Consider the following 57,671-nt stretch of genomic DNA (forward strand, 5'->3'; position numbering starts at 1 on the left):
TCGTCCTCCCGCGCCACCTGTGCGAGGCCGTGCGCGATCGAGGTGAGCTCGCCGCCCGATGCGATGCGCTCGGGACCGAAGCGCGCCTCGAACAGCGCCCGCACGGCGGGGACCAGCGACGTACCGCCGGTCAGGAAGACGCGATCGATCGCCTGATCGGGCAAGGCGGCGCGCGCCAGCGCTCTGTCCAGCGTGGCGGCGATGCGGGCCACGTCGTCGGCGATCCAGCGCTCGAAGTCGGCACGACGCACCTCGGTATCGATCGCGATCCCCTCCCCTTCGAAGCGGAAACGCGCCTGCTCGGCCCCGCTCAGCGCGCGCTTGAGCTGCCCGACCGCGTCGTACAGCGCATAGCCCTGCTCATGCTCGATGAGCGCGATCATCCGCGCGATCGCCTCGGGATCGAGCGCGCTGCGTCGCAGTTTCTCGAGCTCGGCGAGCGTGCGCCGATTGCGCATGAGCGCCAGTCGCGACCAGTCGGCGACGTCGGCGAACCAGCCCGCGGGGATATCCAGCACTTTGTCGAAGGAGCGGTAGCGCCCGCCCTTGCCGAGTTGGGGCAGGACGAGCTGATCGACGATGCGCGCATCGAAACGATCGCCCGCGATGCCGACGCCGGCGTGCGCGAGCGGCGTACAGCGCCGCACTGCGCCCGGCGCGGCGACCTGGACGACCGAGAAGTCGCTCGTACCGCCCCCGAAATCCGCGACCAGCAGAGTCGCCGGGCGATCGAGCGCGCTGGCATCGGCGAAGGCGGCGGCGAGCGGTTCATAGACGTAATGGATCTCGTGCGCGATACCGGCGAACATGGCATCATAGCGGCGGCGCGCGAGCGCCGCGTCGGGGCGCGTCCCCGCATAGGTGACGGGTCGACCGACGACGAGGCGGTCGACACGGTCGAACGCGCCGCCCGCCGCCTCAGCGAGCCGGGCTAGGAACAGACGCCCGAGCTGCTCGAAGCCGTAACGCTTCTCGAACACCGGCGCGGTGTCGAACGAGGTGCTGGCCGCCACCGACTTGAACGACTGGAGGAACCGACTGTCGGCGGGGAAGTCGAGATATTCGCGTATCGCAGCAGGGCCAGCGGCTACCGCGAGACCGTCGCGAGCGCCCGCCTCGTGCCAGAAGCACAGCGCGGTGCGATAGATCGACTCATTGTCGTCGAGCGCGACGAGCATCGGCGCCATATCGCCAGCGTCCATGCGCGCGAGGACGGTATTGGTCGTGCCGAAGTCGAGGCCGAGCGCGGTCATGCGGCTCTCCAGTAAGGGGGAGCGTGCCCTAGCGCCGCGCGAAGTGCGCGGCCAGCTCTACGCGACGACCCGGTGAGCTGGCGTACTTGCGCGACAAACGCGATGATCCCCCGCCAGCGGTGAGCTGCGGGGGAGTGTCGGTAAGGGGAAGGTTGGTTGCGGGGACACGCAGCGGACTGAAGCATACATTCGCGGTAGCTCAGGCGTGATGACCTACCCGAGGTAGGCGGAGCATGCCTACCTGACCACCGGGCACGTGCAGTCCGCCCGACTGCAGGCTATGGCCCGCCCATGGTCGCGCCCCCAGACCTGGAGACGTCGTTCCGCCGCAAGGCGCGCGGGCTGGTGACCCCGGCCGCCCGCAGATCCGACCCGGCCTTATGGGAGCAGACCTTCGCGGCCTGTCGGTCGACCATCGACGCCGTGCTGACCCTTTGTCACCCGGTGGGGAACGGCCGAGGGTGGCATCAACGCCTTCAACAGGCCGTCCGCGGAAGCGCTGGCACTGGTCGGGCGTGGACGCATCCAGGTCGCCTGCGCTGTGGATCGCGCCAGCGACGCCGAGGTAGTGGAGGCGGCGGCACACGGCGTGACGCTGATCCCGGTCGACGGCGCGGCGCTTCTGCACTACGCTACTGCTGGTCGTCGCGCCGTCTCCGCGCTGCAGGCGGGGGGTCTCGACGGGGCGATCGACCTCTGGGTCGGGCACGACGTCAAGACCGGCTTCGCCGCCAGCGCGGCGGCGGCGGAACTCGGCGGGAAGGCGGCGCTGGTTCACCACATGGACTACGAGAGCTACCGCAACCTATGGGGCTGCCGCGGCCAGGACACCGCGGCGCGATCCGAAAGCAGGTATGAGCGCCCATGCGGTGCCGGAGGACCGCCGCGCTCGCAGTTGGGCGCGCGGATGACAGGTGCTTGCCCATTTGCAGACCTGAAACGTGCACCTATGAGTTACCGTGCCATCGGTTGAACCGAGTGTGCGGCGGGGGAAGCATGACACGTCTGACGACCAACTCTCAGGAAAGCACGTTGGGGGACGTGCTTGCCATCGGGCCGGGCATATACCTCATCCCGTTCTTCCAGCGTGAATACCGCTGGGCACCCGACAAGGCCAACAACCTGTTGGACGACATCCTCAGTGTCGTTGATGGCCTCGTGGACAAGCATTTCCTCGGGGCCGTCATAGTGCATGGACGGCGCGCCAACCCGACTGATCCGAAGGTGTTCGAGGTCATAGACGGGCAGCAGCGGCTGACGACCGCGTTCCTGTTCATGGCCGCCGTGGTCAAGGTGCTCGCCAACTGTAAGGAATACGACGAGGCGGCTAAGCTAGCCCAGAACTACCTTCAGATTGGACGGGATTACCGGAAGTCTAATCTGCGCATCCACTCTAGCCGGCTGGATCGCTCGATGATGGCCGCCGTGATAGAGGATCTGCGGTCCGACGTGAAGTTCTGCGAAGCGCTGAAACCGCATTTCCTCAACGCCCTACCATCGTATGGTCCGAACCGCGGTCCGATCAGGAACAACTACAATCGTTTCAAGCGCTTCTTTGTGGACGAGTTCGAGCAAGGCGGCTTGGAGCGCGTGAGACAGATCTATGAGGTATTCCTGAATAGCTTCACGGTAGTCCAGATCGACGTTATCGATCCGACGGATGGCCCGAAGATATTCGACAGTCTGAACTCTAAACAGGAGCCGATGAAGATTGGCGACCTCGTCCGCAACGAAATTTTCCGGAAGGTTTCTGACGAAGCTCCGGAGAAGGTCGAAAGGATAGACGAGGAAGTCTGGCAGCCGTTCTACAGCTCGTTCGAGATCAGTGGCGTCAGCCACTTCGAGAAATTCTTATTCCCTTTCGGGTTGATAACAGATCCCAACCTTCGAAAATCAGATGTCTTCATCAATCTGAGAAACCAGTGGAACACGATCGCTGATCCGGTAGAGATCATCGCATCGCTAGATCGGTATAAGACTCCCTACCTGGACACACTGTTTGGGTCCAACCGGAGCGGCTTCCCCAAAGACGTGAGCCTGCGCTACGCTAGGCTGGCGCAGCTCGGGGCGCCAAGTTCCATCCTGCCGTTCACGATGCATTTGGGGCGCGCCGTTATTGACGGGGAGGTCGGCGAGGAGGCGGCTACCTCCGTGCTTAACGTCGTCGAGAGCTTTCTGGTCCGACGCGCGATTGTCGGGCATGAGCCCACCGGCTTGCATGCGGTCTTCAAGCGTCTCTGGAGTGATCTCGGCGGCGACGTCTGCGCGGCTTCGGTGGAGCGGGCGATCGCGTCCCACAAGACAGTTGCGTGGCCGGACGACGGCGAGGTCGCGGCGGCCATCGCGACGAGGCCTCTCTACAACTCGGCTATAACACCGTTCCTGCTGCTGGAATATGACACCTATCATGGAGGTGATGCCCTCGGGTCAATCGAGACGATCGAGCACGTCCTGCCGCAGAGTGCCGATGCTGACTGGAAGAAGTCTTACGGTGAGGACTTCGTGGCCAGCGATATCGATGCCTTGCCGAACTTGGTTCCATGCACGGGGAAGATGAATTCGTCGCTGGGCAACCAGACCTACGCGATGAAGCGGACGCGTTTCACCAAGGACTCGAAGTTCAAGAGCACGCGAGAATTCGGCGGCGCGAACCAGTCCTGGGACCGGGACGCCTTCCTAAAAAGGGCGGAGCAGCTGGCGATCTGGGCCAACGGACGATTTCCGCATGGACGGCCTACCCAGAGAGCCGGGCCCGACCCCCTGCTCGACTAAGGTTTTCCGGCTCGGCTACCATCCCGCCTCAGCCCAATAACGGCACTGGGATGGAGATTACGACCTCGGGGCGCAGACGCTGTCACCCCGGATGGGATCAGGTGTGATCAAGGAGGTGGCGGAGGACCATGCGCCCGCGATCTCGTCCGTGCGGTGCTGGGATCGAAGGAACCCTGCCGCGCGCGTTGCGAGGTCCTCCAGCTTCATCCTCGCGCGTCCTCGCAGCGCGCACTCCCATACGACAAGTTGACGCCATCCAAGCTCCTCAAGAGCCGCCCCCGCGCTCTGATCCCGGGCGACGTTTGCACGTATCTTCTCAATCCAGAATTCGCTTCGCGTCGCCGGGACCCTGAACAAGGGGCAGTCGTGGCCGTGCCAGAAGCAGCCGTTCACGAAGATCACTGCCCTCTTTCCCGGAAAGACCAGATCTGGGCGGCCTGGCAGATCGCGCACGTGCAGCCGGTATCGCAGGCCGCGGGCATGAAGGGCCCGACGCAGAAGCAATTCCGGCTTCGTGTCACGCGAGCGGATCCGGCTCATGTTGTGGCTGCGTCGCTCGGGCGTGTGAACGTCCACTCAGCTCTCCAGACCCGACGCGATGGCGTCCAGCGAGGCTGCGACCTCGATCGCCTGCATCCCTGGGCGCAGGGTGAGCGCCCCGAACCGGAACGCCCGGTGGTAGTCCGGGGCGAACAGCCTGTCCGGCATGGGCAGAGTCTCGAACTGCCCGCCCGCCGCCGGCTGGTGCGGGGTGAGCAGGTAGGCCTCGGCGACGGCGCTGTTGACCACACCCCCCTTGGTGTCGACGATTGCGTCACGATAGGTATGGGTGGACGTCAGGGCATCCGCGAGTCCCTGGTCTACGCGATACTTAGCATCCAGGACGACGAGCGGGGTCGGCACGCCGTCTACCTGCCGCCACAGGGCTATGTCCGGGGTCATTGGGCGACTGTATGAGCCGCGGCCGTCGCCCCTAGTCCAGAACTCCGCGTAGCGTGGCTGAAAGGCGAGGCGCCATCCTCCACCGGCCGAGAGCACCAACGACGAGGACGCTATGGTGAGGCCAGCTCCATCGACCCCGAACAGGGACGAGACCCCGTCGCCTTCAACACCCCACCTGTCGGCGACCGCGCGTGCGAGCCGCAGGTAGCACCACAGCTCGTAGAGTTCGAACGTGCGGGAGAGCGGCATGGCCAGGAAGTCACCGAAGACGGACGCGATCCCCAGGTTCATGTCCCGCCACAGACGATGGAAGTCGCGATATGTCGGGTCGTTGCGGAACAGCGAGGTGATTGTGAGCGTGGCGGGAGCGTCCGGCAGCGCGGCGAACGGCTCCTCCTGCCGCATCCGCTCCACCCTGAGCGCGAGCGCCTGCAAGCGGGCTGCCCAGGCCGCACCGTCGCTGCCGGGGAGCGAGGCGGCGGACAGGCGCCCCGACACCGCGCGCAGCCAGTCGCGCCAAGATCGCAGGCAGGCCGCCATCTCCCGGTGCTCGGGAAGATCGAACGTGTCGGTTCGCCTGCGGACCCGGATGAGCTCGGGGAGATGGCCCCGCAGCTGTACCGGTAGACGGGGCGGCTGGTGGTTTTCCCGGAGCACCCGCCCACTTCTGAATGACCGAACTATCTCCGTGCCGGTCGCATGCCGTGCCTTGTGCCAGGGCAGGACGGCCTCTTCGGCCCGCAGGCGCCGCCTGGGGGCGCGGCGTATCCGCGCAACCACCTGCTCCAGCTCGCCTATGCGGGTTCGCAGGAACTCGAGACGCGCAATTGGTGGGACCGGGCCGCCAGCTCCACGCGAGACCGCGCGCCGGAACGGCGACAGCGAGAACAGCGCGAAGGTGTCCTCGAGTATGTCGCGGACCATCGCGTCGAAGTCGTCGCGGGTGAGCTTCCGCGTGTCGGCATCTGTGACGATGCGGGCCCGTCGCGTCCGCCCGTCGGGCAGGCGCAGCTCGAATTCCGTCTCGCCGGCCTGGAAGCCGGGAGACCAGCGCCACCGAGCGCACGTGCGGGTGCCCCGCAACGCCTCCAAGCGGCTGCCATCGACCAGGAGCTGGGCCTCGCCCACGTCTTGCCCGGAGAGTTCGAACACGTAGGCGCCCGTTTCCCGAACCGAACCCGGCGGGATGTCGTCCGGAACGGGCCATACCCTCCAGGCGGCGCCCGATGCAGGGTCGCTGAGGCGGAGCGTCAGCTCCAAGCGCTAGCGGCCGACTTGGAAGGAGCCAAGATCGTCAAGATCGGCTAGCGCCTGAGCGACCATTTTTCCGGAGCGGGGCAGCCCCGCGGTCTCCTTCGCGAGGCCGGCCAGCATTGATCGCTGCCGCTCGCCGCCCCGCAGCTTCACCAGCACCTTCTGCGCCAGGATGTCGTCGAGCGCCCCTTCCGGACTCGCCCCGGCGCTTGCCGTGGCGAACGCATAGTAGCGCACCGCCTCCTCCGCCACCCTGTATCCGAAGCCGAGGCCCTCGGGGGCGAGAATAGCCTCCAAGGCCTCCAGCTTGGCACGCATGGTGCCGATCGCTGGCGCCAGCGCCTCGTCGCGGCCGGCGAGAGCGTCGAGGAAGCCTTTCAGGTCGACGGCGCTCATGTCGATCACCACCGCCCTGTCGAGGACCTTGGCGCTGAGCGGATTGGTCGTCTCGTCGATGTTGATCGTTCCGATCAGGAACAGGTTCGGCGGGAGCGGCAGGTCACGACGGACGGGGGTGCCAGTCGTCCCTTCGAGGGGAACGCCGCTCTGGTGCAGCTGCATTGGCTCGCCGGTCTCCATCGCGGAGAGGATGTCCGACAGGTAGTATTCAACTCTCGCGAGGTTCAGCTCGTCGAGGACGACGAACACGGGCGAGTCCCGGTGAGCGGTGGCTACCAGCACAGCTTCGAGAAAACGTGGAACCTCGTAGCGGCCCGAGAGCACGTCGAAGTAGCCCAGCAGGCTGCCGGGATCGGTCCATTCGGGACGGACCGCGCAGACGAACAGGAAGGGATCGGGCGATCCTGACGCAGTCCCGTGGACGGCGCGGGCATACTGAAGCGCGAGCTGCGTTTTGCCTGTGCCGGACAGGCCCGCGAGGATGACGAAGTGCTTGCGCTCGAGAAAGCTCAGGCCGGCGTGGAAGCGGCCGACCTCGCTCGCCGGATAGTGGCCGCCCTGCTCGGCGATCGCCGTCTCGATCTCCACCAGCGGGACGGTGCTAGGCAGACGCCGCATGGAGGCGGCGACCTGCTCCTCGTCGGTCCACGCGGCGAGCTCGTGCACCTTCCCCGCGCCGACCAGGGAGGCCAGGTAGCCGACGAATTCGCGCGCGAGGAGGCTGCGTCGCGCCGAGGCGGCCGGTGGCCAGAGGGCAACCGCTATGCTGTCTATCTCGATGCCGGGTCCGACCCGAGCGAGGTCGAACCGGAGTGTGTCCCAGAACTGCCGGTTGCGCAGGTATAGCCTGCCGTCATGCGCAAGGTAGATCGCCACGAGGTTGTTGCGCGCGCCGTAGGTTATGTCACCAGGGCTGGCCTGCGGGCTCGGTCCGGCGCCTTCGGACGCCTGCGTGTCTGCCGCCGTTCCATTGGGGACGTTTGCCGCGTCGGCGGGGTCGGCTTCGCCCGCAGCCTGCGCCTTGCCGGCGAGCCCCAGTGCCTTCATCGCTTCCAGACGCTCGACGAGCGGCAGCAAGTCACCCTTCACCTGAATGGCGAACCAGACCTCGTCCTCCGGGGGGAACCGGAGGATGCTCGCCAGCACGAGCTGTCCGTTCCCTTGCGAGAAGTTCTCGAGGTTAAGCACCCCGAGTTGGATTCCGCCTTCGATGATCTTGGCACTGTTCGAGACGCCGAAGCTCGCCCGGACCGCCTTGTTGAGGACGCCGAACTGCTTCGCGACAGCTGTGGAGAAGGTATCAGCCCGCTCGCGAAACGACATCGGCGCCCCCTGGGACTGCTGCCCTGAGCGTCGTCAGCATGCGGGTCGCGACGACCTTGGCGAGAAGCGGCGGAACCGCGTTGCCGATTTGACGGAAGGCTGGGTTCATGGTGCCCCTGAAGACGAATCCGTCCGGAAAGGACTGCAGGCGGGCCGCCTCGCGGACTGAGATCGTGCGGCGCTGGTCGCTGTCGTAATGGATGTGGCTGTAACTGTCCTTCCCCAGATGCGCCATCAGCGTCCGCGCCGGCAGGTCGGGTTCCATCTTGCGCCACTTGTTCGGGAACTTGCTGACGTCGTAGGGCGGCACGATCGAGGCGCGGAGGTCCGCCCACGCCCTGGAGTTCCGGCGGGGCGCCTTTCCCGCGGCGGCGAGCCGGAGGATCTCCTCCTCGAACATCGAGACCGCATGTGCGTGCGCCTCTGGATACTGATCGCCCGGGTTCATGCGCGCGAACAGCTTCCAGTCCCGCGGCAGATAGCGGATGACGTGGTCGCTCAGGCCTTCGGCGTTCTCGAACCCGGGCCAGCTCCTCATCAGGGTGGCGTATTCGCCCAGCGACCTGCGCTTCGGGTATGGAACGCGTGTGTCGAAGCGCCGCGCGCCGCGTGTCATGGTTCCGTCCAGGTGCGCGGTGATTGGCGGCAGGTCCGAGAGCGCCTCCCGCGCGGTGACGGCGGGCGCAAGATGCTCGCGGGTCTCGCGCGGCGCAGTGTAGCAGTGCGCCGCGTTCAGGAGACCGCCGCGCAGCAGCTTTAGCGCGACCTGCCGGCTACTTGCGTATCCGGACGGCAGATCCATGTGATGCGTCGGCTCTGGAAAGGCGACGTCGTCCGCGATCTCGTGACGGTAGGCGACCAGGATCATGCGCTCGCGCATCTGCGGAACGCCGAAGTGCGAAGAGTTCAGCAGCGTGTAGCGCGCCACGTAGCCCTTCTCCCGGAGCACCTCGCAGGTCTCCTCCGCCACGTTCTGTCCGCCGTGGTTCAGGATGTCGGGCACGTTCTCCATGAGGAGGGCGAGCGGACGGAACGCCTCCACGTAGTGGAGGTATTCCAGGTAGAGCCTCGCCCTGGCGTCGTGCTTGAACGCTTCCGGATGCGCGTCGATCTCGCGCAGCTTGGAGCGGCCCACGCGGGCGAAAGCCTGGCAAGGCGGCCCGCCGACTATCACGTCGATCGCGCTCCCAACCGGCCCGAGACCGAGCTCCGCGGCAAGCTCCTCCGGCGGGAGCTTCGTTATGTCGCGGGCCTGTGCGTGCCGCTGGTCGCCGGGATGAAAGTTCGCTCCGTGGGACGCTGCGGCGTCCTTGTCGAACTCCACGGCACCCGCGATGGCGAACCCTGCCGCGTGGAAGCCGAGCGACAGGCCGCCGCAGCCGGCGAACAGATCGAGCACGCGAGGCGTGCCCCCGTGGCGGAGGCGGGCGATCTTGCCGAGGACGGCCTGCTCTGCGGTTATGGTCACTTTTTCCTCCCTGTGATCCGGACCGTCTCCTCCCGGTCCAGATGATCGCGGATCAGCCGCGCGATCAGGGTCGACTTTTTGTGACCTCGCTGGGCGCAGTAGCGCTCGAACCGCTCCGCCTCGGCGGGACGCATCAGCACCTGGACCCGGACAGCCTCGCTCACCAACGCCTCCCTTGAGCGGGATGAATCATGAACGCCGCGCCTCCCGGGGTCAACACAAGTGTGCACTTTTGCGGTGGATAACGTCAGGCTCTCCGCTGCTGCAGGTTTCGGCCGAACTTCTCCGCCTGCCGATCGTAGGCCCTGCGCTCGGACGCCGGCATCAGGACGTGGAGGAGCGTGCGCGCCCGCGAGAGGCCGGCGTAGTGGAGCATCGCCATGCGCTCGTGCCCGACGTCTTCGAGGTCGGTCGCGATGACTACTTGGCGTTCCAGACCCTTGAAGGCGTGCATAGTCGTGAAGAGGATCGCCCCGGAGCGAAGTGCCGCCTCGTCCGAGGGTTCGGCGAGCCTGCGCCCGGCGATCTCCCTGCGTCCAGCCATGATCGAGTTCTCGTGCCGTCTTGTGGAGAGGATGGCGATGTCGCGGGACGGGACGTCCTGCGCGGTCAGATCGCGGATGATCTCCTCGAGCTGCGCGATCCCCTCCTCCCTGCCCGAGTGGTAGGTGACCGGACACTGCGGTCCGTCGGGCGCACCCGCAACCGCCAGATCTATGCCCGAGACGATCGACGCCTGGACGGCCACCTGACGGGTGTTGCGGCAGTTCTCGAAGAGATCGTCGAACGCCGGAGCGCAGTCCGCCAGCCGCCGGTCGACGGCGTCCTGCGTCTCGACGCCGTAGATGTTCTGATTGGGGTCGAGAAAGAAGTGCCAGCGCCCCCGGCGCAGCCCTCCTTCGACGAGCAGGTCGATCACGTCGAGGTGCTCGGGCGTCAGCAGGTCCTGCGCCTCGTCGAGGACGATGACGTCCCATCTCCCCGTCGCCTGCTCGCAGAGGGCCTCCGCGGCGAGCTCCGGGAACCGCTTGGGGAAGAAGTCGGGGTGGCTGGAATCCTCTGAACCGAGGCGGTCCAGCAGGCCCGCGGACTTGATCAGTTCGTGGTAGAGGGCGTGAACGTGCCGGACCTCCGGCCTTGGGCCCGCTGGCCCGGCCGCGAGTCCCTGCCTGACGTGGCTGGCGAGCAGCTGGTTGAAGCAGAGCATGAGCACCCGCTTGCCGTCGGCTGCGAGCTGTCGCGCCCTCTCGAGCGCGATGACGGACTTGCCCGTCCCCGCCGCCCCGCGGGCCACCGTGCGCGGATTAGCGGCCAGCCTGCGCGAGACGCGGATCTGCTCGTTGGAAAGATAGAGGAGCCTCTCCTCGATCCCGGTCAGGTAGCCGCCGAGGCTAAGCGCTGTATCGAGGTCCGGCCTGAGGATCTGCCGGGCGAGCCTGATCTCCTCGGGCCTGAGCCCGCGGTAACTCCGGCGGTGCCTGTCGGCGCAGACGTCGTGCCAGTGCCTCTGGAGCGCGGAGATGTAGTGGCTGATCGTGTCGCGGAAGTGGCGCTTGTCGAGCAGCACCTCGGGGATGATCTCCGCTCCCGTCTGCCTGAAGTCGGTGTAGGGCATGACGACGCCGAAGCCGAAGAGCACGTCCTTGAAGGATCCGTTCGCCTCCTGAAGACGGGACTTGACCGCGTTCATCGCGCCTGATGCCTGAGTCCAGGGGCTCTCGCGCTTGGTGTAGCTCTTGAAGTCGCCGGAGAAGGTCCAGACGCCGTCCGAACAGGACACCTTGCCGCCCTTTACCTCGAGCGCAAATACCCCGAGCGTGGAGAGGACGACCATGTCAGCCTCGCCCCAGATCTTCTTCTCGTGCCCGGGCAGCCCGAGCGAGTGGAGGACGACGCAGTCGTCGGGCAGCTCGCGGCCCAGGCGCTCGTAGACATGCCGCTCGCTGTTGGGGCAGCGCTCCGGGACGTCGGGAATCAGGACTGCCATTGCGCCTCCGGAGCCATGGTTCCGAAGAACCCTGAGAAGCGGCCTTCCGCGTCGCCAATCAGCACGGCGCGGTCGAGTTCGCGGTTGAAGCGCTCGCAGGCGGTCTCGGGCAGGAGCAGGCAGCAGTGGCAGGCGGCTGCGCTCACCCGCTCGCCCGACTGTCTCGGATCGCTCTCCAGGCACACCGGATCGCTGCCGCACCAGCCGGCGTTCGCGAGCGTGCGCATGACGATCGGCTCGAGAAGCCCGGGCTCGGCGAGGCGCACCAGTCCGCCGAGGCTACCCTCAGAGTCAGGGGAGCCGGTATAGACGAGGACTCCGTTCAAGACGCGGTCGCTGTCGGACACGTAGAGCCGCTCCCTCAACGCGGAGGCCGAATAGCCGCACTCGACGGAGATCTGGCGGATGAAGGCGTGCGCGAAGGCATGCACGAGGAGGAGCCGGGGCGTGATCGTGTAGTCGCGCTCGTAGCCCCGCTGCTCGGCGATCTGGCGGCTGCGCGCGTCCAGAATGCCCGCACGCTCGCTCACGACGGGATTGGCCGCGACCCACCCGTCGACGGCCTCGGTCCGGAACCGCAGGAAGATGCCCTCGCCCCTGATCTCAGCGCCTGGGAGCCAGGAGCGCGGGGTCTTGGACAGCGGCGACACCTTTCCCTCCAGGATCGCCTCCGCCACCCGGTCGGCGCTGACGGGATGCGGCTCGATCCGCGAAAACCCGGCAAGCGCCCGCACCTCGCGAAGGCGCGAAGCCGCGCCGATCAGGTCGAACCAAGTTGCCATCGTCGGTGGCGGTGAGTGGACCGCGTTCTGGAACTGCGGCACGATCCCGCCGATGATCGGGTCGTCGCGGTCCTGAGAGAGCGCGTCGTATTCCTGTCCGCGCGCAGCCCGCTCGGTCAGTGGCGGCCCGCCATCCTCGATCGACCTTAGCCGGCGGTAGGCAGCGAGCAGCTGGTCGACCGGCACGCCGTAGGTCGCCGACACCCCGATCAGCACCGAAGGCAGCGCCGCGTCGGGGACGCCGTCCAGGAACATGCGCGACTGCTCGATGATCTGGTTGATTGCTTCGGAGGCGGGCGGGATCGACAGAGCGGAGCCGATGACGCCGAAGTGGATGTTCGAAGCACCTCGCTGGAGCGCGCGGACCGGCTCGCGACAGTCCGGCTGCAGGTCGTGGAGCCACGGTCTGAACCCGTCGCATTTCCAGCCGCCGAACGCGTCGGCGCCGAAGGCGGAGCCGAGCGATTCACGCATCGGCCTGTCAGCCGTCCCGCAGCCCTCGCAGGTTACGAACAGGTCGGCGAGCGAGGCGGACTGCCCGTGCGAGCCGAGGCGCAGAACCGGACGTGGGCAGATCCCCTCCTGACGGCCGCGATGAGCCCACCATTCCCAGGGGAAGTCGCTGAGATGCCCCTTGCGGCAGGCCACCACGAAGCGGACCGGGTTCGTGAAGGTGCTCCTGTTGCCGTGAGCTGTGCAGCGTAGTCGCGCGCCGTCGTCGGCCAGCTCGAAGGGCGCCCCCTCCCTGCCGATGCGGTGGCATTTGGGGCACTCGTGCCATTCCGGGAAGCGGACCGCCGGCGCTGCGCTACGCGCGCGAACCTGCATCGTCCCGGCCAGCTGCTCCTTGACCGGCCCGACGCGGAAATGGCTGACGCCTAGCATCGACTGGAGACGCTCCTCGCCGATCCGTAGCGCCGGGAGCGAGTTCACCCGCTCCCAGTCTTCCAGCCCCATGGGCATGAAGGAGCCCTTTTCCAGGTCGACGATGGCGCCGATGCCGAAGGTGGAGACGAGCTGGGAGCGGCGCACGCTGCCGAGCGGCTCGATCGCGTCCGCCGGTGCGGCTGTCGGCGCGAGACGGGGTCTTCTGGCCATATCAGGCCCTCCGGGTCATGGTCTTGAGTGCGAAGGCGGTGGATGGCTCGACCTCTCGCATGGAGTTCGGCGTGTTCCAGGCGAGCGCGCCGGGCTGCCCGCCCTCCTCGGCTGAGGTCATCAGGTGATCCTTGGTCCGGCCGTATGGAGCGGGGCGCTTCCAGTAGAGGAGGTCGGTGCCGGACGCCCTGGCGTTCTGGCTGCGCGCCGCCCAGTCGGAGACTATCGCGTCGATGTCTTCGGCCGAGGCCTCCCCTTCGATCTCAAGCGAGGCGGAGCGGGCGCGCTCGCGGATCGCGGCGATCAGTGGTTCGACGTCGGCCGCCTGCGGGTCGAAGTCCGCCGCCGCGTCGTCGTCGTCCATCCCCACGGCCAAGTGCCGGACTGCGGCCGCCACGACGGCGTGCAGCGCCTTGTCCCGGGCGCGAGGCGCCCATGGCGTGACGCTGGTGGCCTCCACGCTCCGGTAGAGCGCGCCGTGATAGGCGAGAAAGTGCTCGAAGTGCGACACGTCGCGCGGGCGGCCGAAGTTGTAGAGCGTCAGCACGAGCCCGTCGATGCCGCGGCCAACGCGGCTGCTCGCCTGAATGTATTCCGCGGTCGACTTCGGCTGGCCGTTGACCAGCATGAGCCCCAGCCGCGACACGTCCACGCCCACCGAGATCATGTTGGACGCCAGGACCGCGTCGCGCGGCGCCGGATCGAACGGGTCGCCGCCGTCGGTCAGCGGGTTGCCGAGTTCCGCGAGGTAGGTCGGCAGGTCTCGCGAGGACACGCGGCTGCTGAGTTCTATCGCATCCGTCTCGAGGTAGCGCTGGGTAGAACCGAGCCTGCTCGCCAGGAAAGCGATCTGTCGCGGGATGTCGTCCTGCAGGAGGACGTGCGCGCCGCCGAGTTCGCGCAGGCTATTGAAGTAGAGCACGCTTGTCCAAAACGGATCGGCGAGCCGAGGCGTCGTGCCGTTCTGCACGAGGTGCTCCATGCCCTGCAGCAGCGCGGCGGCGGCAGCCTGCAATGCGAACTTGGGGCTTCGCCCGGCCGAGCAGAGCCCAAGGTAGAGTCGGTCGGGACCGTCCTCGTCGCGCACCGCGAAGAAGGAGTCGCTTGCCTGGAAGCCGGACGGCGGGAACTGCAGCACGGGCCGGTCGAACAGCGCTCGCACCTGTCGGGCGGCCTGACCGATCGTGGCGGTCGATCCGATCACCTTCGGACGCACGCCGCCCGCGGTGCAAAGCATGTCGACCACCGTCTCGTAGAGACCGGCCATCGAACCCAGCGGGCCCGAGATGAGGTGGAGTTCGTCCTGGATGATGAGGCCGGGCCTGAGACCGCCGTTAAGCCCGAAAAGGGCCCGCAGGTCCTTCCGTCGAGGCAGCTGCGCGAACTTGTCGATGGTTCCGATCAGCAGGCTCGGCGGGGCGTCGTAGATGAAGTCGTCAACCGTCATCACCGGCAGCGGCTCGCCGCCGCTCGGGCACCCGATCTTTGGGCAGCGGATCTCGATGCCGGCGTCGCCGGGCGCGCGGTAGTAGCAGGTGGCGTTCAGCTCGGTTCCGCACACCGGGCAGTCAAGCAGCTGGCGCGGGGTGGACTTCGGCTTCTGGTCGTCATGCTCGAGGTCGAGCGCGGTCATGGCTTCGGCGACCCGGTTGGGGGTGGCATCCCCCCCGACGTAGAGTCCGAGGCTGATCGGAGCGTCGCCGAGGTCGTCGCGCTCGGCCCGAAGCGCGTCACACGCGCAGATGAGCGCGGCCGCACGCTGGAACTGCTGCACGGTTAGGAGCCTGAGCGTGTAGCGCATCAGGACGTCGACGCCGCCCTCCTCGCGCCGCCCCTCGTCAATTAGTCGGCGGTGCAGAATCTGGAAGGCGGTCAGACCGAGGTAGGCCTCCGTCTTGCCGCCGCCGGTCGGGAACCACAGTAGGTCGACACGGTCCCGGTCGGCCTCACCGCCGTCGACCACACCGGGCAGGACGATCAGGATGTAGGCGAGCTGGAAGGGGCGCCAGTTGAGCGGGCCCGCGCGCTCGCCTTTCGATGCGAACCGAGACTGCCGGTCCATCGCCTCGTTCGCCAGCGTGAACGCGAGCCATGCGGCGTCATCGGTGGCGAGCGTGTTAACGCCGGCCCGCATCCGGCGGAGCGTGTCGCGGCAGCACTCCAGGTTGCGTTCGGCGGCGACGCGGAGATCGCCGCCGAAACCCGACACCCGCGGGTCCAGGGTGGTCTCGATCCATTTGCCATAGGTGCCAGCGAACTCGCGCAATGAGGCCAGGATCTCCTCCCGGCCCTCCGGCCTTGCCAGCCAGGCAGCCGACAGAGCGCTGGGATGCGCCTGGAGGAAAGTCCCGAGGAGCCCGCTCCCTGAGGCGCTCATCCCCTTCACCGCCGCCGCGGGCAGCCATGTGGTTCCGAGGTGCACCACCCGGCGCTCGTCCGAGGGCTCCCACTGGACGGCGACCCCGTGACCGGCGGCGTATTCGAGCACGTCGCGGTAGAGGAGTGCGGCCGACTGAGCGTCCTCGTCGGCACCGGCAGGGATAGGGGACGGCCTGGGACGGACCGCGCCGCCCCCGTCTGCGGCGATTGCCTTCACCTCCAGTCCCGCCTGCAGCAGGCAGAACTCGTCCCGCATGCGGTCCTCGGTCGCCTGGGCCTTGTTGATGAGTGTGAGCGTCAGAACCTGCTGCCCACCGACGAGCCTTCGTCTGACGTGCAGGCAGACAGACGGGTCCTGGACCGTGCCTCCGTCCGGCGCGGTGAACTCGTGTACCCGCCACGTGCCGGCCGCACCGGGCGTGATCTCGTGCCGGTAGTCGAGCTGCTTCCGCGTCCACATCCGCCGCCTCCTGCGGCTGCCGGGTTCGGGGTCGCGCTCCACCATCGTGTAGCGGGCGCTCTGCGCCGTCGAGACGTGGATCGTCGCGTCCTCGTCCGCGGCGAAGGTGAGGCCGAGCGAGCAGGGCCGGACCGCGCGGTAGCCGGGCACGCCCGCGTCGGTCTCGCTGTCCACGTCCGAGGGCGCGCCTTCGTCCTGGTCGTCTTCGAGGGCGTCCAGGGTCTCCCCCTCCGGCCAAAGGATGCCGGTGAGATAGGTGTCGACCGGTGCAGACGGTATTTCCTCGTCCATGGTCAGTGGGCCGAGCAGGACAGCCATCGCGGTCCGCACGAGTTCGTTGCGGACCGGTCTGTGGTCAGGGCGCGTCAATCTGCATCCTTCCAGGTCTTGAAATCGCCAGTCCCGAACAGCCCGATTCCGAGCCACAGGCCGCTGGTCCTCTCCGGCTCGCCAAGGCGGCCCGTGCCATCCGCAGTGACCGTCCCGACCGACGAGATCCGCAGGTTCATGATCGTGCGCGGCAGCTTGTAGCCTTGCTTGTGCAGCACGCTCAGGAGATCGGTGGACAGCTGGTTGGCGGTGCGCCCCAGAAGGCGGCCCGGCCCGGTCTCCTCCTGCAGGTGGATATGCCACACCGCGCGATCCTCAAGGCGGTGCTTGCACAGCATCACCTTGTGTCCGGCGAGGCTGCCGGCACCGGCGAGGAGGAACGCCTGCAGGTCCTCGACGCCTTCCGCGCCGCCGAGCAGGTCGGGATCGGCGAAGCCGAGCGGGTCGATGTCGCCGCGCAGCCCCATCTCCACGTTCAACCACTGCCTCTGCCGGCAGCAAAGCCGCCGGCGCTCTTCCCTGAATTTCCAGTGGACCGGCACGCGGTGGATCTGGCCCGCTGGGGCGCGGGCGAGCGTCCGCGCCGCACGACTGATCCCCACGTAGGCAACGCTCGCTCGCTCGCCCGGGTCCCCCTCCCCGCCCTCGTCGTCCGACGCTCGCTCCTCCGGCTCGAGAAGGGTGACCTCGTCAAACTCCATGCCTTTGGACTGGTGGACGGTGGTGACGATGATGCCATCGTCGGCGACTGGCTGGTCGTCGGGAAAGGCGTCGGGCCAAGCCAGACGCTCCCGTAGCAGCGCAAGGTCGATCGACGTCGCGTCCTCGGCTGCCCCGCTCGCTCGCGCGAGGCGAATCCAGGCGACTTCCTCCGCGGGAAGCCCGACGCGCTCGCAGCCGTCGTCGCCCCAGATTTTGCCGAGGTGCGCATATATGCGACCGAACTGCGAGCGGGGCAAAGACGTCGAGCGAACCTTCCTCAGAAGCGCGGCGATCCAGGCTGGCGCCAGCGCGGCGTGGTGGCCGGCGCGGAGCCTGACCGGAACGGTCGCGGCGTCGACGTCTTTGCCGTAGAGGGCCTGGAGGACCCGCACGGCCTCCCCGTTCGTCTGCGTCAGGATGGCGCGGCTTCCGCCCGTCGCCGCCTCTAGGAGCCCTCGTCCGAGCGGCTGGTCCGGCTCCGGAAGTCTTGCGATGGCCGTGAGCATGACCCTGAGCTTCTCCCGATCCGGGCGGTCCCCCAGGAGCACGGAGCGCAGGCCGGCGGACAGCCGGGCGAGTGGTGGATCGGCTCGATGATTGCGTACGAGCGTCTCCTGGACGAGGTCGCCGGCATAGGTCCGGCAGACCTCTTCCCAGTATTCCCGCGGGGTCGGGAACAGGGTCCCGTCCTCCCGCTCGCCGCTGGCGAAGCCGAAGATGGCCTGCGCGGGATCGCCGAGGATGGTGAAGCCGCAGCCGTGCTCGCCCGGCGACGCCATAAGCGAGAGGAGAGCGAGGACGAGGTCACCACGGACGCCGGGCAGGTCTTGGAACTCGTCGACAATGATGTGACGCCTGCCGCCGACGAAACGTCGCACATCGTCGCGGCGACCTCCCGTCGCCATCGCGGTCAGCGCCGCGATGTTCGCGTCGTGCGTCCGGGAGAGGAGCGCCCCTGGGGCCTCCCCGAGAAGGCGGAGCATTCGGAAGGCCCAGGAGTCGAATGTCCGGATCGAGAGGTGCCGGAGTTCCTCGATCACCTGCGGCTCGGCGTCGTCGATCCGGCCGATGCGTCGGCTCAGGGTCCGCACGGCGCTGCGGGAGAAGCTCAGCACGAGGATCTCTCCAGGGTCGAGCTCGTGTCCGACCAGCCGTGCGAGTCGCCTCGCGGCCAGTTCGGTCTTCCCTGTGCCTGGTCCCGCCTCGACTAGCTGCCGGGCGGTCGCGGGCGCCGCGATGATGCGCTCGCGGACGGCGGAGTCGTCGGGCGGCGGCCCCGGATCCGGCTGAGGCACCACAGGGTTCGGGGATGCAGGATGAGTCTCATCGAGCGACGGGCCGTCGACGTCGATGTTGCCGTCAGCCACGCGCCAGAGGTGGCGCTTATACTTCACGGCTGGCCCATGAGGGGTCTCGTGCAGCGGCCGCTCGATGGTGTCGACGATCCTGCCTCCCCGGCGCACGCCGACCTGAACCGTGCTCATCTCGCCCGGTACCGTGCAGAAACGGGCGACTGGCCGGGCCGCGGAGTGTGCGGTGCCCTCACGGAAGCACCACGCAGACTGGCGCACGTCCCGACGCGGACGCTTCACCGGTCCTGATCATGTCCCCCGACGCGCCCCTAATTGAATATCGAAGGCTATCCAACGCTTTGGATGCGGTCAACTGGCGTGGCCTCGCGCGCGGGGTGGTCACGCGGCAGCCCGCTCCGATTCGACCTCGAAGAACTGCCGGCAGTAATGGTAGGCGAGCCGGTCCCGATAGGTGAGGATGTTGTCCTCCACCGTCGCGACCTCGCAGTACTCCGTGCCGCCGTTGGCGGGTCCGCGGAGCCCGCGACCGACCATCTGCATGTAACGAACGGCGCTGAATACCGGACGCGAGATGAGGATCATGTCGGATCTTGGCGCGTCGAACCCGGTGGTGAGCACCGAGTGGTTGCACAGCACCCGGAGTTCTCCGTCGTGGAAGCGCCGGATGAAGTGCTGGCGCGCCAGCCGGTCGGTCTCGCCGCTGACCGCGGCGGCCGGGCAGCCGGCAAGGTGAAGCCGCGCGGCCATATACTGCGCGTGGGCGACCGAGTTGGCGAACAGCAGGATGGAGTGCGCGCTGCTGGCGAGGACGTGCCTTAGGATGAGGTTGTTGCGCTCGGGGTCTGCTCCGATCCGCTCAATCAGGTGTTCCGGCAGTTCACCATACTGGTCGAAGTGCCGCCTCTCGGCCTCGTTCAGCTCCACTGGACGGTCGTAGTGGATGGGGCTGTAGCGCATCTCGGCCAGCACGCCCCGCTGCCGCAGCGTGTCGTGAAGTCCCGCTTGGTCCGCCGGGATCCAGCGCTTGTCGAAGCGCGCCGCGAGTCTCGCCGACTCCTCCTCATCGCGGCCGCGCCAGGGGGTGGCGCTGAGCCCGAGCACGGGGGGCTCCCGGTCGCGCGCCGTCTCGGAGCCGATCTGGACGTCGAGCCAGCGCAGGAGCGAGCTGTAGCTCGGCGAGATCGCGTGATGGCACTCGTCGATGACGACGATCCCGGGCCGGCTTAGCCATTCGAGCCCCCGGACATCGAAGCGTAGGTTGAGCGTCTGGATGCTCGCGACGACAACGACCGGTTCGTCCGTAGTCGGCGGGCGCGGGTCCGGCTGGCCGGCCCACAGCCGCGCTATCCTGAGATCCTCCCCGTAATTGCCGAGATTCGACCAAAGCTGCCGAAAACATTGCACCGCCTGTTCGCAGAGCTCGTCCGTCTGGGCCACCCAGAGGGCGCTGCGATCGCCGCCGCCGTTTAGGATGAGGCGGACCACAGCCTCGGCGGCCACGCGCGTTTTACCGCCGCCGGTCGGCAGGCTGATCACCGCGCGCCGCCGCCCCTCGCCCCCACTCACCAGCTCGCGGAGGGAGGACAGGATGTCCTTCTGATAGTCATGCAAATCCGGAAGCGGGGAGGGACGGGCCACCAGCAGCTCGGGCTCCCTCCTGATGCTCGCGCTGCTGCCGTATCCAGGCGGGAAGCCGAGCTCCGTCGCGAACTCGCGCGACTTCTCGCTGCCCCATCGCTCCGGTGGCTGGAGGCCGGCTGCGGCGAGCGCCTGCTGGAGGCGCGACAGGATCGTCGGTCCGTGGATGGCGAGGGCGAGCTCGGCGACGGTGACGCGGTCAGCGCACCCTCCGAGCGCGCGCGCCGCGGGCTTCGGCAGCGTGGCGGCGATCACCGCGACGTCGTCCCCGACGGCCCGAAGAATGCGGAGCGCTGGTGTCGGCTCGGCGCGGACCCGCTTGCGGGCCTCGGTGGCGCGCGCGCTTTGGAGCGCCGCATGGGCGAGCGCCGGGTCTGTCCCGAGCAGGCCAAAGGCATGCAGCGCGTCCAGGAGGGCGCGCATCCCCGCGGCCCAGGAAAATGTCTTCATGCGTTCGCGGTCGAGGAGGACAACTCCGGTCGCATCCTGCGCGACCGGTGGATGCCGGTCCTGGTGCCCGCTGCGCTCGGAGAGGCCGAACACCCACAGAGCGTCGGGCGCGCTGGACGACGCGAAGAGCGGAGCGAGCTCAGGGAAGAGCCCGGTGAGCGGGCCGGGGGTGCCGAGCGCGTCGTCGTAGAACGTCTCCGTGTGCTCGGACAGGAGGCGGGCGCCCGCGGCGATCCAGACATCGGCGGCCTGCTTCGGCAGGACCACGATCCGTCCGTCCTCGCTGGCGCCCAGTTCGCCACCGGGGTCGACGCTTACGAAGATCTGATCGAGCGGCACCGGCCCGTCGCGGCTCGGGATTACGGCAGGGGCAGCCCCGTCCAGCGCGGCGCGTACCCACATGGGCCCGAGCCGCTCGAACCGGTCCTGAACGCACGACACAAGCATGAACGCGGCCTTCCAGATTGCCGCTGTCTGCACAGGGTCGCCTGGCTTGGTCCGCCCGAGCGGGTCGAGGTCAGTCGGGGCCTCAAAAGCTCGGCGGAAGGCGACGATGGAGGCCCCTTCACCCCGTCCGGCCGCATCGATCGCGTGCACGACTTCCATCGGTGCGCTGGCGAGCGGCACCACCACGTCGCCGATCCGGACCTGTCCGTGCTCCGCCAGGATCGCGAGGAAGGGGTGCGGGGCCGTGAAGTCGTCGTAGGCCTCCCGACGCGTCAGGTGGCCGAAGGTGACCGGTTCGAAGACGCTATCTTCGCCCAGCCCGACCGACGCCGCTTGCCTCCGCATCGCCTCGATGCACTGGGCGGTGAGATCTGCCGCAAGACCGGCCGGCACGAAGGGTAGGAGCTTCCAGCCGTGGGGCATGGTTATGATCTGCGCTCGGACGACGCCCGTCTTTCCCCACTGCGGACTGCCCTTCATTCTGGGCCAGCCGAGGGAGCGCAGCCGGCTGAAGTAGGCCTCGATCACCTTGCCCGCTGGGCCGGCGAGCTCGACGCCGAAGCTCACGCCCGCCGGGGGGAGCCGCGATAGCAGCCACTCGGGCAGGAGCGTGGCATGCGCTGCATGCAACTCGCTGTCCAGCGCGAGGTGCGGGGGCACCTCCCCGACCTCGTCGTCCGCAGGGACGACGAGCTCCTCGCGCGGACGGAATGCTCCGGTCCGGTCGCGAAAGCGAAGGTCGCCGGCGACTATCGTCGAAAGGAAGGCCCTGGCGGCCTCCGCAGGCGCCTCGGCAAGGTTGGACCAGAAGGCCGGCCACCGGTCACCACCGGATGTCTTCGCAGCCGACAGGGCGCCGGCAAGGACATCGCCCCACAGGTCCTCCGCCATCTCGCGCACGCCCAGCACGCGCGTGAGGACGTCCCGGCTTGCCGCATCCGACGCGATGGCGGGGGCGACCGCCTCAAGACCCGATGGGGCACTTCCCGCGGACGTTATGATGGCGCTGGAGGCGGCGGCGAGCCGCCCCGATACGGTCGGGATTATCGCGGCGGCCCTGAGGTCCTGTAGCTGTAGCAGCCTTCTCTCAACCGCCTCCTTCACCAGGGCGAGCAGCGGGATGGCGACTTCCGGTCTCGCGCTTGCGGCCCTCTCGAGCCAGCGCCCGGCTGGCGTCATGATCAGAGCCCCGGCCCTGCCCGGGACCGGCGTCCTGCTGGCCTCCTGGGCGAGGGTCGCAAGTCGGGCGCCCCGGCTTCGGCCAGTTTGGCAAGTCGGGTGCACGTAGGCCTCGGCCCGCAGCTCTCCGGCGATCTCATGCCAGCGGCGGAGGAGGTCCGCGTCCTGGGTCGGATGGCGGAGCAGATCGGTTGCCCGACGCAGCTTCCCCGCCCCGTCCGCGACGATCGGCAGAGCCGCGAGCAGATCCCAGAGTGGCCTGACCAGAGAGGCGGCGATCTCGTCCTGCCGCTCCAGCTGTCTCGGGAGGGCAGCCACCGGCACACCGGGATCCTCCAAGGTCGCGAGGTCGCCGATGTGATCGGCGATCAGCTTAGCGGCCTCGCGCATCAGAGCCTCGTTCCAGGCCCCGCGTATGACGCCCGTCCGGTCACTGTTGAGCTTCCAAGGCGCATTCAGAATACCTTCCGCGAGCGTCTGGCTCTGTGTCGGGAAGAAGGCCCAGAACTGGCCCGCGGCCTCGCGGCCGCCCACCGGCACAGCCCAGGCGAGCGGGACCTCGTCGCGCGCCTGGAGGTGGAGCGCGTCGGCGATCGCTGCCCGATCGGCAATGCTCACCCGCCGCTGGAAGATGCGCCAACGAGTCTCGTTCTGCTCGTCGCCGACCATCAGCAGATCGCCCTCGTGCCGCCGCGTGATGATGCGCAGCGGCCCGTCCCTTACGTCGAGAACAAGTTCCACGTCAGCGTCGAGGAACAGGAGGAACTCCGCAGGGAAGTCGGCCATCTCCTTGACCAGGCGCTCGCGAACTTGGCCCTCCGTGATCAGGGCCGTGACCACGGTGGTCGCCCAGTTGTAGTCGCCGTCTTGCCGGAGCGGGCCTCCTGTGGTGGCGGGGTCGACGGGCCTGGCGAGCCGCATCCCCGGCGCACGCTCATCCGGACCCAGCCCCAGACGGCTCCTGATCGTGCGTCGACACCACTCTGGATCGAAGCAAAGGCCGACGGAGCGACTGACGAGCTCCACCGAGCCGCCGAGCTTCAGGAGCGATTTAAAGCCGATGCCGAAGCGGCCGATCTGGCCTGCGCGCTTGGACGAGCTTCGGGCATTTAGGAGGGCGACGATCCCGCCGCGGTCGAGCGGGGCGCCCGTGTTCGCTGCGATGATCCGGTCGGCCTCCAGGGTAATTTGGATGCGTCCGGCGTCGTGTCCCGCCTCGCCGATCGCGTCGGCTGCGTTCTGCACGAGCTCGAACAGCTGCCGCCAGGCGTAGCCGCCGGACAGGACCTCGACCTCTGTCTCAAAGTGCTCGTTCGCGTCCCGGGGCTGCGCCTCGTAAGCGCGCAGCCGGCGCTCGCACTCGTCGGCCACAAATGCGGCAAGCTCTTCGAAGCCGTCGCTTCCCACGGCCGGCTGACCAGACCCCATTCCCCACCTCGAATTTTCGTCGAGTGTGGCCGATGTCTCGGCCGATGTTAAGCCCCGGCGAGAGGCGCCCGCTATGTCTGAATCATCTTTCCTGGGGCTGAAGGCTTAACCGTCGTCTATCGCGAATACTGGGATTCTGCGCGAGTACCTGACGAGCCACTGCGCCCGCTCGATTCGCCGGAAGATTGCACCTCGATGTCGGCGGCCATTCTCGATAACGTGCCCGGTAATCCGCAGTGCGTTCGTCAGCGCCGCACCTTTGCGCGCGCAAAGTACTCAGCAGTGGGGCTCGTGCCAGCGGCTTGGCCTACCGCTGCAACGTTCCGAGCCTTCTAATGGCGGCCGTCAGGACCGCATCGTCAAACTTTAGGGATGGCGCAGCGCCACCGCCTCGAAGGTGTAGTCGACCATGTCCCGGTTGATGAGGATCGTGAACCCGTCCGAGGCGCTCCCCACGACGAGATCGGCGACCGTCTTCAGCTCGCCGTTCCGTGCGATCTTCTGCCTCGTCCTGCCCAGGAGAGTCGTCCTGCCCAGGAGAGTCGTCCTGCCCCGTCCCAGCGTCAGAGCGTCTTCCAAAGCGTATATGCTGCGCCACACGTCGTGCTCGAGCGTGCCTGGTTCGGCGGACGGCATGGCCGAGTAGAGCTTGAACGAGGCCGCGCGCAACGCCGAAGCTTCACCACTCGGTGAGACGTGACCCCACAATCGCCGCAAAGCTAGTTTCATCAGCTTCGTAGACCTCGCCGCCGCCATGATCTGGCTACCCTAGACGTCGATACGGCATACAGGACACTTACTGATACCGGCTGATCCAATCGACGTTCTCGATTTGAGGATTGATGCCGGAGGACAGCCCCCTCAGCCACACAGCCTCGTTGGCGATCCGCTCGGGTTCACCCTCGATCCACCAAGCACGGCGCTCCGCCGACCATCGGTATCCCGCCGCCTTCAGTACATCCTTGCATTGGAAGGGTGCGCGGGTGGCGTAAAGCCGATGCGTGACGCCCCGGCTGCGCTCGATGAGCGCGGCGGCAATCGTTGACCCGTCGTTTGTCGCCGAGGCCAGCAGGCAGATGGTCGCCCAGACATCGGCGGCTGCGCGGTGGGCATCGGGGAGGTAGAAGCCGGCCTGGGTGAGAAGATGCGCGATGCCGCGCCCGCCGCTGAAGCCGAGCTCGGGCCAGTCCACCTCGCGCATCGAGCAGAGCCACGGCAGCGCCGCCAGCGTCGGGAACCGCCGGGTGACGAACGCCCGGTCGAAGGGTGCGTTATGCGCCACGATGGCATCGCAGCCGGTCAGCACCTGCGCGATCTCATCTTCCCTGAACCACTGGCCGATCAGCATGTCGGAGGTAATTTGGGTTAGCCGCTCGATCTCGATCGACAGGTCCTCGGCCGGATCCTCGAGCCAGGACCGCGGTGCCTCGACATCGACGACGTCGCCGCCATCGAGATCGATCGTCAGCGTGCCTACGGCGAACTCGATCATGCGATGGCGCTCCGGATCGAGGCCGGTCGTTTCGCAGTCCAGAATTGCCAATTTGAAGACATTGCCCGGCACCGGCATCGAGCGGCACCAGATGTCGGCAGGATCGGGCAAACGGCGCAGCACGCGGTAGCTGCCGATCGCCTCGAGTTTGCGGGCGAGGCGCTCGCCTGGGGTGTTCGGATTGCAGTGGTAGAAGCTCATGCGGATGGTCCTTGAAACGGCAACGCCCGCCGCCTCGGGTGAGGCGACGGGCGTCGGCGCGATGGTGGTCGGTGGGATCAGGCGGCGGTGGCGCGCGTCCCGATGAACTGGAGCCAGGCATCCTCGACGGCGCGGGTCTGGGCGGCGTTGGCGAACCACTGCCAGTGCCGCGCACCATGGCGTCCGCCCTGTCGCCAGAAGCGGGCGGTCGCCAGCAGGTGGACATGCGGCGTGCCGATCCACCCGCCCTCCGCGTCGCGCCGGACGTGAACCGCCCAATCGACGATCATCCCCTTGTCGACGAGATGCCGGAACGCGAAGGTCTCGATGAGCCAGGTCCAGCGCGCAGGATCGTCGACGGGCGGCAGGTCGGCGACGATGTGCGTCGCCGCGATCCCGCGCGGTCCTTCGAGCGCGGCGGCCGTGTCGGCCTCGCGCCACAGCGTATCGCCGGATCGCAGGTGCGGCGGGATCTTGAGCGGATGGCAGCGGCCCGCGGCCAGCAGGTCGCCGCGCTCGACATAGCCGTCCGGCACCTTGCCGAAGCGGTCGCTGCCGCTGATCCGGTTAATGTACAGCCAGGACGCCGTGGCGGTATAATGCGTGGCGAACGGCCCTTCGGTGGAACGGCTCTCACGCCCAGCGGCGCAGACCGGCCGTGCGTTGAACGGCAGCCGCGGGCGCAAGGCCTGTACCGCCGTCTCGCGGCGGCGGAGCATAGTGATCGTATCGGTCATTGGACTTCCCTTCGACGTGGTTGCACGCAGGTGGCGTCGCGCCGGCGTGGAGCCGTCAGGGACGAGTCAAATGCTCTCTTTCTGCATTTTCCCCATCACCTTCCGGCTCACTTCCTCTCCTTCACGTCTCTGCTCTTGCGGCCCGACCGGCCATTCAGCCGGCGGCATGAGGCTACCGGTCTCGCCCCTGCGCGGGGGGGACGCGCCGGCGCTTCGGCCTGGGCGCGCGTGGTCTGGCCGAAGTCGCGAGCTGTCGGATCGCCCGCCGGTACTGCTCGGGCCAGACCGGTTGGCCGGCGGCGCGGCTGGCGGTGACGGTCTCGACCACCAGCGCTTCGACCCGGGGGTCGTCGCGCCAGATCTGGATCAGCGGTCCGATCGTCCTGGATGCGCCGGGCAGCGTGGTCAGCTTGCCGTCATCCGCGAAGGCAAGCGTATGGGGCCGGGTGCCACAGCGGTGCAGCAGTCGCAGCAGCACCTGGCTCGGAGCGCCGGTCGCGACATCGAACGGCACGATGCGCGGTGCGACGGTGAGGTGGACGAACGGGGGTGGCGGGGTGTCGCTCCAGCCGCCGAAGCCGTCGGCATAGGGCGGCCCGGCCATGCTGGAGCCGGTCACGACGGTCTCGCGTCCCGTGAACGATGGACTGCTCCGTCGTGCGGCCGCGTCGCGCTCCTGATGCATCCGGTAGATGCGGCGCTCGACGTCGAACACGTCCTGCTGGAAGCCGGGGTCGCTCGCCCAGCGGTCGAGCCGGCGCAACTGGTCGGCGTCGAGGTCGCGCGGCCAGAAGCGCGTGCCGGCTTTGGCATAGGCGAGCGGACGCGCATCGGCGTCGGCGACCATCGCCGCAACCACCGCCTGCTGCTTCAAGCGAACGACCGCGAGCCCGCGCTGAACCCAGGGCCGGGCCAGCCAAGCGTCGTCGGCCCCGATCGCCTTCAAGGCCGCCGTCCCGATGTCGAGCTGATCGCCGCCATAGTCGGCGACATAGGCATCGATGCGCATCAGCAGCCGCAGGCGCTCATGGTCCTCCGCCAGTGTGGCGGTCGGGATGGTGGCAGCCGGCGTCACCGGGAACGCTTCGAGCAGGTCGAGCCGCGGCCGGTCGGCGAGCGTTGGCCTGTCCGAGAGCAGCATCTGCCGGTCGCGCCGACGCTTCGCGACACGTTCGCGCTCGCGGCGGGTGCGAGCCCGGGTGAGGCGGTGGAGGAGGTCGTCCTCGATGGTGCGCGATGTCGGTAACGGTGTCGCGGCGATGAGCGGCGTAGCCGTGGGCACGGGCGTGGAGGCCCGGTGTGTCCGATGCTCGCGCCGCGTTCGGGAGGCGAGCAATTCCGCTGCCGGGCTGACGTCCGCGGTATGAGCGGTGCGGTGTTGCGCCTGGGTTGCCGAGATCGAGCCGGTCCGCCGCGGCTCAGCCACTGGCGCATTGGAGACAGCAAGCCCCGTGACGGAGCATGGGAGCGGCGCGGCGATGCGCTGGCCGGCGATGCGCGGCGATGCACTCGGCGGCAGCGCCGCCCGCCTTTCCTCGAAAGCATCCGCCGGCGTGCTCGTTCGCGCCGGCACGGCCGCGTGAGCGGCCACCCTGATCTGCGCAGGCTTGATGCGCGGCTGCGCACAGGTGCTAGCCGGTCGCGCCGCTTTAGATGGCGGACGCACTGTTGCCTGACTGACTGGAGGCGCTGCGCGGATGATCGTGCCAATGACCGGCGACGCCTGTGCCCGCGCGATCCGCGCCAGCGCGGCGTCGCGGATGGTCGTCAGCGCGGCGATCTTGCGGTCGGCGTCGCGCACGGCGCGGCGGAGTGCATTGCGCTGGCGCTTCAAGCGATTGCGCTCATGCGCCAAGACCTGTCCGCCGCGCGCCACGATCGCCGACCGCGCTTCGCCGAGGTGCTCGCCGGCGTCGAGATCGAGCCCCCGCGCGCCGTAGCCGAGGCCGGTATAGCGCCGGTTGCTCCCCACACGCTCCGCCGCCTCCGACATCGAATGCGACCAGAGATGGCGCAGCATCTGCACGCCGTCGCGCCCGTCGAGCTCGCCGCAGACCTCGTCGGCGATGTCCCAGCAATAGGGCTCGACCCGCCGCATCGGACGCAAGCTGAGCGCGATGTGCGGATGGAAGTTGCGGCTGTCCCCGCCCGGGGGCGGCCGATGGATCGCCGCCGAATACGGCAGGTCGAGCGGATCGAGCACGGTCTTGCAGAAATGCGTCAGCGCATCGACCATCTCGGCCTCGCTCATGTCGCTGTCGAACGGCGCGATGCAGCGGATCTGGACCTTGCCGTTGGCGCGGGTCGTCGCGTCCTCCATCGCCTGCCAAGCGGCGCCGATCTCGACCCAGTCTTCGCCCATGTTCGAAACGATGACGGGCTCGCCATCGGCTCCCAGCAGCACCGCCTCGTCGCGGACGATATAGTCCCAATGGGCTCGCGCCGCACCGCGGCGGAACCCCGGCGACTTACGACCAACGTAGCTCTGCTGCCAGATGATGCCCTTCATGCCGAGCCCGTCGACGACCCAAGAGGACGGCGCGCGTGGGATATCGACGACGACACTGGACGGCCGCGCGGACATACCGCCGCGATGCTTCACCACCGGCGATGTCCGTCGCGCCGACCGCAACGGTTCGGATCGGACCTTGAACCGCCCCGCCCAGCGGATCGATCCGCGGTGCAGCTCGGCCAGTTCCCACTCCAGCCGCCGCGCGGCGGCGCGGTCCTCGAGCGCCATCTGCAGCTCGACCGCCTTCTCGTGGCGTTTGATCTTGGCCTGCTTGCGCGTCTCGGAACGCGCCTGTTTCATGATGATCCGGCACGTCTCCGGCGTTGCAGGGGTGCAACTGCCATCGGGCAGGACAACGAAGAACTCAGACAAGGGTGGGGGTGGGGCCAGACCAACGGAGCAGCCCGAAATCGACGCAGGCGATTTCATTTAATGCGCCCCCCACCCCCAGACTGAAACTGCCCCTGCGCACGCACCTTCGGATCAACTGCTGGCTCGGCGACGGTGTATTGCTGATGTGAGACGCCGCTCGTCGGATTGCGATGTATCGCCGTCGCTCGGATCGTGGATCGCGCCGTCATGCCCGGCACCATCGTTCGACGGGTCGTGTCGCAGCCAGGAAAGTGCCGGCCTGTGTCGTGGCGGCGCTGCCGATCCGTGACGTCTGCGGAGCGGGTGAAAATCAGCTGTGCAATGCGGCCCCTTCAACCCATAAGCTCAAGGCTGGGCACGGGCTCGGCGCACACGCTGGATGCCGCCGATGCCTGACACCTCCCTGCCCTGCTCCCCCAGCCCTTGCGCGGCGCTCACGCGACGGGGACTTTCATGGCTGTCGCACCGGCGGACGTGGTCGACGTGTCTCGAAGGAGACACGGCTATGGCGAACGACATCACACCCCTTTCCGACGACGCTCTCATCGCTGCGGTTGAGCGCGAGCTCGCGGATGCGCGGGACGCACGCGAGACTGCGCTGGTACAGACAGCCGTGCTCGCTGCCGAACAGGCGGCGCTTGGCTACCACCCCAACTACACCGCCTATGTCCATGGCGGGATGCTCGCCGAACGGGGCTTCGACTCCCAGCATATCCTGTCCGTGCTCGGCTTCCACACGCTCTACTGGCGTGACGCGATCTCACGGCTGGGAGCGTCGGGATCGCCGGCCGATAGGGAGATAGATCTGCTCGGCCGACTGCACCGTGTCTGTGCGTCAAATCCGATGCTCGAGGTCGCCGGCGAACGCCTCCTGTTGGACTTGGGCCTGCTGAAGCAGGGCCGCATCGATCCGTTCTGGCTCAAGCGTCCCAAGCTGGGGCTGGGCCAAGCGGCCAAGGTCTTCGGACTGGCGCCCGGACATGCCGATGGTCATCGCGGTCTCTACGACCTGACCGCAGCGGCAAAGCGCTGCCTGTTCGACGACGCCGCGAAAGGTCAGTCCGACCGGCGGTTCGGCGCGCTGCTGTTGCCCGCCATCATCGCGGGCGGCGCGCCGCTCGCCGCGGGCGGTGCCGCGGCCTTTCACCGCGACGGCGAGGCGCGCTACCGCGACGATTGCCGCCGCTTCGCCGAGCACCAGCGTCGCGACCCCAGCCGCCACTGGCGCTGGAAACCGGCGCTGTCGCGCCAGGGCCACCTCGCCGTCACCACCGCGCGCCAGACGGACGTGGCGGTCCCGACCGAGCGCACCCGTGGTCACGCGGCCAACTGGCTGGCCGACCATGACGCCAACCTCCGCTTCAGCCGGGAGGACGAGGCATGATGTCGATCACCGTCGGCGGCGTCGTCATCACCGACGTCGTGCAGCAGCGCGCCGAGCTCCAGACCGTCCGGGCGCAGCTCGCCGCGATCTACGACCGGTTCGATCCCCGCGTTCCCGAGCGTCTGCTCGCGCGCGAGGCGGAGATCGTGACGCTGGTCAACCGCGCCGAAGGCTTGCGCGAGATCGTCGAGCGCTGGGACCAGGCCAAGATAGCTCGCGCCAACATTCTCGCCGGATGGGAGATCGTCCAGGCCTTTACGGAGGGCGACGCATGACCCCGGATCGCGCGCTTCACCGCGACGACCGCGAAGACATCGAAGGCCTCGCCCACCGAGCGCGGATCATCCTGCCGGACGTCATCCTGCCCGACGGCACCGCTTCGCCTCACCAGGTCACGGTGGTGCCGCCCGGCGTGTCGCTCGCCAAGGCGTTCCTGCCGCGTCGCGAGATCGACGGACCGGTGTCGACCTGGACCGGCGCGGCGATCGTCGGCACGCGCGAGCCGGACTTCGCGGCATATGTCGCCGGGTACGGCAGCGCGATCGTCATGGACGATGCCGCGCACCGCCACATCACCCGGTCGCAGAGCGCCGCCGACATCTTGCGCTGGCTCTACGACATCACCGGCATCCGCTATGCGCCCGCCGCCTTCTGGAAGGTGGCCGGCTGGGAGATCAACTGGGCCGCGAACTGGCTCGAGAGGCTGTATGCGGGCGGGCCGATGGTCGAGCTGATCGTCGCCGAGCGCCAGGCCGCCGCGGCGGTGCGCGCCGCGTGGATGATCCAGCGCCAGGGGAACCGTTCGTCGCTCGCCGACAGCGGCGTGGTACAGGTGGCGCGTGCAACCATCGACATAATCCGCGCCTTCCACCGCGTCGTCGAAGAGGGGCTGCGCGAGACGACCGACCCGAAGCATCGCGAGAATGCCCGTATGGCAAATGCGGCCATCGCTCAGCCGCTCCGGTCCTGTGTCGCCGCGTTAGAAGCCGCCGCACAGCCGCGACAGTTGCACCACGACCGGCAGCGGAAGATCGCGTCGGTCATCGAGCATGCGCGTCGGATCGTCGAGGCCATCGGCCTGTTCACCGTCGTGGCCGAGACGATCGGCCTGCGGGTGATCCGCATCGCCGAAGCGCTGTCCGTCCGAGTACGGGCAAAGCCGCTCGCCCCGGCGATGTTCGCCGCCGAACTGCAGGAGCTGGCCGACCGGGTCGAGCGACCGATGGCCGGCACCCCGACCGACGCGCCACCATCGTGGTCGGGTCTGCTGACGGGCGATCTCAGTCGCCTGCAGAACCCGGACCCGCAAGCCCGGATCGATCTGCTCGCCCGGGTGCGGACCGATCTCGTCTACAAGCTCGTCGTCACCCGCCGCCTCGATCGCGTGTTCGAGGCGCTGCCGTGGATGGCGGCCCCCTGCGGCGCCTTTCCGCTCACCTTCGGCGGACCGCTCGGCGCGATGGCATCGCTGTTCGAGGTGGCGCGAGTGCGCGAAATCGGTCTCGAGCTCAAACGCCGCCTGTTCGATGCTCCGGGCGGACCCCGGCTCGACGCGCGCCGGGGCCGTCGCGAATTCGCCGATCCGGTCAAGGTCAGCCGCGCGCTACGCCTCGGTACCCGCGCTGGTTTCCTGCTCGGCTCCAGCGCGCTGTCGCATCACATGGTGCAGGCACTGCTCGCCGGTGGTCATTTCGATCCCACGCATCCGCTGCCGACGCTGGTCGCAGGTCGGCTGAACTATGACTTCGCCACCGCGATGCAGGATCCGGCGACGATGACGACCGTCTCCGAAACCGAGCTCGCCAAGCCCATCTACACCGCCGCCACCTACCATCGCGATCTGCCGGTCTATATGGGGCTGATGCTGTCCGACCTGCTGGCCGCGCCGCTCGTCGATACCTTCCCCGGCGGCGCGCGTGATCCCGGCATTAGCCGGTTCGCCGCGCTCGCCGATGCCCGTCGCCGGAAGCTCGGCATCGGCAGCGTGCCGCTGTCGGTCGCGGACGCCGGTCCCGCCAATCGCGAACTGGTCCGCTCGATGCTGAAGTCGCTCGACACGCCGACCGACGGGCGAGACGATGCCTGGCGAACGGCGGGGATCGTGATGGGCAACGCCGACGACGTGGAGCTGGGCCATTTCGATGCTCGCCATGCCCGCCATGTCGGAAAGCGTGACGATCATGGCGGCGCGGTCCGCCGACGGGCGTTCAAAATCCATCGCGCCCGCGGACCGGCGGGACGGTCGCTCGAGCGTCTCGTCGACCAGGCGCGGATCTGGCCCGGCGGCAAGGGTAAGGCCGTGTCCCACGACCGGCCGCTGGTCGCGGTTCTGACGGGACAAAAGGTCCTGCCTGGGCTGACGCCCGTCGCGCAGACCTTCATCCCTGCATTGTGGTTCAGGCCGGGGATCGACAGGCACATCCACGCTTGGATCGCGGCCGGTTCGCCGATGTGGACGCCGCTGGCGCTCGGCAACGTCGTCCACGCGGGCCTGATCGCCCGCGAGGTCCAGGCGGTGGGGACCGCCATGCCCCGGCTGTTCGGGATGCCCATCCCGGCCGGTTTGCAGAGCCGCATCCTGGTGCCGATGTGGACCGGGCTTGCCGGCATCACCGCCGATCACGCGCATGTCCGCTGAGCGATCACGATGTCCCTCGCACTTACATGGCTGCCGCACGACGACCTCGACCAAGGCTGGTTGACCACCAGCCAAGAGGACCGCCGGATGACCGACCAGTTGCCGCTCGTTACCACCGCCCCGCGCTCGACGACGCGCGTCGTGCTCGTCGATCCCGCCGCGGTACGCATCTCGCCGCTCAATCCGCGCGTCGACACGCCGCACGCGCCCGACGCGATCGCGCGGCTCGCAGACGAGTTGAAGGCGGTCGGCCAGATCAACGACGCACATGGCGAGACCGCCGCCGACGGGATCGTGGAGATCCTCGCCGGCTCGCGCCGCTGCGCCGCCTGCCTCGCCGCCGGGCTTCAGCTCCGCGTCCGCCTTCATCCGGATCTTCCGCGCGATGAGGCGATCGGGATCGCCTACCGCGACGACCGCGAGGCGCTCCGGCCGAGCTTCTGGGATTTGGCGGGCGGCTGGGAGACGCTGCTCGGCCGGCGCATCGTCACCTCCGACAGCGCGCTCGCCCGGCTGGTCGGCGTGGACAAGTCCACGATGTCGCGTGGCCTCTCCTTCCGCAAGGCGCCCGAACCTATCCTCGCCGCCTTCGCCGACCGCCGCGAGATCAGCCTCAGCCAATGGATCGATCTCGCTCCGCTGATCGAGAACGACGACACCCGCGAGGCCCTCCTGACCCGCGCCGCGCTGATCGCCGGCAACGGCTATGCCGCCCCCCGCGTCGCCGCCGAGCTGAAGGCCGCCGCCGCCGGCAAAGTGGCGATCCCCGCGATCGAGGTGCGCAACCGCCACGACCGCGTCATCGCCACCATCCAGCCGGGACACCGCGGCGACCTCACCGTCAAGTTCAAGCCGATGGCCGAGGCGCATCCCAGCTACCGGCTCGAATATGCGAGGCTCGTCCACGAGAAGCTGGTGGAGGTCATCAAGACCTTCTTCGACAAGGACGCCTGACGATGGCGGATCAATCCAACGCCGTCGACCTGTTACCCACTGAGGAGGTCCAGCTCTGGTTCGGAGCCGCCAGCCGGCTCGTCGGACGCCACGACAGTCCCGTCCTCGCCCAGCTGCCCCTCAGCGTGTATCCCGATCCCGTGCCCGCCTGTGCGAGCTGCCCGGCCAAGGACTGGTATCTGACCGCCAAGGGACTGCGCTGCTTCTGCACGGAGAAGAACGTCGTCGCCTGGGTGTCCAATGCCGACCCGGTGCTCGCCTGCGACGCCCGCGAACGGCTTATCGCGGAGGACGTCGCCGACCGAAGCGACGACGCCGCGCCGAACCCGTGGAGCCGGACGTGAACCGGGCGGCGGCGCGGATGATGGCACGTGACCCGCGGATATCCGCCAGCGGCCTCCGCTTCCTGCTGATGGCGAACATCAGTGCCCGCGAATTCTGCGCCGGGTTCAGGATGCGGACCTGCGGCGAATGCCTCGCTCTCTCCACGCCATCGGCGCAGCGCCTCCCGGTCGCGCGCAAGTCGAGGATCCACGGCGGCAGGGGCGACTTCTTCAGCACGCGCTACGGCAGGATCATGCTCACCTATCACACCGACCGGTTCAGCTACGTCGAGGACTTGGTGTACGACGGCCCGCGCCGTGGCGCGGCCGACGTGCGGCTGACGCTGTGGGATCAGATTCTGCCGCACACCGTTGTGGCCGCCATGCCCGGCCATCGCCTAGCGGATCTGATCGGCGACGGTGGGATATTCCTCGCGGCGAAGGCGACCCGGATCGTGCGGGCCGAGGTCGCGATCTATCCCGGCACGACCGCACTTCGGCTCGGTCTGGAGGCGTCATGGTATCCCGCCTCGCGCGCATTCACGACGATGGCGTGATCGTAACAGCCATCATGAGTCCCCTGAGCAACCAGCCCCCCTATACCGCCCGCGTCACGGGACTTCCTTGCCAATGCGAGATGACTGTAATTCTGCTAGGGCGGCAGGATGCAGACGTGCATTCATTTGGCAGGAAAGCGGAACGTCTGCTTACGGGAACGCCGAGGGCGATAGCCGACATTGCGCGGCACAGCCTTTTCCCGAAAACGATCGAATATCGGGAAAGGAATGGCTTTCTCAAAATCTCCCTACGATGTCCGAGTTGATACGCCGGCAGCCTTGATCTGAAACGACGGCCTCCTCCGCGCACCCGCTTAATCGCCTCAAATTTGGCCGGCGTCCTGCGCTGCAATTTGCTCGTATCCGCCTGCCTCATACCCGACTAAGGCTATGCAGGTCCGGAAGTCCGGGGGGACGGCCAGGCTTTTGGAAGGGGCGGGAATTGCCACAGAGTCAGGCTGCGCGTCGTGCAGACGCGCTGAGAGAATTGGCGTTGCTCGACACTCCCGAAGAGCAGGCGTTCGACGACATCGTGTTCATTGCGTCGCGGACGTGTGACACGCCAATCGCGCTTATCAGTCTCCTCGATCATGACCGGCAATGGTTCAAGGCGCGCGTCGGCCTGGACGTGGGCGAAACCGAGATCGCCGAGTCGGTATGCCAGATCGACATCGACGAAGCTGACATGCTGATCATTCCTGATCTGACGCGCGATCCCCGCACCGCCACGAACCCGCTGGTGACTGGTGAGCGGGCGTTCGGCTTCTACGCTGGCACCCCGCTGGTTCTGCGCTCCGGTGTCGTCGTTGGGCGGCTCTGCGTGATCGATACCGAACCGCGCCCGGAAGGCCTGACGCTCGAACAGTTGACGCTCCTGCGCGCCCTCGGACGGCAGGTGTCCGATCAGCTCGATCTTCGACGCGCCGCGCAGATCAGCGCCCGCCTGCTGGAACTGCAATCGGCGCTGATTGAAATTGGCGAGCGCATCCGGGCCAGCGAGGAGGCAGTCGAGATGACTGCCGCGGCGGCTGCCGTCGTTGGCCGCGTCCTTCAGGTGGAGCGAGCGAGCTTCGGCGTGGTCGATCCCGATGTGGAGATCGTCGATGTGAAAGCGGACTGGACCGCGCCGGGCGTCGCCAGCATCGCCGGGCGTCACCGCTTCGCGGATTACGGCGCTTTGCGCTCCGATCTGGTAGCCGGCGAACCGCTGGTCATCGAGGACGTGGCTACCGATCACCGCACCTCGGGCAATACCGCTGCGATGCACGCACTCGATATCGGCGCGCTGGTGAACATGCCGGTTCGGGAACGCGGGCGCACGGTCGCCATCTTCATCGTCAATGCCGCACGACCACGGACATGGACGCCCGACGAGCTGCTGTTCCTGCGTAGCGTCGCGGACCGGCTCGAAGCCGGTGTCGCCCGCCTGCGTGCCGAGCAGCAACAGAGCATCCTCAACGGCGAGATCAACCACCGCCTCAAGAACATGCTCGCGATGGTGCAGGCGATCGCCAGCCAGACCCTGCGCGCCGTTTCCGAGCGCGAGCCGGTGGAGAGTTTCGAGCGCCGACTGGTCGCGCTGAGCGCCGCACACGACGTGCTGCTTCAGAAAAGCTGGAAGGATGCAGACCTGCGGACCGTGGCCGAGGCGGTGGTAGAAACGGTCGGCTTTGGCGAGCGCGTGTCTCTCGATGGCCCTTCGGTGCCGCTGGGCGCGCGTGCCGCGCTATCGTTTTCGCTCGTCATTCACGAGCTGATGACGAATGCGTGCAAATATGGCTCGCTCTGCATGGAGGGCGGGCACGTCGAGCTGACATGGATCATCGAGGGCAGCGGCCCGACTGCATCGCTGATCGTGCGCTGGCGCGAGCGTGGCGGTCCACCCGTCGTCGCACCGACCCGAAAAGGTTTCGGCTCTCGCCTGATACGGCTCGGCCTGACCGGAACGGGCGGAACCGAACTCCGTTATGAACCCGATGGATTCGAGGCCGACCTGCGGGCCTCCGTCGAGCATCTGGCGTAGGCGTAGCGGGAACCGATGACCATCTCCCATCAAGGCTCCGTACCGATCGTCCTCGTCGTCGAAGACGAACCGCTGCTGCGGCTGTTTGCAGCGCAGGTGGTCGAGGATGCCGGCTACGAACCGCTGGAAGCGGCGAATGCTGCCGAGGCGATCGCGATCCTGGAGAGCAGGCCGGACATCCGGATCGTCTTCACCGACATCGACATGCCCGGCGGCCTGGACGGCATCAAACTGGCCGCGTGCATCCGCGACCGTTGGCCGCCGATCAAGATCATCATGACATCGGGGAAGCCCTTGCCGCCGCGGACGGTTGTGCCAGCGGAGACGGTGTTCTTTGCGAAACCGTACCGGCAGGACCGCGTGATCGCCTCGCTCCATAAGCTGGCCGCATAAGGCTCCCTCGGATCAGCAGTTCCAGTTGACGGTCGGAGCAAGGTCGCTGGAGCCTTCCCACAGCACGGTTGATTGACGATCATTGAGAGCTGGCAAGTCATGGTCGGATCGAGAGGAATGCACTACGCATCGTAAATGACTGATCCGCTTTCGTTCGCCGGAGATGGCAAGGCGTCATGCCAGTTGCGCGAATTCGATTGGGGTGCGTCCCCGCTCGGTTTGCAGGAACAATGGCCGGCGACCTTCCGCTTCCTGCTGTCGCTGATCCTCGCATCGCCGGAAGCGATGTGGTTCGCATGGGGACCGGAGCGGCTGTTCTTCTTCAACAACGCTTACGTGCCGCAGCTCGGCAACAAGCTGACTGGTGCGATCGGACGCCGTTTCGCAGATGTGTGGGCCGACGTTTACAAGGACGTGCGCGACGCGATCGACCAGACGTTTGCGGGCACCGCATCAAAGTTCACCGAACGGCCGCTGCTCATGGCTCGCGACGGCAGCGGCATGGTCGAGACCTTCTGGACCTTCTCCTTCTCGCCCGTGCGGAGCGAGCAGGGCGAGATCGTGGCGCTGCTGTGCACCGCCATGGAAGAAACCCAGCGCAAGGAACGCGAGCGGGAGGGGTCGACAGCCTTGCGGCTGTATCAGGATATCGTTCGATCCGACCCCAACCCGGTATGCGCGTTCGACGCGCGCCATGCCGTGATCGCCTTCAACCAAGCATTCAGCGACGAGTTCTTCCGGGTGTACGGGCATCGCGCCCGGCTTGGCGACACCTTCCCTGAGCTGTTCCTGCCCGACCAGGGCCTGCTTATCGGAAGCTACCTGGATCGTGCGTTGGCGGGCGAGGACTTCACCGTCACCCAGCGGTTCGGTCACCCGGATCACGCGGTGCCGATGTGGGAGATATCCTACAATCCGTTACGCGATGCGGAGGGGCACATTGTCGGTGCGGTCCAGCATGGCGTCGATATCAACGATCGGGTCCGCGCTGAGCAGGAGCTCGCCGAAGCGCAGGAACAGCTTCGCCAAAGCCAGAAGCTGGAAGCGATCGGCCAGCTTACGGGCGGAGTGGCGCACGACTTCAACAACCTGCTGACCGTCATACGGGGCTCGGTTGATCTGCTTCGTCGCGACAACCTCCCGGCAGAGAAGCGGGGCCGATACATCGACGCAATCGGCATTACGGCGGAACGAGCGGCCAAATTGACCAGTCAGCTTCTCGCCTTCGCTCGTCGCCAGTCGCTCCGGTCGGAGGTATTCGACGCCGGCAGCTCGCTGGAGGAAGTCGCCACCATGGTGCGGACCATGACCGGGTCGCGCATCGTCCTCGTCATCAAGGTGCCGGAAGCGGCCTTCTTCATCGATGCGGACCGCAGCCAGTTCGACACGGCGATCATCAACATGGGCATCAACGCCCGTGATGCGATGAAAGGCGAAGGGCATTTGACGATCGCGATGGGACCTGTATCCGGCATCCCGGCGCTTCGGGGGCATGCCGCCCAGATTGGCGACTTTGTGGCCTTCACGATCGCCGACACGGGCAGCGGCATCCCCGCCGATGTGGTTGAGCGCATTTTCGAGCCGTTCTTCACCACGAAGGGCGTCGGCGAAGGCACTGGCTTGGGCCTTAGTCAGGTCATTGGTTTCGCCAAGCAGTCGGGCGGCGATATCAAGGTGGATAGCGTTCCGGGCAAGGGGACGACCTTTACCCTTTATCTCCCACGCGCCTATCCAGACGGTAGCGAGGCGATCGATCTTGAAGCAATCGAGCGGGTCGATGGTGAAGGCGTGTGCGTCCTCGTGGTGGAGGATAACGCGCAGGTCGGCGAGTTCGCAACGGCTGCGCTGGCGGAACTGGGCTATGACAGCGTGCTGGCGACGGACGGTCGTGCAGCGCTCGGCCTGCTACGAGAGGATTGCGACCGCTTCCACGTCATCTTCTCTGATGTAGTGATGCCCGGCATGGGCGGAATCGAGCTGGGCGGCGAGGTTCGCCGCCTTTATCCCGACGTGCCGATCATCCTGACCAGCGGCTATAGTCACGTGCTTGCACAAAATGGGCAGCACGGGTTCGAGCTGCTGCACAAGCCCTACTCGGTCGAGCAGTTATCCCACGTGCTGCGCAAGGCGATCACCTGGCAAGTTCGCAAGCGAGCTTTCCCGGTCGCCTAACCCTCCTTCCATTCTCTAAATGGAACGTTGGGCGAGACGGCCCGGACATTCCCATTGGGATGGTGTTTTGGGATTGTGGAGGAGGCTCGCTTAGCCGGTTCCACCTGAGACATCGGGAGCCACCTTGGGGTCGGGGTCCTGCGCCTTGCCGGTCGCAGGGGCCGCCTTCTGGCTCGGCATAGCGATGAGATAAGCAACGATCGCGTCGACGTCCTTCTCGGCCACCGGCGCCTTGTACACCTCACGCATCTTGGTGACGGTCGCCTTCCACTGGTCCGCTGATAACGCAGGCTGGGTCAGCACCATGCTGGCCGAATGGCACGAGGTGCAGTTGGCGTTGATGACGTCGGCGTGCGGACCATCGGGGTAGGTCGCGTCGTCGACCGGCAGGTCGACGCTGGTCGAGGCAAGCGAGAAGCCGCGGGCCGACACGCTGGCGGGGGGCGCCGGCTCGGACATTTCGGAGATCGGGGCAGGCGCCTTGCGGCTGCTCGGCGCACCGATCGATACGAGGATAATGCCGGTCAGGCCGATCAGGCCAGCGGCCATGATGCCGGGAGACGGGGTCTTCATGCTACTCGCTCCTCAGGCCGCGATGATGGTGGTGGTCTCGATATTGCCGCGCATAAACCCGCCCGGGTTCCAGATCGGCTTCATCGGCTGGGCGACACCGTTGGTGTTCCAGCAGCGCACCATGATCGGGTTGGCACCGCGTCGCAGCGGCACGCGACCATCCCACCGACGGAAGCTGTACCTGCCCTCGTCCGCTCCGAGCGTCGTCCTGTACCAGGTGCGGCTTCCGTCCGACGATACATCGACCTTGGCGACGCCGCAGTCGCCGCCCATCGCGATGCCGCCGACCGGGATCGAGGCCTCATAGGCGATTGCCTGACCATCAGGCAGGCTGGTCATCCAGCTGCGCGGGATCATCCGGTTGATGGGAACGGTCGGGAAGTCCTTGGCACCGGGCGCGACATTCGCGCCGGGTGTCGCCGGGATCTTGTAGGCCTTCGCCATCCAATACTGGTCGTCAGGGCCGGGCAGTACCTCAATCGCGTTCAGCATTTTGACCCAATAGGTCGAGTACCAGCCCGGCACGATCAGCCGGCAGGGAAAGCCGTTGAGGAGCGGCAGCTGCTCGCCGTTCATGCCGAAGGCGATCATCACTTCGCCGTCGCGGGCATGGTCGATGTCGAGCGCCTTCTCGAAGTCAGGGGCGCCAGCGACCACGGGCTGATCGAGCGCACCGAAGCGCACCTGCACCGCGCCTGTCTTGACCCCGGCGAGGTCGAGCACGTCGCGCAGGCGAACGCCGAGCCATTTGGCGTTGCCCATCGCGCCGTTGCCCCATTGCGCACCCGCGACCCGCGGCTGGAACAGCCCACGGCTGTTGCCCGAACACTGGTTGACCGCCGCCATCTCGACCCGTGGCAGGCGCAGCAGCTGGGCGAGACTGATCGACAGCGGTCGGTTGACGTGGCCGAAGACGTTGAGGCGGAAAGTCTCGACATCGATCGAGGTCGGGATGTCGGCCCAGTGCCAGCGGACGAAGAACTGGTCGTTGGGCGTGAACACCGACTTGTCGAACACGTCCATCGGCGTTTCCAGCAAGGGCGGATGGACACGCTGGAGGATCATGCTGCCCTTGCCGGGAAAGGCGCTGGTCATCGGCCGTTCGGCATTGCCCCCAGGCAGCTTAAGGTCGACGAGCTGCTGCGCCAGCGCAGGCGCGGCGGCAAGGCCGGCGGTGCCTAGCGCGGCGTGCCTGAGAAAGCGGCGACGGCTGGTCTCACTCGCCAGCCCGGCGTCGAAATTGTCCATGACAAGGCTCTCCTGTGGCCAGCCACGCTGGCGGATCGAAGGGGCGTTTCGCAAGTGATCGGACCGACTGATCCGATCATCACGGCGGATCAGTTCGGGGTGGCGATGCAGGGGGAGACGAACAGGTTGCCCCGCCAGGCCCCAGCGAGCGTCTTGGCGCCAACCAGCAGCCACATCGCCGCGAGCGCGATCGTCAGCACCGTGCCGACGATACCGAAGAAGCCAAGGTTCAGCGTCGTGCCGAGGCGGAAGGTGGCGACGGTGTAGACGCCGAGCGGAAAGGTATAGCCCCACCAGCCCAGGTTGAACGGGACGCCGGCGCGCCAGTAGCGGATGGTGATGAGCGTCGCGAGCGCCAGCCACCACAGGCCGAAGCCCCACAGGCAGAGCCCGGCCACAACGCCGATCCCTTGCGCGACGCTACCGACGCCGGCCAGCCCGTGTGCAGCGAGGATCGCCGGCGCATCCGCCCCGAGCACCAGCATGCCCAACGCCCCCGTGCCGATCGGCCCCAGCGCCAGCCAGGAGGATGCCGCCATGCTCTCTTGCGGCAGCTTGTGGAGCGCCATGCGCAGGATGAGGATGGCGAGGATGCCGAACGCGACCGGCACCGAATAGGCCCACAGCACATAGGATGTCGCAAGGGTTACTAGCTGCGCTCGCGCGTCGGTCAGATGCGGCGCGAGCAACCCGCCGCTGGCACCCGCCACTTCGGCTGCGACGACCGGCAGCAGCCATACCGCGGTCATGCCGTCCAAGCTGTGCTCGTGGCGGGTGAACATCAGATACGGGATCAGCACGCCGCATGCGAGCGACATGGCGACGTCGATCCACCACAAGACATGCGCGACCGGCACGATGCCGTTACCGAAGCGCGAGATCCCGAAAGCGAGGCAGCCATTGATGATCGTCGCCAGGCCCATTGGGATGGTCCCGATGAACATCGACACGGTATTGTGCCCGAAGATGCGCCGCGCCTCGTGCCCGAACATCACCCAGCGCGCACCATAGAGGCCGGCGAACAGCGCGAAGAGCGCGATGTTGAAGAACCACAACACCTCGCCGACCGGCTTCAGCGCAGGTCCGATGCCGGGCACCTGCGGCAGCGCGAGCGCGAGGATGCCCGTGCCCATCGTTGCGGCGAACCAGTTGGGCGTGAACTGGCGGATCATCTCGCGCGGATGGTCGAGCCGGCTGAGCGGCTTGAGGCCGGTCAGGACCGAAGGGGTGTCGGCATTCATGCGACCTGCTCCTTGATGAGGTCCGTCAGCGCGTCAGCCGCGCGGGTGCGATAGCGTTCCTTGTGGCGCAGCGCGTGAAAGGCGCGGTCAGGCAACCCAAGCGGCAGCTCGACCAGATCGCCGGCCTTGAGCGCGCGTGCGACGACCAATCGCGACAACACAGCGACGCCGGCACCGGCCTCGACCGCGGTACGCACCGCCTCGTTGGACGGCAGCGTTATCGCTACCGTCAGCTGGGCCGGATCAAACCCGCGCGTTCGCAGTACGTCCTCGAAGGTCGAGCGCGTGCCCGAACCCTGCTCGCGGACAATCCAGCGTGCAGCCCGAAGCCAGTCCTCGTCGACGCGCCCGGCGTCCTCGCGGCCGACCAGCACCATCGGGTCATGCCCGACATTCCAGTGGGCGAGCGCCGGTTCGTCCACCTCGCCCTCGACGAAACCGAGCTCCGCCGCGCCGCTCAGTACCTGCGCTGCCGCGCCCTCGGTGTTGTCGATCGCCAGCTCGACCGCGATCTGCGGGTGGCGTTCGTGGAAGGCGGCGAGCTTTGCCGGCAACCAGTAGCTCGCGATCGTCTGGCTGGCGACGATCCGCAATGAACCACGGGCAAGCCCGGCATAGTCCGCCAGCATCGTCTCGGCCTGCGCTGCCCGCCCCAGCACCGCGCGCGCTTCCTCCAGAAAGCCGCGGCCTGCTTCGGTCAGCTGGATGCCACGCCCGACGCGGTGAAACAGAGGAACCCCGTAGCGCGCTTCGAGGGCAGCAACCGCGCCGGAGGCAGCGGACTGCGTGACGTTCAGCGCTTCCGCTGCCTTGGTGACGTGTTCTCGCTCGGCGACACCGACGAAGATTCTGAGCTGCTCCAGGGTCATGCAGCTTACATCGCGCAATCTGATCGATACGACCAACCGTTTGATCTGTTTGTTCCAATCTGGATATCGGAACGATCGGCAACCCTTCGTCTGCGATAGTCTCGAAGACCTGAAGCGATACGCGCGCCCGCAGCGTTTAATCGTCCATGACCGATATGATCGAGCGCAAATCCGATCCCTTCAACGCCGAGCCGACGCCCGGCGCGCTGATCGAGCGGTTCCTGACGCCGCAGGCGCTGTTCTATGTGCGCAGCCATGGTGCGGTGCCTGATCTGCCTGCCGATTACCGGATCGAAGTGAGCGGGACGGGCATGGCGAGCCGCTCCTTCTCGGTGGAGGAGCTGAAGAGCACGTTTGCCACGCGCACGGTGACGGCAGTTCTCCAGTGCGCCGGCAACCGGCGCACGGATCTCCAGCAGGTCGCCAAAACGTCCGGCGACCCGTGGGACGTGGGCGCGATCGGCAATGCGGAGTGGACCGGCGTACGACTGTCTGACGTACTGGATGCGGTTGGTGCGCCGGACGCGTCCGACCTGTTCGTGGCGTTCACCGGCGCGGACGAGGTGGACATCGAAGGCAAGGAAGCATTGTTCGGGGTCTCGATCGCCATGGACAAGGCGCGGCAACCCGACGTCCTCATTGCCTGGGCGATGAATGGCGAGCCGCTGACGCCCGAACACGGCGCACCGCTCCGCATGGTGGTGCCGGGCTATGCCGGGGTGCGAAGCGCCAAATGGCTGACACGAATCGAGGTGCGCGACACGCCCTCCGGCGCACCGATCCAGGCGCACGACTACAAGCTCTTTCCTGCCGATGTGACGAGCGACACCGTCGACTGGAGCCAGGGTCTGACCATCAATGCCATGCCGCTCAACGCCGCGATCTGCGCGCCCGGCTCTGGCGAAAGCCTGCCGGCCGGGGAGGTGCGGATCGAGGGCTATGCCATCGCCTATGATCGCCGCGTCTCTCGGGTCGAAGTGTCGGTAAACGGTGGTCGCGACTGGCAGCAGGCGACGTTCGCCGATGATCCGGAGACGCACTGGGGTTGGCGGCGCTGGACCCTCGACGCCACGCTCGCGAAGGGGCGCCAGCATCTTGTCGTGCGCGCCTTCGACGAGGCTGGACAGGGACAGCCCGAACGGCCGGACACGATGTGGAACTTCGCCGGCTATCTGTGCACCGCCTGGCATCACGTGCACGTGCTGGTCGAATGATCGAAGCGTCAGCGGCATCGGACATCGCCTTCTGGATCGATGCGATCGGGCGGCTGGTGGTGGCGACCGCGGCCGGGATGGTACTCGGCTGGGAACGCTCGCGCGAGAACCGGCAGATCATGGGCTTGCGGACGCTGGGTCTGGTCGGTCTGGCGAGTTGCATCGCCGTGCAGGCGATCGTGCACAGTGGCTTGCCGAACGTGAACGCCGACGCCGCAGGGCGGGCGATGCAGGGCATTCTGGCAGGCGTCGGCTTCATCGGTGCCGGCGCGGTGCTGCGGGTCGGCCAGGGTCAGGAAGTGCATGGACTGGCGACTGCCGCGTGCATCTGGGTCACGGCCACGATCGGCGCGGCGGCAGGGTTGGCGGTGTGGCCGCTCATCATCGGCGGGGTAAGCCTTGCTATGCTCGTCCTGTTCGTCGGCGCTCCGCTGGAACGGCGCATTCGCGAGCGGGCCCGCCTGACGCCGGCCGAGGCCGACAGGAAGGATGCCGAGCGCAAGCCCTGATCGCGCTGGACCGCCCAGTGCCTGTCGGCGCTGAGAAGCAGCAAGGGCGCTATCAGGACACCAGCGCCGCATCGGCCTGCCGCCGGACCTCATCGGCAATCGGATGCAGCTCGGCCGCAGGCCGCTCGCCCACCACACTATAGCCGATCCCGTCGACCGCCCATGTGACCCGGCCCATGGTCCCGCTGGACGTGCTGGTCATGCTCGCGGTCTTGTCGATCTGCATAGGCCTCGTCAGCACCGCGAGCTTCGACGCTTGCGGTCCATCGTAGAGGAGTAGTGCCGCAGGGCCGTGGGGCGTTGCGACCAATCGCCCCCCGCCATAGCGGTAACCGGCTGTGCTGAGGTCCGGGATGGTGACGCGCTCACCCAGTCGGGCGGAGGTCCACCGGATCAGCATGGCGCGCTGGTCGGGGCCGATTTCCGCCGGTCGGATCCGGTCGGCGGCATAGACCCGGAAATTGTCACTCGCCTCGTTGGCCAGCGCCGCGATGCCCGCGCGCGGTTCGCCGCTCCACCGCGCACTCGACCAGCCCCCGCCAAACCCGACCGCCAGCAGAAGCGACGCGAAGATGGCGAGTTGCCAAGGCGGTTGGCGTTGTCGTCCCCTGATGACTGCGACGCGCATCGTCGCCGGAATGGGTTCATCCGCGATCGGGGCAAACAAAGATGCAAGGGCTCGCGCCTGCTCCGCCTGCTCCCGCAAACGGGCATGCACGTCCGGCTGGCCTTCGCTGCGGCTGACCCGTGCAGCACAGAACGACGATGGCGACGAAGCTGCGGCGATCAACGCAGCGTTCTCGCCCCTATGGTCGCTGTTCAAGGCACACGGCAGCCTCCGCCTCATGTACGCCATCGCCAGCCGGCTCTCGCTGCCAATCGGCGATCCGCCGCTACCGATCATGCGCGTCGGGGCTGACATCTTGGCGGCCGTCGAGACCGCCCTTGACCATTTGGGGGCCCGTCGAGCCAACTGACCGCCTTCCCGCAAACGAACCCGTAGCGGGACAGTAGCCTTTCTCACCATGCCGAGAGGCGTCGGAGGCATCGGCTTTCCCGAAATATGTTCCCAATTGCTCTTTCCCGAAATTGGCATTCGAGGATGGGGAAACGGGAACGGTCGGGCTGAACCAATGGCCGATTTCGGGAAAACAGGTTGCCTGCCTGAGCGTCAAAGTTTGGGCGCTTGCGACGCCCGCCCTCTCGTGCCGAGGACCCAGAAGCGGTCACTGCCGGCGTCGGCTCCGGCTCCCCACTTCGGACGCTCATTCATCTTCGCGGCCGCACGCGTGACGCGCCGCAAAGCCATTCATCTGGTCGAGTCTGGCAGGTTAGGTGACAGGAAGCTTTCGGACGCGCGATTGCGATAGCGGATCCTCGATCCCGTGCTAGGACAAGGAATGATGCTGTGGATCATCGCGGCGGCCGCCGCGCAGGCGCCCGCGCAGCCGCTAGAGCCGAGTAGCCGCTGGGCGCTCGACGCGTCGTCGGCCGCGTGCATCGCGCAGCGCTCCTTCGGCGAGGGGCAGGTCGACGTGTCGGTTGCTAGCCCGCCCTTGGAGAAGAAGGTGATGGTCACGATCGGACTTCCCGTCCTCGTCCGTGCGCACGTTGGCGACGCGGTGACGCTAGTCTTCGGCCCCCGCGGGGAACGTGTCGACGGCAAGGCGATACAAGTCGCGCCGCACGGCGCAGGAAAATACGACTTCGGTGTCGAGACGTTCATCGCTAACTTGCCGAAGCGAGTTTTCGAGACGGTCGGTCTGGAGGTGCGGGGCAAGATGCGCGTCAACCTGCACACCGGCTCGATGAGCGCGATTGTGCAGGCAGTGGAGCGCTGCCAACGCGACGTCCTGGCGAGCTACGGCGTCGACCCCGAGCGGAATAAGAACGTGACGGTACCGGCGCTTTTGCAGGATTACGTGAACCTTCTCGCGCCTTGGAACTACCCGCCCGAAGCGAAGAAACAACGCGCTGAGGGTCGGGTCGCGGCGCTTGTCCACGTCAGCGCCGGCGGGCGGGTGGAGACCTGTGCCCCGGTGGAGACGTCCGGGAACAAGGCGCTCGACCAGGGCACCTGCGTCCTCCTGGTTCGAATGGGGCGCTACACGCCGGCACGAGACGCACTCGGCGTCAGCATCGCATCCGATCAGGTCGTCGCGGTCCGCTGGACCCTTCCTGAGTAGGGCGACGAGCGCGAGAAGGTCGCCGTACCTTCCATAGGCTAAAGCCCTCCCCATCTCGGCCTTGTACCCCGGACGCCGGCTGGAAGCACATCGAACGTCTGAGATGTCAGGATAGCGGCCCGGCGGCTCTCGAGCTGAGATTGGGTTGGAACGGACGCTAGCCGTCCAACATCTCCCTCCGCTCGTCCTCCGTGCATAGGGCGAACGCTGCCAACGAACGTTGGCCTTTGGCATAAGCGACTACGGCGAAAGCGCCCTGAACAACTAAGTCGTCGTTCGATTGACCAAGATCTCGCATCGCGATCGGGAGTAAGGCTGCCCAAACCCATTCGTAGTTACGCGACAGTTCGAAAGGAATTGGAGGGTTGCCCTCGGTCCCTCGAGCCTCTTCGATTGACGCCAAAAGATTATACGCTTTCCAGTCAGGTGCAGCTTGCTCCTGCATCATCCGCACTATTTCGCTGACGGCCGCATATTAGGCTGAGTTGACACTTCCCTGGTGGTATAGCTGCTCCCAGAGTTCGCGCGGCGCGTCAACGGCCTCGCCGTCAGCCCATTTCTTGATCGCAGGTCGCGGGTCATACGGCTCACCGTAGGCGCTCAGCCAAGGATCGTCGGACACATATTGCTCCAGCTAAGGGCGTCCGGTTCTAACGCGACAGCATGAGCGGCGGAACGGCGGATTTTGCGCGCTTTCGGCCACCCTGCGCTCTCGTGGCGAGGACCCAGAAACGGTCATCCAGGGCCACCTAACGCCCTCCGACGATTTGCTAGATCAATCAGCTAGGGCTTCCCACAATCGCCAATAAGAAGGCCCACTCGCTCGGCATCCATGCCGCCACCTTTCGCAGCGCAGACCTGGCCACTCGCATCAGTCACAAACCCGAACGGCAGACCCACCGCCCGTGACATGGCATCGGTACGGTAACGACGCTCTTCACCTGCTGGCGGCGACCAGCGGTAGACCACGGGAACATCGCGCCACATCGCCCGGGCACGTGGTCCGTCTTCTATCATGAGCACACGCACTGCCCGCGGTTTTGCCGCCTGTGCGATCGCATCAAGCCGCGAGATCTCAGCGTGACAAGGAGCGCACCAGGGAGCCACGAGCAATAGCACGCTGCTTTCCGGGTAGCGGACAGGCTGTTCGGCCGCGAATGCCGGCCCGCCAAAGCATGCCAGAATGGTGACGACTCCACGTCCAACCGCACGCCAGCGTGCGCTTCTTCCCTCGACAGCGCCGTCGTGCCGTGATGTCTCTGCCGCAAACGAGGGAGGGGTCATGTCCATATCATTGCTCGCGCTGGCGTTGGCGGGTCAAGCGGCAGCAGCCGCGCAAGCGCCCGCAGCTGCGCCTCAGAGCGCACAAGCGCGCTTCGATGCAGCGAGCCAGGCTGTGGCGGAGGGCCGATGCGCCGAGGCCGTGAAGGTGTTCGCCACGATGGCGAAGAGCCGCAATCCTCTACTCGCCGCCACGATCGACGTGCGCAACGGGCGCTGCCTGGTTGATCTCGGGCAGGTGGAAGAGGGCAAAGCAGCCATCGCGCGCGGATTGCCTGTGCTTGCCGGCAAGGGTGTCGAGTTTTCCGGTGACGTCTACGAGGCGCACATGACGCTCGCACGCCTGGCTGAACGCACGTTCGACTATGATGAGGCAGCCAAGGAGTACCGCGCCGCGGCCGATCCGTTGCAAGGTGGGTCGCGAGTTCCGGCATTGCTGCGCCTGGCGTTGGTGACGATGTTCGATCACGACGGCCGCGCGTTGGCCGCGGCCGAAGAGGCGCGCGCACTGGTGCTCGCCGAGCCGACGCTCAGCAAGAAGGACCTGGCGGCGGTGCAGACCGTGCACGCGCGCGTCCTGCTGAACGAGGGGCGTGCCAGGGAGGCGTATACCGAGCTCAAGAACAGCCTAAGCAAACAGGGTGGGCTGACCAGCCGTGTCGGCGCCGACGATATCTCGACACGCTCGGACCTGGCAATCGCGGCGTTAAAGAACAACGATCGTGACAACGCGCGACTCTACCTCGCTTATACCGGCGCCGGGCGGATGCGAGACACACCGTTCACCAGAGCCGCGTCGATGGATCCGCCGGCGTGCGGCGAAGGTGGGCTGGCCCCGGAGGACGAGGCAATCGTCGAGTTTTCGCTGGAGCGCGACGGGCACGTAGCCGGTGTCGCCCCGGTCTACACCAACGGCAATCGCGCGAAGGCACTGGCCTTCGCTCGCGCGGTAACGGACTGGTCGTGGCGAGCGGAGGACGTCGCAAAAATCCCCGCGCTGTTCCGCTACACCACCCGCGTCGAGTTGCGCTGCGTCAAGGCGGACGGTGCGCCTGGAGTGACACGGCCCCTCAAGGAAGCGTTCGAGGCATGGCTGGCCGAGAAAGGTGCGCCAACCCCGCCGTGGGCCGACCAACCCGCAGCGTTGGCGCTTGCCACGCAACGCGCCGCGCTCGCCGCGGCGAACACCAAGAACGATGCCGTAGCCCAGGCGCAGGCCGCGCTGGCTCTGAGCGACAATCCGGTGCTCGACGGACAGGAGCGACCAGCCCTTCATGCCACCGTGCGGACGGCTGTGGCATCGCTCTCGCCGCCGGTTGCGGTGCGCACTTACGTCGAGATGGCCGCGCCCGAGAAAGTCGACGAGGATAGCGAGTCCTGGAAGGCTCGGATGCGCGACCTACTGGCCCGGCCCGGTGTTTCTGGCGATCCGCTATCGGCGGCAACGCTGCGATTGCTGATTGCCCAACCCGCGTACCGCAAGGGCCCGCCTGCCGACGCGGCCGTTCTCGTGGCAGCAGTGAGCGGCGACCCGGCTCTGCCGCCACGCCATCCATTGAAGATCGCGGCCTTGCTCGAGGAGGCCAACGTCCTTGCTGCTAAGGGCGATGTCGCTGGCGCGCGTGCCGTGTTTGATCGTACCGGGCTTACGGCCGAGCAATGTGCGACAGTCGGTCTGCAGCCCGCGGTTCAGCGCATGAGTGGCAGCGCCAGCGATTTTCCTCAGGAGGCACAGCGGCTTGGCTTTGAGGGGTGGGTACGCACTTCCTTCGACATCACTCCGGATGGCCGTACGATCGCGCCGCGAGCCGTGATCGCCTACCCGCCCTTCATCTTCGACGAAGCCGCGAACGGCATCATACGCGACGCGCGCTTCAGCAGCACCTTTCGTCCGGAAGGCGCGCTGGCCTGCTCGGGGCAGCAGCAATCCGTCCTGTTCTTGCTCCCAGGCCGGTGATTACATCATCAACGAGGGTACATGGACTACTCGGCGTGCGCTGGTACGGCGCTGTTTGGTCCGAGTGACTGATCTCGGGCGAACGCGGCTCCTGCCCTCTCGTGAGGAGAACCTAGCAACGGTCAGGCCGGGCAACCTGCCCGCCGCTAACCTGCGGCCGCTCGTCGTCTAATCGCGTCGGGCGCAAGGGTTTTCTGAGATGCCGCTGCCGGGAGCATGGTCGTCTTCGCGGTCGGCATGTGCCGCCGCATGATGGGGCTTCGCGGGGCGACCCCTCCGAGGTTCATCACGCATTCTGCTGCCGTTGGGGCAACGGATGCAACGAGCGTCGCGGAGTGGGTCGGCCTACGTCCCGGCAGGACGTCTCGCAGCGCCTTGCGACGCGGACGAGCTCGGGTGTCAGGCTGAAGCGCGTGTCTCTTGGAAGGGTTCGCCGGTGACCAGGATGGTGTGCATGATAACGGCCAGCTTGCGCGCAACGGCGACCGCAGCGCGTTTGAAGCCGAGCCGCTCGCGGAGCTGCAGCCCCCATTTGCGCAGGTCGCACTCGGATCGGCTCCGCACCAGCAGTACGGTCGCAGCTTCGTAGAGCAGCCCCCGCAGATGGCTGTCGCCTCGCCGCGAGATATGCCCGTCATAGTCGATCTCGCCCGACTGGTAGCGCCGGGTGGTCAATCCGACCCAGGCGCCGACAGATCGCGATCGCTTGAAGTTGGTCGGATCCTCGATGGCGGTGATGAACGAAGTGGCGGTCACGACGCCGACACCGGGAATGGACATTAGCAGCTGGCAGGCATCGCTGCGCCGGGCGTCCGCCAGCAGTTTGCGTCCCAGCTCCGCGGCGCGAAGGCGAACGGCGCGCCAGGCATCGAGTAGCGGCCGGATGATCCGGCCGAGGTCGGCGTTACCGGCGAGCAGAGCCTCAACCTGGCGCTCGAACTTGCTGCCCGACGCCGGCGGGACGACCAGCCCGAACGTCTTCATCAAGCCCCGGATCTGGTTCGACAGCTCGGTGCCGATCCGCACCAGGCGAGTCCGCGCCGCGACCAACGTGCGCGCGAGCATGCTGTCGAAGCTCTTGACCCGTACCTCCTTGTAGAACCCGACCTCTGCCAGGTGAGCCAGGCCGTCGGCGTCGTTCGCATCCGTCTTGTTCGCCGCCATGTCGAGCGCCGCCTTGGCATGGCGCGCGTCGATGCAGATCGCCGGCAGCCCCTCCGCGCTCAGCGCATGAAAGAACCAGACCGACAGCGGTCCTGTCTCGAACACCACGCGCGCCACCTCTGGGGCGTGCTTGCGGATCAGCGCGGCGAGCAGCTGCGGATCCGAGGCGCATTTGCCGCGCCACACTCGCTTGCCTTCATGCCGGATCGAAACCGCTGTCTCTTTCAACGATACGTCGAGCCCGATATACTCACCCATGGCTGTTCTCCGTTCCGATGTATGGGCCCGGCTGCCCGTCGTGAGCCCGCACCTTCATCTACCGGGGAACAGCCACCTTCCTCCACGTCATCGCTGATCGAGGTAGCTCGCTCCCGCGATTACCCCATGTTCATCTCGCCGCTCGAGTCTTCTGGGCGCTCCGTGCTGCGGTCCGGCTGGCCTGATTGGTGGAAACCGGAATGGCCGCTTTCGGGCAGCGATCCTCGTAAACTGACGTTTGTTCAGAAGGCGGGGCAGGGCGCCGAAAGCCGATTTCTGGTGGAGAGCGGAACGGCCGGTTCCGGGCGCGTAGGAGAAGTAAGCCGCCCTTTGTTCAGCCGGCACCCAGCCGCAGGTATGCGCCCACAATCAGACGTTCAGCCTTACTCCGCACCCACGCCCGAGAGCATCTAGGCCACGTTGGAGATCAGTCCGCCTTCGCCTTGCGGCACCAGCTCGTGCACATGATATGGGATCCCAGCGCTCCGGCACTTCCTGCCAAGGAACTCGGCTTCGGAGCTGTCGTGCGTGGACAGGATCACCTGATAGCCTAGCTCACGAACCATCTGACGGAGCAGGTCCATGAACGCGCTCGCGTGTATCACGTCATTGTGTTGCAGCGGATCGTCGAGCAGCAGGCCGCGCCAGCGGGACCAGCCAAAGGTCGTGCTGGCCGCGAGCAGGGCGGCGACGCTTAGCGCGGATAGCTGACCCTCGCTGAAGTACAGGTTGGGGTTCATCTCCAGCTGCGTAACCGATCCGTCGGCCTCGCTTCGAAGAATCCCTGGCCGAAGCTCCGAACGTGTCACGTGATGCTCCGCCCGGTAGATGATTGACGCGTCAGCCCAGGTCATCAGGGTTCGCGCGAACCGCTGGATCGTCGCGTTCAACGGCACCAGTACCTCGTCGGCGTAGGACTCCGCTCGCTCCTGCAGCTGGCTCCCTACAGCGTCGATCCGCTCCCGAGCCCTCTGAGTGACGTCGAGCTCACGGCGCGCTTCCTCCGCGCGTCTCTCGAGCAGCTGGCGCACCTCGCGCTCTGACGGCGCGCCCTCCTTGCTGACGGTCTCGGCGATCCGCTCCTCAAGCCGGCGCAGCTGCTCGTCGTTCAGCCATTTCCGGTATCCTGCGACCAGCTGATTCTGTGCCGCGCGCGCCGGCTCAAGCTGCGCCGTCCGCTCCTTAATCCGGGCACGCCACTGAGCGACGCGCGCCGCATCGGGCTCGCCGCGCTGGCTGGCCTCCGTCCACCGCTTCGCGAGTGCGGCCCGCACTGCGGCCAGCCCGTCCAGGCGCGTGTTCGAGGCGTTCTGCGCGTCGGTCTCCCGCGCTTCTGCCTCACGATGCGCGTCACGCGCCAAGCGGGTGTCGTCCACAGCGGCGCGCTCGCTCGCCATGCGGAGGGAAAGGTCAGCGAGCTGACGCTGGACGCCCGCCTCCTCGGCATCGAGGTCGACGAGCAGGCCCCTATCGTCAGCCCATATCTCAGCATGCTGGCGCAAGGTCGCGCGCGCCGCCTCAATATCCTCGTCGGCGACGTCGCGTGATCGCTGCAACGTGACCCGCTTCGCCAGCTCGGCCTTCTGGACTGCTTCAGCTTCAGCCAAACGACCTTCGATCTGCTCGGGCGTGTCGCTCCCTTCAAGCTGCACATCAAGCGCTACAAGCTCCTGCTCGAGAACAAGAGCATCGCTCTGGTCGTACACGCCGTCGGCAGAGCCGCCGGCCTCCACAAGCTGCTGGCGCTGCTCTTGCTCTCGTCCGCGCAGGGTTGCCATTGTCGCCTGCAGCTGCTCAAGCTCGCCGATCGTGCGCTCGACGTCCGCGGTCTGCCGCCGCAGCCGCTCGCCCTCCAATTGTGCCTCCGCCAGCTCCTTGGCGAGCTGCGATGCTGGGCGCGCGTCGGCCGCGCTTTGTTCTTTCGCCAGCTTAGCAAGCTGCCCAGGCGGGAATCGAGAGGCGCACACGGGGCAGCTGGTGTCGTCATGGCTGAGCCGGTGAGCGATCACGGACACAGCCTCGGCGATCGCCTGCGCGCGATCGTCATGCGCGCGCAGATCCGCAGTGATGCGCGTGATTAAGGCTTGGGCCGCGGCATACTGCTTGACTAGCTCCTCGCGCTGCGCGCGCAGCTCGCCCGCTTGCCTGCTCGCGAGCAGGGGTGTCAGGCGATCGATCTCGGCGCGTGTGATCGAAAGCTTCGCCGAGATCTCGGCTCGACGCCGAGCAAGGGTGACGTGATCAGACAGCGCGCGGCGGTCCGCCCGCTTGCCTGTGGCTTGATTGAGGCTGCCTCTGAGAGCCGCGATGCCGGCTTCGATCCGACCGGTATCGGCTGTGGAGCGCTCAAGCTGCTCATCTATCTCTGCTCGACGAGCTTGCGATCCCTGTAGCTGGCGGAGCGCGGCACGGACGCGCGTGAGGGTCACGGAGCGAGCCTGTGCCTGAGCTGCCTGGCGCTCCGATGCAGCGAGGGTAGTCGTGGCCCGCAAGTGTGCGGCCTCGGCCTCGCGGAGTTTCTCGACGGCTGCGGCGCGGCGCAGCTCGATAGTTTCGGCCAGGCCGCGCAGCGTCAGCGTCTCGGCACCAGCGGCCTCAAATTCAGCAGCCATCTTCGCCAGCGCATCTACCGCGTCGGTATCGACACGATCGCGCTGCTCAATAGCACGAAGGAGCTCGGCCACGGCCTCGAGCAGCGCCTCCGACGCCGTGGAGACATCCGGCATCGTCCAGGCGACATCCGGCGCAAGCCGCAGGATCTGAGCGGTCAGCTGCTCCGATGCCTCGCGCAATGCCGCAGGCGGTACAGCTTGATCGGATGAGGAGAGCTGCCTCGCGCGATCGCGCTCGGACAGAAGGGCCGCCCAGCCCGTGAGCGCATCCGAGGCCTCGCTAAGCTTCTTTGTCCGATCCTCGATCGCGCGCGTGAATGCTCGCCGCACCCCGAGGCCGCTCATCCGCTCACGAAGCGCGTTGATGCGATCGACCCCGGCAGGGCCTTTCAGGGCCTCCCATTGCTTGTCGGGCTTGCGAAGCGAGAAGCGCTGCGTCGCGGCCTGGCCAAGAAAATGGGTGATCGAGAGATAGCCATGAAGGTTGGTGATCTCGGCCCATTCCGGGCGCTTCAGCAGCTGCGCGATCGTACCTTCCTCGGGAATGAAGCCGGCGCCACGATCGATCGGCTCGCCGTCGCTGAACTGCAGGCTTACCCGATGGCTGTTCGCGGGCGCGCCTATGCGAGTCAGAGGGTCTGGTTCCTTGCGCCTCGCGTCGGCCGGAATGTCCTGGAACCGGCTGACCTGGTTAGTGAGCGCCCACTCGACCCCATCGAAGAAGCTGGTCTTTCCGAGCCCGTTGGCGCCCGTGATCAGCGTCACGCCAGGTCCGTCCGGCAGCTCGAAGGCGTAGCTGTCGCCGTAGATGCGGAAGTTCGACAGCTCCACGCTGCGAAGATAAAGATCGCTCATACGGGCGCTCCCCGCTCCAGCTCGATCAAGCGCTCGACGAGCCCGCTGAAGTCGAGATCAGAATCTTCGATGGCCTCTTCCCACCCGTTGGGCAGCTGGATGTTCGCCATGCTGTCGAGCTGCTCCGTCAATTGGGTCGCTGGCCACGGCCGCGCTATGAAGGTGCGTTCGAAGAAACCCTTCGCATCCTCGACTGTGGGCGATCCCTCGAAAAGCCAGGCCAGCTTGCGGCACGTCCGATCGTCAGCCTCGATCTCTGCCGCGAGCTGTCGCCAGGCGGGGTCGCGCAACGCGCCGCTCGGAGCGGTCACGAACAGCTGCAGGTTCGGCGCTTCGGAGCCGAGCCACGACCGAGCGATGGTGGCCTGGTTCTTGTACCGCCGCATCTGCTGTTCAACGCTCGTCTTCAGTGCTGATCCGGATAGCGTCCCGAACAGCACGGGAATTCCATCGAGCATCGCCGCGGCGACGTGGTTCGGGAGATCACCTTCCCGGCGGCCGAGCGTCCCGCCCGCGATCGCATCGCTCAAAACTTCGGAATTGAAGCGGGATCCGCACAGCTGCTCGGGGGCGTCCGTGACTCTCGCGCCGATGGCGCGGGCCGCCTCGATCATCAACGGGAGCAGCGGCGGACGCTCACGCTGCGTCATGATCAACCTCCTCAAGCGTTGGCGCAGAAGACTCGGCCCGCCAGCGGATAATCGACTGCAGATAGGCCCGCAGCTCAGGCTCGCCGGCCTCCAACGCCGCCACGAATCCATCGTCCGCGCCAATGATCAGCGGCTCCTCACCGGGCGCGATGGTGCCGACTGCTGCTGCGTCCGATATGCTCCGGTCCATCCTGAGGTCACCCTCCATCATGCGCACCGCCTCGCGCAACTGCGAAAGCAGCACCACGCCGGTCGTCCACCCCTGCTCCATGACGCCGCGCATGCCGAGCCTGCGCTCATTGATCCAGCTTACCCCACAGCTGTGTCCCGTCAGCTGTTTGGAGGCGAGATTGCCTGGATGAACGCCTGCGGGAGACACTGGGATTCCCGAGGTTACCGCGAAAGCGAGCGCGAAGACGGTGGAGGTCGTCATGAACGGCCGGAGGGTCTTGGGGCCAAGCCCCACCAGCGCCGCCTCGCCTGCCGGCTGGCGGTCGTCCTCTGAGGTCAGCAGGCGAAGGAAGCGCCGGCACGAGTCGTCGTTCGCGGCCAGCGCAGTATGCCATTGGCTCCATTGATCCCAGAGGCGCTGCCGGAGCGCCGGCTCGATCGGCCAGCCGGTCGGGACCGCCGCCGGCCCAAGAATGTCATAGAGGATCACGTGCAGCTGGCGCAGCACCTCCCTGTCAAGCCGGCTCTGGATGGTTGCCGCGAGCACCGGCGCGGCAAGTTCGACTCCCGGGCCCGGCAGCGTGACAGCTTGCCACTCGGCGACAGAGAATCGGATATCGACATCGGGCCCCGGCAAGGCCTTGCTGGCGCAGAGCGCGCCCGAGCTGGCGCGCCAGCCCGCCACATCCTTGGTATAGAGCGTGAAGCCGGCAGCATGGGCTCCCAATCGAGCCAGCACCGGAGCCAACGCGGCCGCGTCGGCGGCAGTGATGTCGCAGTGCAATGCGACAATCCTCCCGCCGGACCAGATCTGGCCAACCTCTTCCGGCCCAACCTCGCAGGACCAGAGGACAGCGCCCGTCCCGGCTCGCGCGACACCGGCAACTAGTGTCCCAGCGCCAGCCGCGGGCGCGGCAGGAGTGGGTTCTGCAGCCGGCGCCGGCGCGGGGCCACCGAAGCGTGCGGAGGCGCTCGCTGTCAGGGTCGGAGACTCCGGCCGGGTTGCCGACAGCGGCGGGTTCACGGCGCCGGGATAGCCTGCGAGGAGACTTTCGAACGGCCTCAGGTTGGGCTTCGAATCTGGACCAAGCCGCAGAAAGCGGCGCCATGGCTCGAAGGGAGCCTGACCGGCAATCCGCACCTCGCCGCGCTTCGGTATGCCGCCTTCGAATTCGGCGCCCGTCGTCACCATGATCACGTTGCCGCCGACCTCGCGATCAGCCTCGAGCACTAGATAGACGCCAAGCCGGTTGTGGAGCGCGGTTGTCCTGCGAAGCAGACGAGCCTCGTTTGTGTGGAGATGAATGCGGACGCCCGGACGAAGCCTGTCGGCAATCTCCTGCCAAACGGGGGCCGGAATGAGCGGGCCGAGCCGAGCGCGATATGCCGCCAGAAGGTCCACGTCCGCCCCCGGGGCCCAGGCCTCATGCTCGATCAGCTCCAGCTCGGCGCGCGCGGCTCCCAGATCGAGGTTCATGAGCGTTGCGCCAATCTGGTGATGCTCGAGCGCATTGAAAGCTG

Annotated in this window: 38 protein-coding genes and 1 pseudogene (2 of these 39 only partly in view); 15 read left to right on the forward strand and 24 right to left on the reverse strand. The window is 67.1% G+C overall.

The features are described from left to right. Positions 1 to 1,253: the 5' portion of an Hsp70 family protein gene (locus FHY03_RS04925; RefSeq protein ID WP_183929078.1), read on the reverse strand. The gene continues 31 nt to the left of window position 1, outside the view; only the first 1,253 of its 1,284 coding nucleotides appear in the window; the start codon lies at positions 1,251 to 1,253; its stop codon lies beyond the left edge, outside the window. 451 nt (positions 1,254 to 1,704) lie between these two features. On the opposite strand from FHY03_RS04925, the pseudogene FHY03_RS04930 reads away from it, so the two are divergent. Then, positions 1,705 to 2,226 (forward strand): annotated as a pseudogene (locus FHY03_RS04930) (hypothetical protein); the annotation flags it as partial. 23 nt (positions 2,227 to 2,249) lie between these two features. Continuing rightward, on the forward strand, positions 2,250 to 4,025 hold the full coding sequence (locus tag FHY03_RS04935; protein ID WP_183929082.1) for a DUF262 domain-containing protein: 1,776 nt from the start codon (positions 2,250 to 2,252) through the stop codon (positions 4,023 to 4,025). Between the two features lie 57 nt (positions 4,026 to 4,082). Here the strand turns inward: FHY03_RS04935 and FHY03_RS04940 are convergent, their stop codons facing one another. The 14 genes from FHY03_RS04940 to FHY03_RS05005 form a co-directional block, all read right to left on the reverse strand. Continuing rightward, the gene (locus FHY03_RS04940) at positions 4,083 to 4,601 is read right to left on the reverse strand and encodes a very short patch repair endonuclease (protein ID WP_311721305.1); all 519 of its coding nucleotides are present in this window, start codon (positions 4,599 to 4,601) and stop codon (positions 4,083 to 4,085) included. Then, positions 4,602 to 6,119 carry a DUF2357 domain-containing protein gene (locus tag FHY03_RS04945; RefSeq protein ID WP_221189966.1) on the reverse strand — a complete coding sequence of 506 codons (1,518 nt, stop codon included), beginning with the start codon at positions 6,117 to 6,119 and terminating at the stop codon, positions 4,602 to 4,604. A 111-nt stretch (positions 6,120 to 6,230) separates the two neighbouring features. After that, positions 6,231 to 7,943 (reverse strand): McrB family protein, encoded by a 1,713-nt coding sequence (locus FHY03_RS04950; RefSeq protein ID WP_183929084.1) that lies wholly within the window; start codon positions 7,941 to 7,943, stop codon positions 6,231 to 6,233. Continuing rightward, entirely contained in the window at positions 7,921 to 9,411 is a 1,491-nt protein-coding gene (locus FHY03_RS04955; protein WP_221189967.1) for a DNA cytosine methyltransferase, read from the reverse strand. The genes FHY03_RS04950 and FHY03_RS04955 overlap by 23 nt, the downstream gene beginning before the upstream one ends. After that, positions 9,408 to 9,575, reverse strand: coding sequence for a hypothetical protein (locus FHY03_RS04960; protein WP_183929086.1), 168 nt, complete (start codon positions 9,573 to 9,575; stop codon positions 9,408 to 9,410). Before FHY03_RS04960 ends, FHY03_RS04955 begins: the two co-directional genes overlap by 4 nt. A gap of 83 nt (positions 9,576 to 9,658) precedes the next feature. Next, a complete protein-coding gene (locus tag FHY03_RS04965) occupies positions 9,659 to 11,398 on the reverse strand; it encodes a nuclease-related domain-containing DEAD/DEAH box helicase (protein WP_183929088.1) in 1,740 nt (579 codons plus the stop codon). Next, entirely contained in the window at positions 11,386 to 13,278 is a 1,893-nt protein-coding gene (gene drmB, locus FHY03_RS04970) for a DUF1998 domain-containing protein (RefSeq protein ID WP_183929090.1), read from the reverse strand. Before drmB ends, FHY03_RS04965 begins: the two co-directional genes overlap by 13 nt. Position 13,279: 1 nt before the next feature. Further along, positions 13,280 to 16,435, reverse strand: coding sequence for a helicase (locus FHY03_RS04975; protein WP_183929092.1), 3,156 nt, complete (start codon positions 16,433 to 16,435; stop codon positions 13,280 to 13,282). A 47-nt stretch (positions 16,436 to 16,482) separates the two neighbouring features. Beyond that, positions 16,483 to 18,633 (reverse strand): UvrD-helicase domain-containing protein, encoded by a 2,151-nt coding sequence (locus FHY03_RS04980; RefSeq protein WP_183929094.1) that lies wholly within the window; start codon positions 18,631 to 18,633, stop codon positions 16,483 to 16,485. Positions 18,634 to 18,840: 207 nt separating this feature from the next. After that, the gene (locus FHY03_RS04985; RefSeq protein WP_183929096.1) at positions 18,841 to 23,604 is read right to left on the reverse strand and encodes a DEAD/DEAH box helicase; all 4,764 of its coding nucleotides are present in this window, start codon (positions 23,602 to 23,604) and stop codon (positions 18,841 to 18,843) included. Positions 23,605 to 23,970: 366 nt separating this feature from the next. Next, positions 23,971 to 24,333, reverse strand: coding sequence for a hypothetical protein (locus FHY03_RS04990; protein ID WP_183929098.1), 363 nt, complete (start codon positions 24,331 to 24,333; stop codon positions 23,971 to 23,973). 67 nt (positions 24,334 to 24,400) lie between these two features. Further along, a complete protein-coding gene (locus FHY03_RS04995) occupies positions 24,401 to 25,297 on the reverse strand; it encodes a 3'-5' exonuclease (protein WP_183929100.1) in 897 nt (298 codons plus the stop codon). 77 nt (positions 25,298 to 25,374) lie between these two features. Further along, positions 25,375 to 26,034, reverse strand: a complete 660-nt coding sequence (locus FHY03_RS05000; protein WP_183929102.1) for a MobA/MobL family protein — start codon at positions 26,032 to 26,034, stop codon at positions 25,375 to 25,377. A 172-nt stretch (positions 26,035 to 26,206) separates the two neighbouring features. After that, positions 26,207 to 28,918, reverse strand: a complete 2,712-nt coding sequence (locus FHY03_RS05005; RefSeq protein ID WP_183929104.1) for a hypothetical protein — start codon at positions 28,916 to 28,918, stop codon at positions 26,207 to 26,209. 505 nt (positions 28,919 to 29,423) lie between these two features. Between FHY03_RS05005 and FHY03_RS05010 the strand changes: the two genes are divergently transcribed. The 9 genes from FHY03_RS05010 to FHY03_RS05050 all read left to right on the forward strand — a co-directional run bounded on the left by FHY03_RS05010 (position 29,424) and on the right by FHY03_RS05050 (position 39,362). After that, positions 29,424 to 30,302 (forward strand): hypothetical protein, encoded by an 879-nt coding sequence (locus FHY03_RS05010; RefSeq protein WP_183929106.1) that lies wholly within the window; start codon positions 29,424 to 29,426, stop codon positions 30,300 to 30,302. Continuing rightward, entirely contained in the window at positions 30,299 to 30,577 is a 279-nt protein-coding gene (locus FHY03_RS05015; RefSeq protein WP_183929108.1) for a hypothetical protein, read from the forward strand. Before FHY03_RS05010 ends, FHY03_RS05015 begins: the two co-directional genes overlap by 4 nt. Continuing rightward, positions 30,574 to 32,940, forward strand: coding sequence for a hypothetical protein (locus FHY03_RS05020; RefSeq protein WP_183929110.1), 2,367 nt, complete (start codon positions 30,574 to 30,576; stop codon positions 32,938 to 32,940). Before FHY03_RS05015 ends, FHY03_RS05020 begins: the two co-directional genes overlap by 4 nt. A gap of 9 nt (positions 32,941 to 32,949) precedes the next feature. Next, a complete protein-coding gene (locus tag FHY03_RS05025) occupies positions 32,950 to 33,894 on the forward strand; it encodes a ParB/RepB/Spo0J family partition protein (protein WP_183929112.1) in 945 nt (314 codons plus the stop codon). 2 nt (positions 33,895 to 33,896) lie between these two features. Beyond that, the gene (locus tag FHY03_RS05030; protein WP_183929114.1) at positions 33,897 to 34,238 is read left to right on the forward strand and encodes a hypothetical protein; all 342 of its coding nucleotides are present in this window, start codon (positions 33,897 to 33,899) and stop codon (positions 34,236 to 34,238) included. Beyond that, entirely contained in the window at positions 34,235 to 34,774 is a 540-nt protein-coding gene (locus FHY03_RS05035; RefSeq protein ID WP_183929116.1) for a hypothetical protein, read from the forward strand. Before FHY03_RS05030 ends, FHY03_RS05035 begins: the two co-directional genes overlap by 4 nt. A gap of 493 nt (positions 34,775 to 35,267) precedes the next feature. Further along, positions 35,268 to 36,797 (forward strand): sensor histidine kinase, encoded by a 1,530-nt coding sequence (locus FHY03_RS05040; RefSeq protein WP_221189968.1) that lies wholly within the window; start codon positions 35,268 to 35,270, stop codon positions 36,795 to 36,797. A gap of 15 nt (positions 36,798 to 36,812) precedes the next feature. Continuing rightward, on the forward strand, positions 36,813 to 37,190 hold the full coding sequence (locus tag FHY03_RS05045) for a response regulator (protein WP_183929120.1): 378 nt from the start codon (positions 36,813 to 36,815) through the stop codon (positions 37,188 to 37,190). Between the two features lie 135 nt (positions 37,191 to 37,325). Then, positions 37,326 to 39,362, forward strand: a complete 2,037-nt coding sequence (locus FHY03_RS05050) for a PAS domain-containing protein (protein ID WP_183929122.1) — start codon at positions 37,326 to 37,328, stop codon at positions 39,360 to 39,362. 90 nt (positions 39,363 to 39,452) lie between these two features. Here the strand turns inward: FHY03_RS05050 and FHY03_RS05055 are convergent, their stop codons facing one another. The 4 genes from FHY03_RS05055 to FHY03_RS05070 form a co-directional block, all read right to left on the reverse strand. Continuing rightward, a complete protein-coding gene (locus FHY03_RS05055; protein WP_183929124.1) occupies positions 39,453 to 39,935 on the reverse strand; it encodes a cytochrome c in 483 nt (160 codons plus the stop codon). 12 nt (positions 39,936 to 39,947) lie between these two features. Beyond that, positions 39,948 to 41,183, reverse strand: coding sequence for a molybdopterin-dependent oxidoreductase (locus tag FHY03_RS05060; RefSeq protein WP_183929126.1), 1,236 nt, complete (start codon positions 41,181 to 41,183; stop codon positions 39,948 to 39,950). Positions 41,184 to 41,272: 89 nt separating this feature from the next. Continuing rightward, complete coding sequence (locus FHY03_RS05065; RefSeq protein ID WP_183929128.1) at positions 41,273 to 42,424, reverse strand: TDT family transporter; 1,152 nt, start codon at positions 42,422 to 42,424, stop codon at positions 41,273 to 41,275. Next, positions 42,421 to 43,293, reverse strand: coding sequence for a LysR family transcriptional regulator (locus FHY03_RS05070; RefSeq protein ID WP_183929130.1), 873 nt, complete (start codon positions 43,291 to 43,293; stop codon positions 42,421 to 42,423). The genes FHY03_RS05065 and FHY03_RS05070 overlap by 4 nt, the downstream gene beginning before the upstream one ends. Before the next feature lie 146 nt (positions 43,294 to 43,439). Here FHY03_RS05070 and FHY03_RS05075 point away from each other — a divergent pair, with 146 nt between their 5' ends. Then, the gene (locus FHY03_RS05075; protein ID WP_183929132.1) at positions 43,440 to 44,507 is read left to right on the forward strand and encodes a molybdopterin-dependent oxidoreductase; all 1,068 of its coding nucleotides are present in this window, start codon (positions 43,440 to 43,442) and stop codon (positions 44,505 to 44,507) included. Further along, positions 44,504 to 45,016 (forward strand): MgtC/SapB family protein, encoded by a 513-nt coding sequence (locus FHY03_RS05080; RefSeq protein ID WP_183929135.1) that lies wholly within the window; start codon positions 44,504 to 44,506, stop codon positions 45,014 to 45,016. Before FHY03_RS05075 ends, FHY03_RS05080 begins: the two co-directional genes overlap by 4 nt. Positions 45,017 to 45,068: 52 nt before the next feature. Here the strand turns inward: FHY03_RS05080 and FHY03_RS05085 are convergent, their stop codons facing one another. After that, positions 45,069 to 45,920, reverse strand: coding sequence for an anti-sigma factor (locus FHY03_RS05085; RefSeq protein ID WP_183929137.1), 852 nt, complete (start codon positions 45,918 to 45,920; stop codon positions 45,069 to 45,071). A 499-nt stretch (positions 45,921 to 46,419) separates the two neighbouring features. Here FHY03_RS05085 and FHY03_RS05090 point away from each other — a divergent pair, with 499 nt between their 5' ends. Together FHY03_RS05090 and FHY03_RS05095 are read left to right on the forward strand one after the other, a co-directional pair. Continuing rightward, positions 46,420 to 47,202 (forward strand): TonB family protein, encoded by a 783-nt coding sequence (locus tag FHY03_RS05090; protein WP_183929139.1) that lies wholly within the window; start codon positions 46,420 to 46,422, stop codon positions 47,200 to 47,202. Between the two features lie 1,282 nt (positions 47,203 to 48,484). Next, positions 48,485 to 50,440 (forward strand): energy transducer TonB, encoded by a 1,956-nt coding sequence (locus tag FHY03_RS05095; protein WP_183929141.1) that lies wholly within the window; start codon positions 48,485 to 48,487, stop codon positions 50,438 to 50,440. Positions 50,441 to 50,839: 399 nt separating this feature from the next. Here FHY03_RS05095 and FHY03_RS05100 read toward each other — a convergent pair whose 3' ends face one another. The 4 genes from FHY03_RS05100 to FHY03_RS05115 form a co-directional block, all read right to left on the reverse strand. After that, the gene (locus FHY03_RS05100) at positions 50,840 to 51,862 is read right to left on the reverse strand and encodes an IS110 family transposase (RefSeq protein ID WP_183929143.1); all 1,023 of its coding nucleotides are present in this window, start codon (positions 51,860 to 51,862) and stop codon (positions 50,840 to 50,842) included. Between the two features lie 410 nt (positions 51,863 to 52,272). After that, a complete protein-coding gene (locus tag FHY03_RS05105) occupies positions 52,273 to 55,329 on the reverse strand; it encodes an ATP-binding protein (RefSeq protein WP_183929145.1) in 3,057 nt (1,018 codons plus the stop codon). After that, positions 55,326 to 55,979: an ABC-three component system middle component 1 gene (locus tag FHY03_RS05110; RefSeq protein WP_183929147.1), complete on the reverse strand. Its 654-nt coding sequence runs from the start codon at positions 55,977 to 55,979 to the stop codon at positions 55,326 to 55,328. The genes FHY03_RS05105 and FHY03_RS05110 overlap by 4 nt, the downstream gene beginning before the upstream one ends. Further along, positions 55,966 to 57,671, reverse strand: partial view of an ABC-three component system protein gene (locus FHY03_RS05115; protein ID WP_183929149.1) — the 3' portion only. 724 nt of this gene lie beyond the right edge of the window; only the last 1,706 of its 2,430 coding nucleotides appear in the window; the start codon falls outside the window, past its right edge — the gene reads right to left on this strand; it ends in the stop codon at positions 55,966 to 55,968. Before FHY03_RS05115 ends, FHY03_RS05110 begins: the two co-directional genes overlap by 14 nt.

The sequence above is a fragment of the Sphingomonas sp. BK345 genome (assembly GCF_014193845.1).
Classification (GTDB): domain Bacteria; phylum Pseudomonadota; class Alphaproteobacteria; order Sphingomonadales; family Sphingomonadaceae; genus Sphingomonas.

Coding starts and splice junctions, on each gene's coding strand:
- FHY03_RS04935 (WP_183929082.1), top strand. CDS start 2,250: ATGACACGTCTGACGACCAACTCTCAGGAAAGCACGTTGGGGGACGTG.
- FHY03_RS04950 (WP_183929084.1), bottom strand. CDS start 7,943: ATGTCGTTTCGCGAGCGGGCTGATACCTTCTCCACAGCTGTCGCGAAG.
- FHY03_RS04965 (WP_183929088.1), bottom strand. CDS start 11,398: ATGGCAGTCCTGATTCCCGACGTCCCGGAGCGCTGCCCCAACAGCGAG.
- drmB (WP_183929090.1), bottom strand. CDS start 13,278: ATGGCCAGAAGACCCCGTCTCGCGCCGACAGCCGCACCGGCGGACGCG.
- FHY03_RS04975 (WP_183929092.1), bottom strand. CDS start 16,435: ATGGCTGTCCTGCTCGGCCCACTGACCATGGACGAGGAAATACCGTCT.
- FHY03_RS04980 (WP_183929094.1), bottom strand. CDS start 18,633: ATGAGCACGGTTCAGGTCGGCGTGCGCCGGGGAGGCAGGATCGTCGAC.
- FHY03_RS04985 (WP_183929096.1), bottom strand. CDS start 23,604: ATGGGGTCTGGTCAGCCGGCCGTGGGAAGCGACGGCTTCGAAGAGCTT.
- FHY03_RS04990 (WP_183929098.1), bottom strand. CDS start 24,333: ATGAAACTAGCTTTGCGGCGATTGTGGGGTCACGTCTCACCGAGTGGT.
- FHY03_RS04995 (WP_183929100.1), bottom strand. CDS start 25,297: ATGAGCTTCTACCACTGCAATCCGAACACCCCAGGCGAGCGCCTCGCC.
- FHY03_RS05000 (WP_183929102.1), bottom strand. CDS start 26,034: ATGACCGATACGATCACTATGCTCCGCCGCCGCGAGACGGCGGTACAG.
- FHY03_RS05010 (WP_183929106.1), top strand. CDS start 29,424: ATGGCGAACGACATCACACCCCTTTCCGACGACGCTCTCATCGCTGCG.
- FHY03_RS05015 (WP_183929108.1), top strand. CDS start 30,299: ATGATGTCGATCACCGTCGGCGGCGTCGTCATCACCGACGTCGTGCAG.
- FHY03_RS05020 (WP_183929110.1), top strand. CDS start 30,574: ATGACCCCGGATCGCGCGCTTCACCGCGACGACCGCGAAGACATCGAA.
- FHY03_RS05025 (WP_183929112.1), top strand. CDS start 32,950: ATGTCCCTCGCACTTACATGGCTGCCGCACGACGACCTCGACCAAGGC.
- FHY03_RS05030 (WP_183929114.1), top strand. CDS start 33,897: ATGGCGGATCAATCCAACGCCGTCGACCTGTTACCCACTGAGGAGGTC.
- FHY03_RS05045 (WP_183929120.1), top strand. CDS start 36,813: ATGACCATCTCCCATCAAGGCTCCGTACCGATCGTCCTCGTCGTCGAA.
- FHY03_RS05050 (WP_183929122.1), top strand. CDS start 37,326: ATGACTGATCCGCTTTCGTTCGCCGGAGATGGCAAGGCGTCATGCCAG.
- FHY03_RS05055 (WP_183929124.1), bottom strand. CDS start 39,935: ATGAAGACCCCGTCTCCCGGCATCATGGCCGCTGGCCTGATCGGCCTG.
- FHY03_RS05060 (WP_183929126.1), bottom strand. CDS start 41,183: ATGGACAATTTCGACGCCGGGCTGGCGAGTGAGACCAGCCGTCGCCGC.
- FHY03_RS05065 (WP_183929128.1), bottom strand. CDS start 42,424: ATGAATGCCGACACCCCTTCGGTCCTGACCGGCCTCAAGCCGCTCAGC.
- FHY03_RS05070 (WP_183929130.1), bottom strand. CDS start 43,293: ATGACCCTGGAGCAGCTCAGAATCTTCGTCGGTGTCGCCGAGCGAGAA.
- FHY03_RS05075 (WP_183929132.1), top strand. CDS start 43,440: ATGACCGATATGATCGAGCGCAAATCCGATCCCTTCAACGCCGAGCCG.
- FHY03_RS05080 (WP_183929135.1), top strand. CDS start 44,504: ATGATCGAAGCGTCAGCGGCATCGGACATCGCCTTCTGGATCGATGCG.
- FHY03_RS05085 (WP_183929137.1), bottom strand. CDS start 45,920: ATGATCGGTAGCGGCGGATCGCCGATTGGCAGCGAGAGCCGGCTGGCG.
- FHY03_RS05090 (WP_183929139.1), top strand. CDS start 46,420: ATGCTGTGGATCATCGCGGCGGCCGCCGCGCAGGCGCCCGCGCAGCCG.
- FHY03_RS05095 (WP_183929141.1), top strand. CDS start 48,485: ATGTCCATATCATTGCTCGCGCTGGCGTTGGCGGGTCAAGCGGCAGCA.
- FHY03_RS05100 (WP_183929143.1), bottom strand. CDS start 51,862: ATGGGTGAGTATATCGGGCTCGACGTATCGTTGAAAGAGACAGCGGTT.
- FHY03_RS05105 (WP_183929145.1), bottom strand. CDS start 55,329: ATGAGCGATCTTTATCTTCGCAGCGTGGAGCTGTCGAACTTCCGCATC.
- FHY03_RS05110 (WP_183929147.1), bottom strand. CDS start 55,979: ATGACGCAGCGTGAGCGTCCGCCGCTGCTCCCGTTGATGATCGAGGCG.